This window comes from Rhizobium laguerreae, assembly GCF_002008165.1.
GTDB lineage: Bacteria > Pseudomonadota > Alphaproteobacteria > Rhizobiales > Rhizobiaceae > Rhizobium > Rhizobium laguerreae.
On record NZ_MRDM01000009.1, the window covers coordinates 1 to 56335 of the forward strand.

At 59.9% G+C, this 56335-nt stretch carries 52 protein-coding genes and 10 pseudogenes (1 of these 62 cut by a window edge); 41 read left to right on the plus strand and 21 right to left on the minus strand.

What is annotated here, in order from left to right; translation table 11 throughout:
* The first annotated feature begins 245 nt into the window (after positions 1–245).
* Together BS630_RS06255 and BS630_RS06260 are read left to right on the plus strand one after the other, a co-directional pair.
* A complete protein-coding gene (locus BS630_RS06255; protein ID WP_077976707.1) occupies positions 246–635 on the plus strand; it encodes a hypothetical protein in 390 nt (129 codons plus the stop codon).
* Positions 636–753: 118 nt separating this feature from the next.
* Positions 754–1158 (plus strand): RES family NAD+ phosphorylase, encoded by a 405-nt coding sequence (locus tag BS630_RS06260; protein WP_245310392.1) that lies wholly within the window; start codon positions 754–756, stop codon positions 1156–1158.
* A 9-nt stretch (positions 1159–1167) separates the two neighbouring features.
* Here the strand turns inward: BS630_RS06260 and BS630_RS06265 are convergent, their stop codons facing one another.
* Together BS630_RS06265 and BS630_RS06270 are read right to left on the minus strand one after the other, a co-directional pair.
* A complete protein-coding gene (locus BS630_RS06265) occupies positions 1168–1695 on the minus strand; it encodes a nuclear transport factor 2 family protein (RefSeq protein WP_077976708.1) in 528 nt (175 codons plus the stop codon).
* Positions 1692–1889, minus strand: a pseudogene (locus BS630_RS06270) (NmrA/HSCARG family protein); the annotation flags it as partial. The pseudogene BS630_RS06270 and the gene BS630_RS06265, both read right to left, overlap by 4 nt.
* A gap of 155 nt (positions 1890–2044) precedes the next feature.
* On the opposite strand from BS630_RS06270, the gene BS630_RS36980 reads away from it, so the two are divergent.
* The 8 genes and pseudogenes from BS630_RS36980 (at position 2045) to BS630_RS06305 (ending at position 9780) form a co-directional block, all read left to right on the plus strand.
* Positions 2045–2203 carry a hypothetical protein gene (locus BS630_RS36980; protein WP_158081400.1) on the plus strand — a complete coding sequence of 53 codons (159 nt, stop codon included), beginning with the start codon at positions 2045–2047 and terminating at the stop codon, positions 2201–2203.
* On the plus strand, positions 2200–2646 hold the full coding sequence (locus BS630_RS06275) for a GNAT family N-acetyltransferase (protein ID WP_077976709.1): 447 nt from the start codon (positions 2200–2202) through the stop codon (positions 2644–2646). The genes BS630_RS36980 and BS630_RS06275 overlap by 4 nt, the downstream gene beginning before the upstream one ends.
* Positions 2647–2742: 96 nt before the next feature.
* Positions 2743–4146, plus strand: a pseudogene (locus BS630_RS06280) (helix-hairpin-helix domain-containing protein); the annotation flags it as partial.
* Positions 4147–4589: 443 nt separating this feature from the next.
* Complete coding sequence (locus tag BS630_RS06285) at positions 4590–5294, plus strand: carbonic anhydrase (RefSeq protein ID WP_077977035.1); 705 nt, start codon at positions 4590–4592, stop codon at positions 5292–5294.
* 4 nt (positions 5295–5298) lie between these two features.
* Complete coding sequence (locus BS630_RS06290; RefSeq protein WP_077976710.1) at positions 5299–6825, plus strand: SulP family inorganic anion transporter; 1527 nt, start codon at positions 5299–5301, stop codon at positions 6823–6825.
* A gap of 546 nt (positions 6826–7371) precedes the next feature.
* Complete coding sequence (locus tag BS630_RS06295) at positions 7372–7680, plus strand: type II toxin-antitoxin system TacA family antitoxin (protein ID WP_003563077.1); 309 nt, start codon at positions 7372–7374, stop codon at positions 7678–7680.
* Positions 7680–8222 (plus strand): GNAT family N-acetyltransferase, encoded by a 543-nt coding sequence (locus BS630_RS06300; protein ID WP_077976711.1) that lies wholly within the window; start codon positions 7680–7682, stop codon positions 8220–8222. The genes BS630_RS06295 and BS630_RS06300 overlap by 1 nt, the downstream gene beginning before the upstream one ends.
* Before the next feature lie 376 nt (positions 8223–8598).
* On the plus strand, positions 8599–9780 hold the full coding sequence (locus BS630_RS06305; protein ID WP_077976712.1) for a Fic family protein: 1182 nt from the start codon (positions 8599–8601) through the stop codon (positions 9778–9780).
* Between the two features lie 335 nt (positions 9781–10115).
* Here BS630_RS06305 and BS630_RS06310 read toward each other — a convergent pair whose 3' ends face one another.
* A complete protein-coding gene (locus tag BS630_RS06310; RefSeq protein WP_077976713.1) occupies positions 10116–11228 on the minus strand; it encodes a Fic family protein in 1113 nt (370 codons plus the stop codon).
* A gap of 137 nt (positions 11229–11365) precedes the next feature.
* Positions 11366–11563: pseudogene (locus BS630_RS06315) on the minus strand (ISL3 family transposase); the annotation flags it as partial.
* Between BS630_RS06315 and BS630_RS06320 the strand changes: the two are divergent.
* Positions 11563–11802, plus strand: a pseudogene (locus tag BS630_RS06320) (Lrp/AsnC ligand binding domain-containing protein); the annotation flags it as partial. The pseudogenes BS630_RS06315 and BS630_RS06320 sit on opposite strands and share 1 nt — an antisense overlap.
* A gap of 87 nt (positions 11803–11889) precedes the next feature.
* Here the strand turns inward: BS630_RS06320 and BS630_RS06325 are convergent.
* Entirely contained in the window at positions 11890–12855 is a 966-nt protein-coding gene (locus BS630_RS06325; RefSeq protein WP_077976714.1) for an AraC family transcriptional regulator, read from the minus strand.
* A 116-nt stretch (positions 12856–12971) separates the two neighbouring features.
* Here BS630_RS06325 and BS630_RS06330 point away from each other — a divergent pair, with 116 nt between their 5' ends.
* The 7 genes from BS630_RS06330 (at position 12972) to BS630_RS06360 (ending at position 20964) form a co-directional block, all read left to right on the plus strand.
* Complete coding sequence (locus tag BS630_RS06330) at positions 12972–13439, plus strand: DUF6152 family protein (protein WP_077976715.1); 468 nt, start codon at positions 12972–12974, stop codon at positions 13437–13439.
* Between the two features lie 83 nt (positions 13440–13522).
* Entirely contained in the window at positions 13523–13903 is a 381-nt protein-coding gene (locus BS630_RS06335; protein ID WP_245310393.1) for a hypothetical protein, read from the plus strand.
* Between the two features lie 12 nt (positions 13904–13915).
* Positions 13916–14821, plus strand: coding sequence for an SDR family oxidoreductase (locus BS630_RS06340; RefSeq protein WP_077976717.1), 906 nt, complete (start codon positions 13916–13918; stop codon positions 14819–14821).
* A 227-nt stretch (positions 14822–15048) separates the two neighbouring features.
* A complete protein-coding gene (locus tag BS630_RS06345; protein WP_131642924.1) occupies positions 15049–15621 on the plus strand; it encodes a (2Fe-2S)-binding protein in 573 nt (190 codons plus the stop codon).
* A gap of 3 nt (positions 15622–15624) precedes the next feature.
* A complete protein-coding gene (locus BS630_RS06350; protein WP_077976719.1) occupies positions 15625–16629 on the plus strand; it encodes an FAD binding domain-containing protein in 1005 nt (334 codons plus the stop codon).
* Positions 16626–18782, plus strand: a complete 2157-nt coding sequence (locus BS630_RS06355) for a xanthine dehydrogenase family protein molybdopterin-binding subunit (RefSeq protein WP_077976720.1) — start codon at positions 16626–16628, stop codon at positions 18780–18782. The genes BS630_RS06350 and BS630_RS06355 overlap by 4 nt, the downstream gene beginning before the upstream one ends.
* Before the next feature lie 10 nt (positions 18783–18792).
* Positions 18793–20964 carry a xanthine dehydrogenase family protein molybdopterin-binding subunit gene (locus BS630_RS06360; RefSeq protein ID WP_077976721.1) on the plus strand — a complete coding sequence of 724 codons (2172 nt, stop codon included), beginning with the start codon at positions 18793–18795 and terminating at the stop codon, positions 20962–20964.
* A 908-nt stretch (positions 20965–21872) separates the two neighbouring features.
* On the opposite strand, the gene BS630_RS06370 is transcribed toward BS630_RS06360, so the two are convergent.
* Positions 21873–22724 (minus strand): SDR family oxidoreductase, encoded by an 852-nt coding sequence (locus BS630_RS06370; RefSeq protein WP_077976723.1) that lies wholly within the window; start codon positions 22722–22724, stop codon positions 21873–21875.
* 398 nt (positions 22725–23122) lie between these two features.
* Between BS630_RS06370 and BS630_RS06375 the strand changes: the two genes are divergently transcribed.
* Positions 23123–24049 carry an AraC family transcriptional regulator gene (locus BS630_RS06375; protein WP_183594535.1) on the plus strand — a complete coding sequence of 309 codons (927 nt, stop codon included), beginning with the start codon at positions 23123–23125 and terminating at the stop codon, positions 24047–24049.
* Positions 24050–24222: 173 nt separating this feature from the next.
* The gene (locus tag BS630_RS38625) at positions 24223–24375 is read left to right on the plus strand and encodes a polysaccharide deacetylase family protein (protein ID WP_206108859.1); all 153 of its coding nucleotides are present in this window, start codon (positions 24223–24225) and stop codon (positions 24373–24375) included.
* Between the two features lie 415 nt (positions 24376–24790).
* On the opposite strand, the gene BS630_RS06380 is transcribed toward BS630_RS38625, so the two are convergent.
* The gene (locus BS630_RS06380; RefSeq protein WP_077977036.1) at positions 24791–25750 is read right to left on the minus strand and encodes a LysR family transcriptional regulator; all 960 of its coding nucleotides are present in this window, start codon (positions 25748–25750) and stop codon (positions 24791–24793) included.
* Positions 25751–25892: 142 nt separating this feature from the next.
* Here BS630_RS06380 and BS630_RS06385 point away from each other — a divergent pair, with 142 nt between their 5' ends.
* From BS630_RS06385 to BS630_RS06395, 3 genes are all read left to right on the plus strand, one after another.
* Complete coding sequence (locus BS630_RS06385; protein WP_077976725.1) at positions 25893–26855, plus strand: MBL fold metallo-hydrolase; 963 nt, start codon at positions 25893–25895, stop codon at positions 26853–26855.
* A 25-nt stretch (positions 26856–26880) separates the two neighbouring features.
* Complete coding sequence (locus BS630_RS06390) at positions 26881–27465, plus strand: dioxygenase family protein (RefSeq protein ID WP_077976726.1); 585 nt, start codon at positions 26881–26883, stop codon at positions 27463–27465.
* Positions 27466–27716: 251 nt separating this feature from the next.
* A complete protein-coding gene (locus BS630_RS06395) occupies positions 27717–28814 on the plus strand; it encodes an aldo/keto reductase (protein ID WP_077976727.1) in 1098 nt (365 codons plus the stop codon).
* Positions 28815–29233: 419 nt separating this feature from the next.
* Here the strand turns inward: BS630_RS06395 and BS630_RS06400 are convergent, their stop codons facing one another.
* The 5 genes from BS630_RS06400 to BS630_RS06425 form a co-directional block, all read right to left on the minus strand.
* Entirely contained in the window at positions 29234–29866 is a 633-nt protein-coding gene (locus tag BS630_RS06400; RefSeq protein WP_206117055.1) for a class I SAM-dependent methyltransferase, read from the minus strand.
* Positions 29867–29933: 67 nt separating this feature from the next.
* On the minus strand, positions 29934–30575 hold the full coding sequence (locus tag BS630_RS06405; protein WP_077976728.1) for a DedA family protein: 642 nt from the start codon (positions 30573–30575) through the stop codon (positions 29934–29936).
* A gap of 181 nt (positions 30576–30756) precedes the next feature.
* Positions 30757–33072, minus strand: coding sequence for a xanthine dehydrogenase family protein molybdopterin-binding subunit (locus BS630_RS06410; protein ID WP_077976729.1), 2316 nt, complete (start codon positions 33070–33072; stop codon positions 30757–30759).
* 10 nt (positions 33073–33082) lie between these two features.
* Entirely contained in the window at positions 33083–33547 is a 465-nt protein-coding gene (locus tag BS630_RS06415; protein ID WP_077976730.1) for a (2Fe-2S)-binding protein, read from the minus strand.
* Between the two features lie 350 nt (positions 33548–33897).
* A complete protein-coding gene (locus BS630_RS06425; RefSeq protein ID WP_077976732.1) occupies positions 33898–35214 on the minus strand; it encodes an MFS transporter in 1317 nt (438 codons plus the stop codon).
* 164 nt (positions 35215–35378) lie between these two features.
* Here BS630_RS06425 and BS630_RS06435 point away from each other — a divergent pair, with 164 nt between their 5' ends.
* A complete protein-coding gene (locus BS630_RS06435; protein ID WP_170269571.1) occupies positions 35379–36302 on the plus strand; it encodes an AraC family transcriptional regulator in 924 nt (307 codons plus the stop codon).
* Between the two features lie 116 nt (positions 36303–36418).
* On the opposite strand, the gene BS630_RS06440 is transcribed toward BS630_RS06435, so the two are convergent.
* On the minus strand, positions 36419–37234 hold the full coding sequence (locus tag BS630_RS06440; RefSeq protein WP_077976735.1) for an NAD-dependent epimerase/dehydratase family protein: 816 nt from the start codon (positions 37232–37234) through the stop codon (positions 36419–36421).
* Entirely contained in the window at positions 37231–37692 is a 462-nt protein-coding gene (locus tag BS630_RS06445; protein WP_077976736.1) for a MarR family winged helix-turn-helix transcriptional regulator, read from the minus strand. The genes BS630_RS06440 and BS630_RS06445 overlap by 4 nt, the downstream gene beginning before the upstream one ends.
* Positions 37693–38100: 408 nt before the next feature.
* Here BS630_RS06445 and BS630_RS06450 point away from each other — a divergent pair, with 408 nt between their 5' ends.
* Entirely contained in the window at positions 38101–38571 is a 471-nt protein-coding gene (locus BS630_RS06450) for a DUF2147 domain-containing protein (RefSeq protein ID WP_077976737.1), read from the plus strand.
* A gap of 611 nt (positions 38572–39182) precedes the next feature.
* On the opposite strand, the gene BS630_RS06455 is transcribed toward BS630_RS06450, so the two are convergent.
* Positions 39183–39431, minus strand: coding sequence for a hypothetical protein (locus BS630_RS06455; RefSeq protein ID WP_077976738.1), 249 nt, complete (start codon positions 39429–39431; stop codon positions 39183–39185).
* 60 nt (positions 39432–39491) lie between these two features.
* Between BS630_RS06455 and BS630_RS06460 the strand changes: the two genes are divergently transcribed.
* Together BS630_RS06460 and BS630_RS06465 are read left to right on the plus strand one after the other, a co-directional pair.
* Positions 39492–40406, plus strand: coding sequence for an SDR family oxidoreductase (locus BS630_RS06460; protein ID WP_077976739.1), 915 nt, complete (start codon positions 39492–39494; stop codon positions 40404–40406).
* Between the two features lie 312 nt (positions 40407–40718).
* A complete protein-coding gene (locus tag BS630_RS06465; protein ID WP_077976740.1) occupies positions 40719–42299 on the plus strand; it encodes a methyltransferase regulatory domain-containing protein in 1581 nt (526 codons plus the stop codon).
* A gap of 640 nt (positions 42300–42939) precedes the next feature.
* Here BS630_RS06465 and BS630_RS06470 read toward each other — a convergent pair.
* On the minus strand, positions 42940–43839 hold the full coding sequence (locus BS630_RS06470) for a LysR family transcriptional regulator (RefSeq protein WP_077976741.1): 900 nt from the start codon (positions 43837–43839) through the stop codon (positions 42940–42942).
* Positions 43840–43934: 95 nt separating this feature from the next.
* On the opposite strand from BS630_RS06470, the gene BS630_RS06475 reads away from it, so the two are divergent.
* The 4 genes from BS630_RS06475 (at position 43935) to BS630_RS06490 (ending at position 46293) form a co-directional block, all read left to right on the plus strand.
* Positions 43935–44768, plus strand: a complete 834-nt coding sequence (locus BS630_RS06475) for an SDR family oxidoreductase (protein ID WP_077976742.1) — start codon at positions 43935–43937, stop codon at positions 44766–44768.
* Positions 44769–44820: 52 nt separating this feature from the next.
* Positions 44821–45315, plus strand: coding sequence for a lipocalin-like domain-containing protein (locus BS630_RS06480; protein WP_077976743.1), 495 nt, complete (start codon positions 44821–44823; stop codon positions 45313–45315).
* A gap of 331 nt (positions 45316–45646) precedes the next feature.
* On the plus strand, positions 45647–45982 hold the full coding sequence (locus BS630_RS06485; protein ID WP_231285539.1) for a hypothetical protein: 336 nt from the start codon (positions 45647–45649) through the stop codon (positions 45980–45982).
* Positions 45967–46293 (plus strand): hypothetical protein, encoded by a 327-nt coding sequence (locus BS630_RS06490; RefSeq protein ID WP_077976744.1) that lies wholly within the window; start codon positions 45967–45969, stop codon positions 46291–46293. Before BS630_RS06485 ends, BS630_RS06490 begins: the two co-directional genes overlap by 16 nt.
* 291 nt (positions 46294–46584) lie before the next feature.
* On the opposite strand, the pseudogene BS630_RS36385 reads toward BS630_RS06490, so the two are convergent.
* A pseudogene (locus BS630_RS36385) lies at positions 46585–46833 on the minus strand (SOS response-associated peptidase); the annotation flags it as partial.
* Here BS630_RS36385 and BS630_RS36390 point away from each other — a divergent pair.
* Together BS630_RS36390 and BS630_RS06500 are read left to right on the plus strand one after the other, a co-directional pair.
* Positions 46824–46988: pseudogene (locus BS630_RS36390) on the plus strand (transposase); the annotation flags it as partial. The pseudogenes BS630_RS36385 and BS630_RS36390 sit on opposite strands and share 10 nt — an antisense overlap.
* A 24-nt stretch (positions 46989–47012) precedes the next feature.
* Positions 47013–47273, plus strand: a pseudogene (locus BS630_RS06500) (PHP domain-containing protein); the annotation flags it as partial.
* A 26-nt stretch (positions 47274–47299) separates the two neighbouring features.
* On the opposite strand, the pseudogene BS630_RS06505 reads toward BS630_RS06500, so the two are convergent.
* A pseudogene (locus BS630_RS06505) lies at positions 47300–48085 on the minus strand (alpha/beta hydrolase); the annotation flags it as partial.
* A 129-nt stretch (positions 48086–48214) separates the two neighbouring features.
* On the opposite strand from BS630_RS06505, the gene BS630_RS37870 reads away from it, so the two are divergent.
* The gene (locus BS630_RS37870) at positions 48215–48538 is read left to right on the plus strand and encodes a hypothetical protein (protein ID WP_245007105.1); all 324 of its coding nucleotides are present in this window, start codon (positions 48215–48217) and stop codon (positions 48536–48538) included.
* Positions 48539–48551: 13 nt separating this feature from the next.
* Here BS630_RS37870 and BS630_RS37875 read toward each other — a convergent pair whose 3' ends face one another.
* Positions 48552–48719, minus strand: coding sequence for a hypothetical protein (locus BS630_RS37875; RefSeq protein ID WP_245310394.1), 168 nt, complete (start codon positions 48717–48719; stop codon positions 48552–48554).
* 147 nt (positions 48720–48866) lie between these two features.
* On the opposite strand from BS630_RS37875, the gene BS630_RS06515 reads away from it, so the two are divergent.
* The 4 genes from BS630_RS06515 (at position 48867) to BS630_RS06530 (ending at position 52122) form a co-directional block, all read left to right on the plus strand.
* Entirely contained in the window at positions 48867–49631 is a 765-nt protein-coding gene (locus BS630_RS06515; protein WP_077976746.1) for a metallophosphoesterase, read from the plus strand.
* Between the two features lie 193 nt (positions 49632–49824).
* Complete coding sequence (locus BS630_RS06520) at positions 49825–50121, plus strand: type II toxin-antitoxin system TacA family antitoxin (RefSeq protein WP_077976747.1); 297 nt, start codon at positions 49825–49827, stop codon at positions 50119–50121.
* Positions 50118–50615 carry a GNAT family N-acetyltransferase gene (locus BS630_RS06525; RefSeq protein WP_077976748.1) on the plus strand — a complete coding sequence of 166 codons (498 nt, stop codon included), beginning with the start codon at positions 50118–50120 and terminating at the stop codon, positions 50613–50615. The genes BS630_RS06520 and BS630_RS06525 overlap by 4 nt, the downstream gene beginning before the upstream one ends.
* A gap of 448 nt (positions 50616–51063) precedes the next feature.
* The gene (locus BS630_RS06530; RefSeq protein WP_231283901.1) at positions 51064–52122 is read left to right on the plus strand and encodes a nucleotidyltransferase family protein; all 1059 of its coding nucleotides are present in this window, start codon (positions 51064–51066) and stop codon (positions 52120–52122) included.
* Positions 52123–52194: 72 nt separating this feature from the next.
* Here BS630_RS06530 and BS630_RS06535 read toward each other — a convergent pair.
* Both BS630_RS06535 and BS630_RS37880 read right to left on the minus strand, forming a co-directional pair.
* A pseudogene (locus BS630_RS06535) lies at positions 52195–52539 on the minus strand (ATP-binding protein); the annotation flags it as partial.
* A gap of 297 nt (positions 52540–52836) precedes the next feature.
* Positions 52837–53157, minus strand: a pseudogene (locus BS630_RS37880) (non-homologous end joining protein Ku); the annotation flags it as partial.
* A gap of 188 nt (positions 53158–53345) precedes the next feature.
* Between BS630_RS37880 and BS630_RS06545 the strand changes: the two are divergent.
* The 3 genes from BS630_RS06545 to BS630_RS06560 form a co-directional block, all read left to right on the plus strand.
* Positions 53346–54008: an MreC domain-containing protein gene (locus BS630_RS06545; RefSeq protein WP_077976749.1), complete on the plus strand. Its 663-nt coding sequence runs from the start codon at positions 53346–53348 to the stop codon at positions 54006–54008.
* Between the two features lie 131 nt (positions 54009–54139).
* On the plus strand, positions 54140–54700 hold the full coding sequence (locus tag BS630_RS06550; protein WP_077976750.1) for a hypothetical protein: 561 nt from the start codon (positions 54140–54142) through the stop codon (positions 54698–54700).
* A 740-nt stretch (positions 54701–55440) separates the two neighbouring features.
* A protein-coding gene (locus tag BS630_RS06560; protein ID WP_077976752.1) for an ArdC family protein crosses the window boundary here: on the plus strand, positions 55441–56335 show its 5' portion. It continues 26 nt past the right edge of the window; 895 of the gene's 921 nt are visible here — the first part of the coding sequence; its start codon is at positions 55441–55443; the stop codon falls past the right edge of the window.

A 56335-nucleotide genomic window follows, 5' to 3' on the forward strand; every position in this document is an offset into this window, starting at 1 on the left:
TTCCATTCCCTTCGTCTTTGCCGGAAACTGGCTGAATGAAGTGCGTGTTCTCGGCCGCTCTTTCGAGGAGTTCATCGAGGCAATTGAGCGCGGCGAAGGTTGGTAAGGCCATTCGCCTGGCGGTCTGGCTAGCCATGCCGAGGGGATCGCGCTCGAAAGCGCAAGTTCGAGAAGCTCCTTTTTAAAAACTTGATGTGCGCAATTATGTGCATATATTGTGCATTGAAAGTGAGCGGAGATTAGATATGGCACAGGCTCAGGCAGCACATCCTTACGCAGTCGTTTCGGGGTTTGTCGATAGCCTTCAGGAGCCGCGGACACCTTATATTTCGCCGTCGCGCCTGTCGAAGGCGCTAGGCGTCAAGGTGGCGAACCTCGCGGAATTGACCGGCGTTCACCGTAACACCTTGCGCAATCCGTCCTCCGAGCGCCTGCAGGGCAGGATGCGGGAAATGATCAAGGCAATCTCGGCAGCAGCGGAACTGAGCGGCGATCTTCAGAAGGCAATCTATTGGTACCGAAACGAACCGATTGCCGACTATGGTCATCACACAGCGGCAGAGCTTGTTGCCGATGGTGAGATCGAGGCTGTGTTGGCGTATATCCGGGACCTGGAGAATGGAGCGCGCGGGTGAAAATCACCCGCATTGGCCCGGACGCGGTCTTTCATCGCTACCTGACACCAAAATGGGCATTTCTTCCGATCAGCGGAGCCGGCGCCGCCATTGATGGCGGCGCTTCAATCGCCCCGGTGTGGAGGCTCTCTATCTTTCCGGGGCACCCCAGACCGCGCTCGAGGAATACCGACAGGGCGCGAGCATTACTCCGCCGGCTACGCTTGCCGCGTACAAGATCACGCTTGGCGAGGTCGCCGACCTTTCGGAAGGATTCGATCCGCTTCATTGGGATGAAGCTTGGGCTAAATGGGACTGGGCATGGCGAAAGATCGCCCGGATCGACAAGAAGGTGCCTCCGTCCTGGAAGCTGGCTGACGAGGTCATTTCGGCAGGCTGTCGGGGGCTTCTTTTTCCATCACTACGGCATGCTGGCGGAACCAACCTGGTAATTTTTCCGGCCAATCTTGCTGCTGGCGATGAAGTAAGTGTTCACGATTCAGACAACCGATTGCCGCGCGATCAGTCGTCTTGGCCGCACTAGAAACGAGGATTAGCCGAAGGTTTCTTGGACATGCATTGGGTCGGTGTATTCCCTTGCGCTCGCAATCTTTCCATCGCGGATCTTGAACAGAATAAAGTATTCGTTCTCGTAGATCTTGCCGGACTTCGTGGTTGCCTGCGATCGCGCCTCAGCAGCGATGCTATCTCCTTCGCCGATCAGGTTGATGACTTTCATATCAAGACCGTTCGAATAGGCCGTAAACATGTTGCGGAACATGCTCGCAGCTTCCGTTTTCGTCTTTGTCCCGGCCGACGGAAACAGGTGCGGCTTTCCATTGACCCACCAAGTTGCGTCCTCTGTCATGCCGTCAATTAGACCATCAGCATTTGATGTCTTAAAGTGATTGCAAAACTCGCGCACGATGCGCTTGTTGTCTTCAACGCTCATATCGTTTTCACCATTGTTGTTGCGGCTGAATGCGCTTCGCGTGACGCGATAAGCCAGCCTGTGCCATTTCGACGTCGACAACTGCGTGACCGTATTCCGGCGGTTGTCGGCCCCGGCGGACTGGTTCAAAGGCCGAACTGCTTCCTGTCGCCGCGCCAGTCGGACGACTTCAGAAACTGCTCCCAGGAAAGCGTCTCCGGATTCAAGCGGCGGCTCCATTCCAGATCGTGTTCCTTGTCGAAGTAGCCGTACTCGACCGCAAATTCGACCATGCCGATCAGTTCATCGACAAGAAGCTCATTGGCGCCGAATGCCGGAAAGTATTGTCGCTTATCACTGAATCGAATGCGGGGTCTTTCGCTGTCAACGACTGCGCGCCTTCGCAGCCACGCTGAGCCTCCAACCTCCCGCTACGTCATTGCCCTGTCTCCGACCCGTCCTATCTCTTGCGCGGGACGGTCAGCGAGAGAGGACGCGCATGCCGATAGACAATGCGAGATCGGCTCCGATGCAGCCGGGTGTACCTGTGGAGGAGCTGAAGGCGGCTTTGGGGACGAGCTGGAAGGAGCCGAGCCTACAGGCGGAAGGCCATCTCAATATCTTCACGCACGACAGTGAAGTATCGAGGTTGAAATGACCATCTCCATTCGAGTCGGTAAAAAAACCGACGCCGAGGCGGCCATCGCGATCCTGCGCCAGTCTATAACGCAATTGTGCAGCGCTGATCACCACGACGATGACGCTGAGATTGCGATTTGGCTCTCCAATAAGACTGCCGGGTCCTGGGCAGCATGGATCAATCGCGATGATGCCACAGTTCTAGTCGCAGAACTTGCGGGCAACATTGTCGGGGTCGGCATGGTGGATGCACAGGGTGAAATCCTGCTCAATTATGCTCACCCCGACGCACGCTTCAAGGGAATAAGCAAAGCGATCTTGCTCGCGCTGGAGGCCCAGGCCCGCGCGCGCGGGATAAAGATGTGTGTCTTGGAAAGCACCCAAACCGCCAAGACGTTTTACGAGGCTAGAGGATACCAGGCAGCGGCGGGCAGCCCCCTTCACCTTTCCAAACGGCTGTAACCTGCGTTGGGGTCGAGAGGCGCGCGCTGGGAACCGCTCGTTCCGGGTCCGTCTGGGCCAGTGCAGGATTTTTATCGGACCGGAGGACCGACTTGCGAAGGCAAGGAGGCCGTCGAATATCCGACGCCCGAGCTTGAGGCGGTGCTCGGCAAGACGCTCGGCGTGCCGCTGTTTCAAGAGTCGGCGATGAGGGTGGCGATGGTCTGTGCCGGCTTTACCGGCGGCGAGGCCGATCAGCTGCGCAAGTCGATGGCGACCTTCAAGTTCACCGGCGGCGTTTCGCGGTTCAAGGACAAGCTCGTGTCGGGCATGGTGAGGAACGGCTACACGCCGGAATTCGCCGAAAAGACCTTCTCCCAGCTCGAAGGATTCGGAAGCTACGGCTTTCCGGAGAGCCATGCGGCTTCGTTCGCGCTGATCGCCTATGCGTCGAGCTATATCAAATGCCATTATCCTGAAGCCTTCTGCGCGGCGCTGATCAATTCGCAGCCGATGGGTTTTTACGCGCCGGCGCAGATCGTCGGCGACGCGAGGGCGCATGGCGTCGAGGTGCGGCCGGTCTGCATCAATCGGTCCCGGTGGGACTGCACGCTGGAGCGGAGCGGCAGTTCTGGCCGCCATGCAGTTCGGCTCGGTTTCCGACAGGTGAAAGGACTGGCGGTCGCTGACGCCGCGCGCATCGTCGCGGCACGCATGGACAATGCCTTTGCCTCGGTTGATGATATGTGGCGGCGATCTGGCGTGCCATCGGAGGCGCTCGTCCAGCTTACCAAGGCCGATGCCTTTCTGCCCTCGCTGAAGCTCGAGCGTCGGGATGCGCTGTGGGCGATCAAGGCGCTGCGCGATGAACCCCTGCCATTGTTTTCGGCGGCTGCCGAACGGGAGATGGCTGCAATCGCCGAGCAGCAGGAGCCGAAGGTGGCACTTCGGCAGATGACGGACGGGCATAACGTCATCGAGGACTACAGCCATACCGGTCTGACATTGCGGCAGCATCCGATCGCCTTCCTGCGCAAGGATTTGTCAGTGCGCAACATCATCACCTGCGCCGAGGCGATGAATTCGAGGGACGGGCGGTGGGTCTATACATCAGGCCTTGTGCTGGTGCGGCAGAAGCCGGGATCGGCCAAGGGCGTCATGTTCATTACCATCGAGGACGAAACCGGGCCTGCCAACCTGGTCGTCTGGCCGACGCTGTTCGAAAAGCGCCGGCGGGTTGTTCTCGGATCCTCGATGATGGCGATCAATGGCCGGATCCAGCGGGAAGGGGAGGTCGTGCATCTTGTCGCCCAGCAGCTGTTCGACCTGTCAGCCGACCTTACCGACCTTGCCGATCGCGATGAAGAGTTCAAGCTGCCGGCCGGCCGTGGCGATGAGTTCGCCAGAGCCGGAGGGCCTGATCCACGGGACAAGCCGAAGCCTGTTGTCGCCGCGCGCGACATGTTTGTGCCTGACCTTCATATCGATACATTGAAGGTGAAGAGCCGGAATTTTCACTAACAAAACCCAGCGCGATTGAACACTTCGCACGAGTGGCTGCGCGGTGATCGCCTGAGGCCGAAGCGAGGTCCTGCGGCTCTTGGCCTTCCTCCAGTGGCGCTTGACGCCGCCGATCGGCGCCCATGCCTGGGTGAAGATGCCGAGCTTGCTGTGCGCTCGGTCAGAGCCTTCTGGACGAAGAATGCAGTTCGACCTGGTGAGCCAACGGCCAGTCGTTCAGGCCACTTGCCGAACTCCATGTTTGCCAGCGCGATCACGAAATTGGGCGATATCAGCGGCAACTGCAGATCACATTTGTTCAAATAATGTTGCGATGCAATATGCTCCGCGGCTCTTCTTTTGCTCTCGTCTTGTCCTTTATTGTGCACGTGCGAACAGATCGCTTCTGCAACCCGCCGGACGAGACAATCCTCCCACTGTCCGGCCAGAAAGAGGATCCGAATATGGGTGATCTCCTGAAAGGTATCTCCAGTTTTCGCGGCGCCGTGTTCCCGACCCATTCCGCGCTTTACCGCAAACTCGCGCGCGAAGGCCAGCAGCCACATGCCCTGATGATATCTTGTGCCGACAGCCGCGTGATGCCGGAAACCATAACGCAGTCCGGACCCGGCGATCTCTTCGTCTGCCGCAATGCCGGCAATATCGTTCCCCCCTTCTCGACCCTCAATGGTGGGGTCTCTTCCGCAATCGAATATGCCATCCTGGCGCTCGGCGTCAGCGACATTGTTGTCTGCGGTCACTCCGATTGCGGGGCGATGAAAGGGCTGTGCCTCCCACAAATGCTGGAACCAATGCCGAATGTAGCAGCCTGGCTGCGGCACAGCCACGCCGCTTATTCGATTGTTTGCCAGGCCTATCCCGACGATCTTTCCGACGCTGAGCGTGTACGTGCGGTAGCGATGGAAAATGTGGTCGTACAGATTGACCACCTGAAGACCCATCCATCAGTGGCGGCAAAGCTCGCGACCAGCGAAATCACACTCCACGGCTGGTTCTTCGATATCGAGACGGGTGAGGTCCAGGTCTATGACGGGGTTCTGGCCAGGTTTACGGAGGTACAGGAGGGGGAGCCGCTGCCGGTCGCCTTCACAGGACGAGGCCATCCGCATGTCATGCCGCGGATTGCCGCAGCGCTTGCAGGGGAGTAGTGCCATGACAAACACCGGCTCTGTTTCACGCGACCTCGCTTCGTCTCTCGTGGTTTTCCTTGTTGCTATTCCGCTCTGCCTGGGCATTGCAATCGCATCGGGGGTGCCCGCGGCCATGGGGCTGATCTCCGGTATCGTAGGAGGGCTGGTCGTGGGCGTGCTGGCAGGCTCACCTCTTCAGGTCTCCGGGCCTGCCGCCGGTCTTGCCGTGATCGTCTTCGGCTTCGTCGAACAGCATGGCATTGCCATGCTCGGTCCTGTGCTGCTCGTTGTCGGACTTCTGCAGATCGTGGCGGGCTTCCTGAGAATCGGCTCCTGGTTCAGAGCGATTTCTCCGGCCGTCGTTCATGGCATGCTGGCCGGCATCGGCATTTTGATCATCCTCGGACAGATCCATGTTCTCATGGGTGCCAAGCCCGCAGCAGGCGGCATAGAGAACGTCACCGCCATCGACGAGAGCGTCAGCCGGTTAACCGGCACCAATGTCACCAACGAGGCCGTCGCACTGTTGGTCGGCCTCATCGCTCTTCTTGCGATGGTGTGTTGGGAGAAATTCCGCCCGAAATCACTGTCGCTGGTCCCGGGAGCTCTTGTCGGTGTTGCTGCCGCTACAATCTTGACAATCAGGCTTGAACTCCCGATCGCCCGCGTGGACGTGCCCGCCTCTCTAGTTGACAGCATATCCTTTCCGACGGCCGGGAATTTCGCCCAGCTTGTGCAGCCGGGCATTATTTTAATGACGTTGATGATTGCCGTCATTGCAAGCGCCGAAACGCTTCTTTCCGCGGCCGCCGTCGACCGAATGCACGATGGAGAACGTACCCGCTTCAACAAGGAACTATTCGCCCAAGGCGTCGGTAACGGCCTTTGTGGATTGCTCGGGGCATTGCCGATCACGGGTGTCATTGTTCGATCATCGGCCAATATCCAGGCTGGAGCTCGCACGCGCACCTCGGCAATATTACATGGCGTTTGGATCCTGGCGTTGGTGGCGCTTTTACCGGGCGTGTTGGGAATGGTGCCGTTGACGGCGCTTGCCGCCGTCCTGCTCGTCACTGGCTGGAGGCTGATCAGTCTCCACCATGTGCGTCACTTGTTCGAGCACCATGGTCTCGTACCGGTCGGAATATGGGCAGTGACGGTGGCCATGGTCGTCCTGCAGGATTTGCTGGTCGGCGTGGCGCTCGGCCTTGCGCTGTCGATTCTGGAAATTCTCCCCTATCTGCGTCGAAAGCTTGTGATCAGGCATGCTGAGGTCGATAACGAAATCCATGTCCGTTTGCGCGGAGCGGTCACCTGCAAAGACGTGCCGGCGATACTCAGCACGTTCGAAGGGCTACCCGACGGCCGTAAAGTCAATATCATCGGCAAACACCTGTTTTACATTGATCACACCAGCGCTGAGACCATCAGCGAATGGCTTAGGCGCGAGACGAAATCCGGCCGAAACATCGAGATCCATCCGCCTCGGGCGGCACGGCATCCCCGCCTGAAGCCGCTATTTGCGCGGTTTTCTGCCGAAGTTGCATGACGTTTGCGGGAGGGCGATCCGTTGCCCTCCCTGTCTCATTGCGCTGAGCTGTAAAGTCAATTCGGTCGGATCGGTCTCTTCGACATGGACGACGTCTCCGAGACGCTCTTGGAAGTGAAGCGGCGTGCTGCGACACTCGTCGCCGTGGCAAGGCCAGCAACCGCAAAAACGATTGTACCTTCATACCCTTCAATACAAAATCAGACCCTGGGCTGGCGCAATATCGTCGCTTCACGGCTTATCGTATGCACGGGCCTCTATTCTCGCGATATCGCTGACGACGCTGGCACATGTTGAGTGGGCACCGCTTGCCCAGATGCTCGATATCAATCCGTCCGTTCGTATCGGCTGCCGTAGCGAGGCCAGTCTCGACTAACGATGAGCCGTTGACGTTCGCCTGCCCACATACACGGTGCGCAGGAACTGTTGCGCCACGTTCACTGAACGTACGCACACGCGACGTACGAAGATCCGTATATCAACTTGACGGGTACGTCATTTTGACGTACACATAACCACACAGTTACACCCGAAGAGGAGGCGACTATGCTTGCTTTCAAAGACATGACCGCCGAAATCGATGAACCAAACGACGCACGTATGGGCTTCCGTACGAAGGCGCGCATCAAGACGGCAATTCAACGCGCTGCTGCGCTGTCCGGTGTAGACGACTCCGCTTTCACGATCAACGCTGCTTATCAAGCCGCCATGACGACGATCGCCGTCCATGAACGGACCTTTTTGCAGCCAGCCGATCATGCTGCGTTTTTTGCTGCACTGGACAACCCGCCAGAGCCGACAGATAGACTTAAGGCTGCTTTCAAGCGTCACAGCGAGACTGTCGTTTCAAAATAATGCCGCAAAACGAAGCGCCAAAGCCAATCATCGAGCCGCTCGATCCCCTAAAACATGATCGGGCGGCTTTTTCGTGCGGCATTGAGCAGGTCGACAATTTCTTTCAGAAGACCGCAAACAAGCTTCAGAAGAGCGACAATGTTCGTGTTTTCGTAATGACGCAGGACGCAGGCCCGGTGATGGGCTTCTACGCCATCAACAGCCACGCTGTTGATTATACGGAGCTTCCGAAAAGGTTCGCCCGCGACCGGCCGGGACATGGGTCAATTCCCGCGGCCTACATCTCAATGATCGGTCGCGACTTGAAATTCGCTGGCAGCGGATACGGCGGTGACCTGCTGATCGACTGCTTGACGCGAATAGCGCGTATCTCGGATGACATAGGTACGGCAATCGTCTTGCTCGATGTCCTGGATTGCGGTGATGCAGAGCGGACCGAGAGACGAGTAAAGCTTTACAAGGAATACGGCTTCCAGCCTCTGCCAACAAATGCGATGCGGATGTTCATCCCAATCGCGACGATCAAAAAGATGTTTGACTAAAACCCTGCCGCTCATGGAGTTCTCGGCGGGCCTGTCGTAAGGATTTCGTCATGAGTTTAGAAGGTGAGGTCTCGTCGACCAGGGGTGCAGCGAGACCGACTGCAGCCCAGCTAGGATCGCGAAATCCGGGCGTGCAAGAACCCCATCTTCGAAGACCCGATCAGCGGTAGGTTGAATTCCGGTCATGTCCCACGTCTCTCAAAGAGTTCCATAAATCGCCGTTATCCCACTTGAACCCATGATCAGGTCTGCGGGTCGCATTCATTCAAGGCGCTCGACTGGGCGTACGCTTATTTAAGAGCGCTTACCTTAGCTGCTTCGTTATTTAAGCGAAGGCCCACTTGCTTAAATAGTAGCTGAAAATCATAATCGGCCTATGTCTGATTCCGAGCTAAATCAGCGGTTCGGCCGCTTTGTCGAAACAGCAGTTGCTGGCGAAACCGTGCGGGCATTCGTACCTCCGCCATTGCCGCCTATGCCTGCCATTGATGTGCTTTCACTTCTGGAGCGTCTTAGCTTGGCGGAGCGAGCTCTCGGACGGCTAGATGGTATCACGATGCTGCTCCCTCGTCAGGAGCTCTTTCTTTACATGTATGTCAGGAAGGAAGCTGTTCTTTCCTCGCAGATCGAAGGAACACAGTCAACGCTCTCCGATCTTCTGCGTTTTGAGACGGAAGCGCAGGCGGGACAACCTATCGATGATATCCGCGAAGTTTCGAACTACGTCGATGCCATGATGTATGGTTTGGAACGACTGGAATCTCTGCCAATGTCCCTACGCCTGATCCGTGAAATGCACGCGCGATTGCTGCAAAGTGGGCGCGGCGGTACCAAGAATCCCGGCGAATTCCGGCGCTCGCAGAATTGGATCGGGGGGACACGACCTGGCAATGCGCTCTTCGTGCCGCCACCTGTCACGGAGATGGACACCTGCTTGGATGCGCTCGAAGGTTTCATGCATGAAGATCGGTCGCGGCTGCCTGCACTCATCAAGGCCGGCCTTCTGCACGTCCAGTTCGAAACGATCCATCCATTCCTGGATGGCAACGGTCGTATCGGCCGCTTGCTAGTCACGCTCTACCTTTGCATGAATGGGGTTCTGCGTAAGCCACTACTGTATCTAAGTCTTTACCTGAAGACCCATCGAACGGAATACTATCGACTGCTCCAGGAGGTCCGCGAACACGGCAGTTGGGAAGGTTGGCTCGACTTCTTCCTTGCCGGCGTCGCCGACACCGCAAACCAGGCTTTTGACGCCGCCACTCGGATCGTCGAGGTGTTCAAGGAAGACCGCGAGCGCATCACAACTGACAGCGACCGAGCCGGTTCAGCGCTTCGCATCCATGATCTTTTTCAGCAAAATCCGTTCCTGACGGCAAATCAGCTTGTTCAAAAGACGGGCCTATCGGCCCCTACCGTCAATGCGGCACTCACCGATCTGGAGCGGTTCGGCATAGTTGAGGAGGTGACCGGCCGCAAGCGTGGTCGCGTTTTCAGCTATAGACGGTATCTCGCGATCCTTAGTGAAGGCACCGATCCTCTTCCCGCAGCAGTTTGAAAACCAACCAATTCACCGGTCTGCGGTTCGAGTCCCATCAAGGCGGTCACTTAGTTGATGTCAATGGCTTGTCACAGCTAATCGACCGCTGCTCGACGGATTCGAAGAGGAGCGGGAATGTTATCGCCAGAGGTTGGCGGAGTACCCGCGGCGGCTTTCCTCCTACCAGTCGCGGCAGGCTGACAACTTTGCCTTTGCTGACGACCCGGCTGAGAAGCGTGGGAAGTTTGCGTGAGGTGGAGGAGGCCCTGGCGAAATCCGCCTGTGATGACACTGAGGCGCAGAGTATTGCTGCCTGATTCACTTTTGCTGACGCAACGCCTCGGCCAGCTCGCCTATGTTTCGGTTGCGAGATTCAGCCGGTAGCGCGTCGCCTTGCGCTCGCCGGTGCGCAGCAGTGCGCCCTTCTCGACCAGGTCGGCTAGATCGCGGGTTATAGTCGAGGGCGGAGCGCCTGTGATCGTGGCGTAGTTGCCGGCGCTCAAGCCCCCGGTGAAACCTTCAGGACCCTCGGCGAGCATGCGAAGAAGGACCTTCTCCTGTCGCTGGTTCAGCGCGCCACGCAACCTATCCATAAGCCGTGTCTTTTCGATCAGGAAGCGGACCAATTCGTCCGCGGAATACTGGGCTTCGAGCGCCCGATCCGCGAACCATGAGAGCCAGTCATCGATAACGAGCGTGGAGCTCGCCGCCTCCAGCATCGCGTAATAGTCCCTGCGGTGTTTCAGCAGCGATTTCGATAATGCGCTGAAAGTCGGAGTCGAGATCGCTCGTGCAAGTGCGCTTTCGGCGATCGCACGGCCGATACGGCCGTTGCCGTCCTCGAAAGGGTGGATGCTCTCGAACCACAGATGCGCGATGCCGGCGCGGGTGACGGCAGCAAGCGGGTGCGCCCCTTCCGGAGAGGTGTGTTCAAGCCATTCGAGAAGCCGGCTCATCTCGACTGCCAAGCGCTCGGATGGAGGTGCTTCGAAGTGTATGCGCTGGCGGCCGAAAGCGCCGGAGACGATCTGCATCGGTTCGTCATGACGGCGATAGCTGCCGATGTCGGCGATGTCCCGGCGGCCATTCATCACCATCCGGTGCCATTCGAACAGCCGCTCCTCGGTGATGGGGTAAAGTGGGTGGCGGTAGAGGTCTGCCATCATCTCTGCAATGCCTGCCTCTGCCGGACTGCTGCGGAGAGGTGCCGCAGACAGTCCGAGTTGCCGCCGAAGGGACGATTGAACGCTGTCACGGTCGAGGACTTCCCCCTCGATGGCTGATGTGCTCAAAGCATCGGAGCTGAGAAGCTCGATCACGACGTCCTCGCGATCGTTCTTCCCGAGATGGCGCATGGTGCCGACCGCGATAGCTGCATTCTCCATGGATGCCAGCTCCCTCTCCCGCAGAAGCTCAGGGTTCCACTCGAACTTCGGCCACCCCGCCAATTCCCAATTCCACGCCATGGGCGATAAACTCCATATTATCGCCCACAATGCCGCAATAATCTGAGCGATAAAAGCAATTTTTTTCGCTCATCACGCCGAGGGCTGTTAATCGGCGTCCAAAATTGGCTTTGACGCAGTTTTGGTGGTGATGGATTTTATCCCGCGCCTATGACGCGGGCCTTGAGGAGGTCAATCTTTCCGCGGCCATACATCTGGCGTTTCGCCAATTTGAGCTTGGTGATCTGCCCTTCGGTCTGGCCATTCGACCATGGCGACGTGATCGCGGCGCTGACGGCTGCACGGTCCTTGACGACGCCGTTCACGAAGGACGCGACCAAGCCTGTTCGACAACGCGATGGTGCGCATCCGGCCGCTCCCCGGCAAACTGCACCTCGTCGAACGGCTCATTCAGGAGCGTCCGGAATTTGTCGAATGCGACAAGATCACCGGCGATGATCCATTCCTTGCTCGTCTGGTAGTCCATACGATCGAGCAGATGGACGACGTCCTCGAAGCGCTCTCAGAACACGCCGTCACCAGCACGGCCGTCATCAAGGGAACGTCCGTCAAACGACGCTTGCCGCCCCTGTAGCAAAAATCAGGATTTTTGCGAAAGCCGGGCAGACGGCATTTCGCCCGGCTTCGGGGCCTTGGGACCCGCACGGGAGTATCATTCGATTCAGCCGCGAAGCCTTCTGTGGGTATCGCGGCCGGTCTGAGCGGCCTGAAGCGGAAGCCTAGTCTTACTTTTGTTCAGATAGTTCCTTGGCGTGCAGCCCATCACGCGCTTGAACGCGCTGGTGAAGGCACTCTCGGATGCATAGCCGAGCGCGGGTGCGATCGCCGAAACCGATCGTCCAACCTCCAGTTCCTCGCCGGCCAGAAGCATCCTCCAGCGGGTCAGGTATTCCAAAGGTGTTTCACCGGCCGCTTCCCTGAACCGCTGCGCGAAGACCGATCGCGACATTCCGGCCTCTGCAGCAAGTTCCTGCAAGGTCCAGCGCTCCGCAGGATTGGCATGCATTGCCGATATCGCCGCGCACAGACGGGTGTCAGTTAGTGCTGCAAACCAGCCGGGCTCATGAACACCTTCCAGCAGATGGAGGCGCAGCGCTTGAACCAGCATCATGTGGGCCAGCTGTTGCGCAATCAACGCGCCGCCAGGCTGACCATCGCGAAGTTCCTCACGCATCCTCGCCACTGACCAGCGCAATGCCGCCTGATCCACATCCTTTCGAATATGCACAATCGGTGGCATCATCTTCAGAAGCATGCCTGCGTGCCGTCCCGCCACGGTAAAGCGACTCCCCACGAGGAGCAGGTCACGGCCATCATTCAGCGTGACGGTGCCACCTGGCAGGGCGGGAGGGAACACGGCCTTCGAATCCATCGGCGAGAGCGTCAAATCGCTGGCAAGGCGAAACGGACGTCCACTTGGGAGGACGAAGCAATCTCCAGCTTCAAGCCTGACCCGCTCACCGATCCCGTCCACCGCCAGCCAACATCCGCCAGCCTCGACAGCGTAGCATTTGATCACGTCGTCCTTGAGCGAAAAATGAAGCGACCACTCGCCGCCGGCCCTGAAACCGGACGACACATAGCTGCGCGTTCTGAGTAGCGACAAGACTTCAGAAAGTGGATCCATACGAATTCCGGACGATCGCGACGATATCGCGGACGGTAGGGCATGGATCGTGCTGCATCAAGCCTCTACGTTTGCATCGACTAGGACAGAAACATCTGTTGCCGATGGAGCGTAATATGTTTCCTATGACTCATTTGAGGCATACTGCAGCCGTCGTCCTTGCCAGCGGACTAGCAGGCAGCGCGCTCGCGCATCATGGGATTACCGGCCGCTACGATGCCTCCAGGCCAATACTCATTTCCGGCATCGTCACGGCAACGACCTTCTCGCCGCCGCACCCCGTTCTTTCCGTCCGTGTCGAGCAAGCAAAGGTCGCTGACGGGCAACTCGGCCGTCCGGACGAGTATTTTGGACCGGTATCAGCTCGTCCCGAGGACCTCGGACAGGTCCGTGAGGTCGAACTTTCTCCGGTCCGCATGTTTTACGACCTCGAAGCTAAGGTAAAGCCCGGTGATCGCGTCACACTGGTTGCGCTTCGCAACTGCCTGCCCCCGCATCAGTTGCGCAGCACCTGGATACGGCTGAGGGACGGGGAGATGCTATCCTACTCCAGAGACTGGGCGCCGGGAGTGGACGGATGCTAGCCTTGATGTTTCAAGAGATCGAGAACCTTGGCGTTGTTCGGCTGATCGTTGCGGTGCCGTGGGTCTATCCTGTGGTTTCGGCCTTGCACATCATCGGCATAGGGACCCTGCTGGGCTCGATCGTCGCGGTCGACCTGCGGCTGTTGCGGATTCTTTGCCCGCAATTCGATGCGGCCTTGCCGGCGCTGGTGAGGATGGCGCTCTGCGGCTTTGCTTTGGCAGCGACGACCGGGCTGTTGCTGCTATCGGTGCGGATTGCGAACTACGCGGAAAATCCGGTTTTCCTCATCAAGATGATGATCATTGCGGCAGCCGGCGGCAACGCGCTGCTTCTGCGGCAGGCGGGGCTGGGCGTTAATCTCGCGGTCCTGGTTGGAAGGCGAGCCGCGCGCTTCTCAGGTGCCGTATCGCTGTGTTTCTGGGTCAGCGCCGTCTTCGCCGGCCGCTGGATTGCCTTCAGTTAAAGGAAGATTGCTATGCGTATCTTGGTGACCGGCGCAGCAGGTTTTGTCGGCTCGGCTGTGGTGAAGGATCTGGTCGATGCCGGACATCGGGTAATCGGACTAGTCCGGTCCGCCGCCGCGGCCGGAATGCTGGCGACCCTCGGGGCGGAAGCCTATGCGGCCGATCTGCGCGAGCGAGACAGCCTGCGGGCGGCGCTGGCTCGGGCTGACGGCGTTATACATACCGCCTTCAATCACGACTTTTCGCAGTTCCGCGCGAACTGCGAAGCCGATCGCGATGTCATCGAATTTCTCGGTGGAGAACTTACCGGCTCGGATAGGCCACTCATCGTCACGTCGGCAATCGGCGTCTTGCCCAAGCACGGGCTCGTTACGGAAGCCACGGACGCTGTTCCTCTGTCCGACGCAGCCGCCAATCCGCGCGCTGCTTCGGAAATTGCCGCCGATGCGGTGGCCGAGCTGGGGGTGCCGGTCTCGATCGTCCGTCTGCCGCCGAGTGTTCATGGCGAAGGGGATCGTGCGTTCGTGCCAACTCTCATCGATATCGCACGGGCAAAGGGATTTTCGGCCTATGTCGGCAACGGCGAGAACCGGTGGCCCGCCGTCCATCGCTGCGACGCGGCCCGGCTCTATCGATTGGCGGCCGAGAGGGCGTCGACCCATGCGCGCTTCCACGCAGTTGCCGAGCAAGGCATTCCCTTGCGGAATATCGCGACCGCAATCGGCACCGGTCTGGACCTTCCGGTCGCACCGATCGACGCAGAAGCCGCGCTTAACCATTTCGGCTGGTTCAATCACTTCGCGGCGATGGACATCCGTGCATCCAGTGCCGAAACGCGCCGCAATCTGGGCTGGTCGCCAGGCGGCTCCACGCTTTTGGAAGATCTCGCTGCAGGGGTTTATTTTGGCGGGAGTTAGCCCGCGCCGATCGGTGCTGCCAAATCTGATAGCGCCGACGGGAGGATTCAATCGGTTGTCCTACGGGCTCTTATCCCAACACGTCACCTGCTCAGAGGAAAGAACCGTCCGAGCAATGCAGATTCTGCCGCAACAACTTCCAATCGAGAGGAGCAACAATGTGCAATGATCCTGACGTCGCGCCGGAGATCCCGGACAACCAACTCCTCGTATCACGGCGAGATGCGATGATCGCAAGCGTCGCGGTTGTCGCCGCCAGCCATTTCGCAGACTCCGCTCGCGCTCAAAGCGGGCCTCGCCAAGCTGCTTTGCCCGTCTCTGCGGATCAGGCGCTCATAATTCGCACGTCGGTTAACGGCCAAACGGTGGAGCTTACGGTTGATGCGAGGACCTCCCTTCTCGACTTGCTTCGCGAACGGCTTGCGCTGACGGGGGCAAAGAAGGGCTGCGACCACGGGCAGTGCGGTGCGTGCACTGTTCACATAGACGGCCGCCGTGTCGCCTCCTGCTTGACGCTGGCAGCCAAAGTCGATGGCCGGGAAGTGCTCACAATCGAGGGCCTTGCCGAAGGCGACACGCTACACCCGATGCAGCAGGCGTTCATCGATCACGATGCGCTTCAATGCGGCTACTGCACGCCTGGTCAGATCATGGCTGCGGTGGCGTGCGTCGCCGAGGGCAACGCTACGTCACGCGAACGAATCCGTGAATATATGAGCGGCAACATTTGTCGCTGCGGCGCCTATGTCGGCATCGTCGCTGCCATTGAAGATGCTGCTGCCAAGATGGGAAGGGGCTGAAAAATGCGCCCATTCACCTACATCCGTCCGGCAACACCTCAAGAAGCAGTCGGTGCTTTCGCCGAAGCCGGCGAAGGTGCACGCTTCATTGCCGGCGGCACCACGCTTTACGATCTTATGAAGCTTATGATCGAGCGGCCGAACTATCTGATCGACGTGACCGCTGTCCAGGGGCTGGACCGGATCGAAACGGTCGGCGATAGGCTTCGCTTTGGGGCGAACGCAGCGATGAGCGCCGTTGCAGAGGATCCCGTCGTCGGGCGCGACTATCCGGTTCTGTCGGAGGCTCTGGCGAAGGCGGCCTCCCAGCAGCTTCGCAATATGGCGACCGTCGGCGGCAATCTCCTCCAGCGTACGCGCTGCATGTACTTCCGCAACGGTGGGGGTGGGATTTATCCCTGCAACAAGCGCGAAGCGGGCAGTGGCTGTGCAGCTATCGGAGGGCTCGATCGCGGCCAAGCGGTTCTCGGAACCAGCCAGGCCTGCACCGCCGTCTCGCCGGGGGACTGGCCGGTGGCCCTTGTCGCGATGGATGCCTCCATCGAGCTTTTGGGACCGGCTGGTTCACGTTCGCTGCCCGTCGGCGATCTCTATCGATTGCCGGGCGATACCCCGCATCTTGAATTTACCCTCGGGCCCGGCGAGATGATAACTGCAATCACGGTGCCGAAGACGCCGGCCGGCCGCCTGTCGACCTACCATAAGATCAGGGATCGGGAATCCTACGCCTTCGCGCTCACTTCAGCTGCGGTAGCGCTGGAGATGAGCGGTGATCGGGTGGAGGGGGCGCGGATCGCGCTTGGCGGCGTGGCAACGCGGCCGTGGCGCACATCCGAGGCCGAAGAGGTTCTGATCGGCCATCGGCTCACGCCGGAACTCGCGCTCGCTGCCGGCCAAGCCGCCTTCCGTGATGCGCGACCCGGGCGGCATAACAGCTTCAAGACAGAGCTCGGCGCCCGCACCATTGCTGATGCCCTTATCATTGCCGCCGGAAGAGGTCGCACATGAGTACCACCGCTTTTCCCGATCGCGCCCGCGTCGATGCTCTTGCCAAAGTGCGGGGAGAGGCAAGATTTGCGGCCGACCTGGTGCTTCCCCGAACGCTTTACGCGATGACTGTCCCGGCCACCATCGCCAAAGGCAGCTTATCCTCGCTGCCCGTTGATGCGGCGCTCCGCGTGCCGGGCGTCGTCCGTGTCCTAACCCCTGAAGATTTTCCGGCACCTCCGCCGTTCAGCGAAGATGGTCCCCCGCCGCCGCCTCCGACCCTGGAAACAACCATCGCCTACCGCGGCCAGCCGGTCGCGTTGGTCATCGCTGAAACGCTGGAAGCTGCGATTGAAGGCGCTGAGGTAATCCGCCCGACCTACGTGGCGGAGGCGTTTGCCTGCGTGATGGAAAGCGCCGGCGCGCGGCGTCAGCCTGCGGATGAAGTCGCATTCGGGGACGCTCCAGCAGCCCTTTCCGGTGCGGCGGCGACGGTAGAGTCGACTTACAATTCTCCCACGCAGCATCACAACCCTCTTGAGCTCATCGCGACGGTTGCACTCTGGGAAGATGGCGCGTTGTTGATCCACGAATCGACCCAGGCCAGTTCACTCGTCAAAGGTGCCGTCGCAGGGGCATTGCGGCTGGATCCAGCCCTCGTCCATGTGCGCGGCGCAACTACGGGCGGCAGTTTTGGGCAAAAGGCCGTGCAACGGCAGACAGCGCTTGTTGCGCGTGCCGCGATTCTGACGGGCCGGCCGGTCAAGCTCGTGCAGCCGCGGGCCCAGATATTTCATACCGCCACCTACCGGGCTCGTACGCGGCATCAGATCCGCATAGGTGCGGACGCGGACGGAACGATTGTCGGTGTGCAGCATCACGTCGAACAGGAGCAGTCGCCAAACGGATATTTCGCTGTCCCCGAATATCACCGGGACGTAATCCGGATGTATGGCATTCGAAACTATCTGGGGACCGGCGCCGATATCCGGCTTGATCGCCAGGATTCAGGCTACATGCGCGGCACGCATCCCCAGCCTGCATTCTTCGCGTTCGAAAGTGCAATCGACGAACTTGCCCATAAGACGAACCGCGATCCGGTCGAATTTCGGTTGGCGAATGACACACGCGTTGATCCGCAGAATGGCCATCCCCTGTCCTCGAGGTTCTTGAACGAATGCTTGAAGGAAGGTGCGCGGCGCTTCGGTTGGTCGCGGCGCTCGCCGGTGCCGGGGTCGATGACCGCGGCTGACGGCAGCCTGATCGGATGGGGCATGGCCTGCGGTATCTACCAGTCGGCGACGACACCGGCGATCGCGACGCTCAGGATCGACGCGCGCGGCCATACCCGCTTTGCCATCTCCGGTCACGAAATGGGCCAGGGCATGCGGACGGCCATCGCGTCGGTGCTGCTTCAGGACCTGGATATCGACCCCGAAAGGCTGGAAATCGCGCTCGGTGACACGAGGGCAGCGCCACAGCACATGACCGCCGGATCCTGGGGCACCAATAGCGTCGTGCCGGCGGCCATGCAGGCGGCGCAGCGGATGCGGGCTGCCGTCGCGGACCTGCTGGACGGCCGGCAGATCTCGGGAAACCTTCACCGGAAGCTCGCAAGCATCCGCCGTCCCTTCCTGCAGGTTGAGGTGACGACCGTGGGACCGGGCCAGGATCAGGCCGCGCTGGAGACCTTGCGTCAGGGCGGCTTTGCCGTCGCCGAATCTGTTTATCCGGAATTCTCGACCTTCAGCTACAGCGCCCATTTTCTGGAGGTGCGCATCGAGCCGCGCACCCGGCGCATTCGGGTGCCGCGCGTGGTGAGCATCGCCGACTGCGGCCGGGTGATAAGCCCGCGTACCGCGCGGAGCCAGGTGTACGGCGGTGTGATCTGGGGCTTGAGCCACGCCTTGCGCGAAGCGACTGAGATCGACCCGCGCTACGGCGGCTACCTCAATGAAGACCTGGCCGATTATGTCGTGCCCGTGAATGCCGACATCGGCGAGATTGAGATCGGCCTGATCGACCAGCCGGACCCCCTCTCAAATCCTGCCGGGGTCAAGGGACTGGGCCAGGTCTCGATGGTGGGGATTTCGGCGGCCGTCGCCAACGCCGTCTTCCATGCGACGGGCAGACGAATACGCGAGTTGCCGATCCGCATCGAACATCTGCTTTAGGGAGAACCTCATGACCACCACACCGTTCAAGGACCGGGCGAGAATTGACGCTGTTGACAAGGTTCGGGGCGCAACGGCCTATGCCGCCGACATTCCCGTGCCGGGAATGCTGTACGCAATGCTCGTACCATCGTTGGTGGCCAAAGGCCGTATCGCGACCCTCCACGTCGAAGACGCCGTCAGTGTGCCGGGCGTGGTGCGTATACTGACGCCAGATGATTTTCCGCCGCCACCGGAGCCGGTGCGCTTCCCCAACGCTGACGCGCCTCCGACCCTTCATCGAGATATCGCCTTCCGTGGCCAGCCGATCGCGCTGGTTGTCGCCGAGACGTTGGAGGCGGCGACGGAGGGAGCTGAGCGCGTGGCGGCGACATTCGAGACACAGCCGTTTGCGGCCACCAAGCGCAGCGCGCTCGCAGTCCGCGAGGAGGCGCGGCCAACCGCTTTCGGCGATGCTGAAGCCGCTCTGGCGCAAGCTACCATGACGGTGGATGTCGAATACGAATCACCAGCCCAGCATCACAATCCGATCGAGCTGATTTCGACGACCGCTGTCTGGACGGATGGCCGGCTGACCATCTATGAAGGGACCCAGTTCGCCAGTGGGATCAAGGAGGTTGTTGCGCGGATCCTGCGGATCGACCCGGGTATTGTCGACGTTAAAAGCCCGTCGGTCGGCGGAGCATTCGGTCAAAAGGGCTGGGTACAGCAGCAAACGGCCATCATCGCCCGGGCAGCAATGTTGCTCGGACGGCCAGTCAAGCTGGTCACCCCGCGGGGGCAGATATTTCACCTTGCCAAGTTCCGGCCGAACAGCACGCACCGCATCAGGCTTGGAGCCGATGCTGCGGGAAAAATGACGGGCGTACATTATGTCGCCGATCAGCAGCAGTCCCGCCGAGGTACCTTTCCGCCCGATTATCATGCTGGCCCCACACGCTTGTACGGCATTCGAAACTATTATGGCGGCGGCGTGGACTACAGGATCGACACCCAACCTCCCGGGCATATGCGCGCACCACACGAGCATCCGGCGTGCTTCGCCTTTGAATGCGCAGTTGACGAATTGGCGTATGGCCTTGGCGCGGACCCGGTCGATTTTCGCATCGCCAACGATACCCGCGTCGATCCCCAGAACGGCCGGCCACTGTCGTCCCGTCATCTCAATGAATGCCTCAGCCGCGGCGCCCAACGTTTTGGCTGGTCGAAACGCACGCCCAAGCCCGGATCCATGCGGGCGGCGGACGGCTCGCTGGTCGGCTGGGGTGTTGCGAGCGGCATCTATCCCGCCCTGGTCACCGCAACCGTGGCGACGCTTCGCATCAGCGCAGACGGTACGACACGTTTCGCGACAACGCATCACGAATTCGGCCAGGGTATCAAGACTGCGATTGGTGCCGTACTGCTCGACGGTCTGGAGATAGACGCGGCAAAGCTCGACATTGTCCTTGGCGACACCACCGTTGCTCCCCAGCAGATCACTGCCGGGTCCTGGGGAACATTCAGCGTGGTGCCGACTGCAGCACTCGCTGTCGAGCGGATGCGCGCCGCGATATCCGAACTGCTCGCAGGCAGGCAGTTTTCCGGAACCATTCATCAGCAGCTCGCCGCCATACGCCGCCCGTTTTTAACTGTTGACGTTTCGCTGCTCGGACCCGGTCAGGATGCTGCAGCACTGGAACGGTTGCGCAGGGGGCAATATGCGATCGCCGGTCCGACCTTTCCCGAATTTACAGCAATGAGCTACATTGCCCATTTTGTTGAGGTCCAGGTCGAGCCGACCACCCGGCGCATCAGGATGCCGCGCGTGGTGAGTGTCGCCGATTGCGGGCGCGTGGTCAGCCCGCGCACTGCGGTCAGTCAGGTGCGTGGTGGCGTCGTGTGGGCCTTCGGCGCAGCACTTCGTGAGGCAACCGAAGTCGATCCGCGCTTCGGCGGTTTCCTTAACAATGATCTGGTGGATTACGTGGTGCCGGTGAACGCCGATATTGGGGAGATCGAGGTCGACTTCATCAATGAACCCGACCCGGTGGCAAATAGCGTAGGGGTGAAGGGACTGGGCGAGGTGGCGATGGTCGGCGCATCGGCAGCTATCGTGAATGCAATCTTTCATGCAACCGGCAAGCGGCTGCGAAAATTGCCGGTTCGGATCGAGCATCTCCTGCAGGTTCCGATTCCATAGAGGTGGCAATAATCAAGTGGGGTCGCGGCACCAAACGTGAAGCGGCAGCGACTGTCATATTTTTATCTAGCTCGCGTCGAAAGTGGTTGGCCCGGCCCCTTGTGCGGATAGCCGCCATCCAAACTCCAGCAATCGCCTCCTTCAGAAGCTACGGCAATCTGCCAGCTTCGATGCCTCCAGTCACATGACATGTTCGCTGTCCCGGTGTCTGTCGTGCACGCCAATGCGCCTTTGCGGCGCCTACGAGCGCATATTTAGGCGAGGGCTGGCATATCCCAAGGAGGGGGCTGCTCAACCGCCCCAAGCTGCGACGGGGATAATTCTGCTCAGACCGGAGAGGGGCCGCCGCGGAAGTATTTGCGACCTTGCCGCGGACGGTGCCTTAAATGAACTGCGAGCTGTTAGTCCGGACGGTTGGCGCCCTCATAACAGTCGCCGCTGTCGAACGGGCGACGATCATCGCGGGTGGTCTCGCCAAACACCGACTGCGCGCTCAGGCTCCCGCAAACGTATGTCAAATCTAACGAAACAGGTTGATTTATACGCCTCTATCCGCTCGGCGAGCCCGTACGGTATCATCGGCATGGAGCACTCTGGCAGTAAAACGGCAAAGCGACTCACGGAGCCATAGGCGTTGATCATGGCCGCGAATGCAGTCGCCGGGTCGAAGGCCATAAGCTTCGCCTCGGCTCGTTGCTATGGGGATGGGGCCACCAAAGGCGTCTAGGTTCCGGAAACGGTCTTCGGTGGCTTGGAGATCGCTGGCTGATGGGGTATCCAGCGATCTCCTTTCCGGATCTTCGAGACCGGGCAGTGGTCCTCTGATCCGATCTCGATTGCATTCAGCCTGCGCCGTCGGGGACGGCGCTTGGCAGCTTCGGCGGCACGGGCAAGCCGGTTGCTCTCCCTTAGCCTAGGCCGCCGTTCGCGAATAGATTCTGACCATCGATCCAGGCACCTTCCTGAGAGCAAAGAAGAGCAATCACGCTGGCGATGTCATCCGGCAGTCCCAGGCGACCGAGCGGCGTCTGCTCGGGAATTCCTCGGAGTGCTTCTTCTCCGTGTTGACGGAGGAGTTGCGTGTCGACTGCGCCGGGAGCTACAGAGTTGACCGAGATGTTGCGGCCGGCTAGTTCCTTCGCGAGGACGCTGGAAAAGAGCACCTGGACGCTTTTTGTGGCCGCATACGCGCCAGTTGCCGGGGGCGGCGTCTTTATGATGCTCGAACTGAGGCTGATGATCCGGCCGCCGTCACGCGTACGCCGCGCCGCCTCGCGCAGAACGTTGAAGCTGCCTTTTACGTTGGTGGCCATCATTCGATCGAATGCCACGTCGGTCATTTGACCAAAGGGGCCGACATTCATGATCCCGGCATTGTTCACCACCACATCAACCCCGCCGAAGGCTTCGTCATTGGCATCAAAGAGCGCCTTGACCGCCGCGGGATCAGCCACGTCCGCTTGGCGAACGATGGCGCGACCGCCAGCCGCCTCGATGTCGGCCACGACCTGGCCGGCCAGATCGCGGTTGGTGAGATAGTTCACGGTCACGGCGTAGCCGTCCTGCGCCAGACGCTTAGCGGTAGCGGCGCCGATGCCCCGCGACGATCCGGTCACAACCGCAGCCCGACCGGCGCCAGGCAGGGTGCCGGTGCCGGCGGTGGACGTCTGCGCCGAGGCCGCGCTCGTCAGGGCGAGAGCCGCCGGCGCCGCGGCGGCGAGGGCCATGAACGTGCGGCGGGAGCTATCAGTATCGGACATTTCAAAAGTCTCCTTTGTTGAGGCTGTTACAAGACTTGGTCGGCAAGGCTGCGCTGACGTCTCGCACGGTGCGCGCCACGCCCGGTTATCTGCGTGGGCGGAAATACCGTTAATGTTGTGGAAGCGGCGACGCTTTGACTTGCGTTCAGCAGGGCGAATGAGACTGGCCTGCTTCCCTGGACGCCGGTGATTTACCTATTTGAACATCTATTGACCGCAAGGGAGTTTCTGTCATGCTCGGCGCACTCCTCGCTTGTTTGGCACCTTCAAGCTAGATGGAGTGCACCGTGAACAGAATGCCCGAACTCTCAAGAAACTTGCCTATTCCTACAAGTGAGGATTCCTTGCCGGATATGGATTGCGTGTTGCATTGGCCTCGCAACAAACCGGAGGCTTGCGTGTCGTCGTCGCTTCTTGCCGCGGTTACCGGCTATATCGAGGGTCAGGGTGGCGGTGAGGGCCTGTTTCCGACCCCGATCGACGGCTTCAACATTGTCCGTTCTTGTCAGGCAATGATGATGCCGATGCGGGCGATCTACAGACCATCTCTCTGCGTCGTGATCCAGGGAGGAAAAGAGATCCTCTTTGGTGACGACATGCTGTCCTACGGCGCGATGGAGTGTCTTGTCGTAAGCGTGGAACTGCCGGCCAGCGGGCGGATCGTTGAGGCGAGCCCCGACGCGCCCTACATCGGGGTCACCATAGATCTCGACGTGACTGTGATGCGCGAGGTGGTTGAACAATTGGATGAGCCGCCTGTCCCACCTGTCAGCCACGGCCCCTGCATGTTCGTGAGCCAGGTCGATGTACCTCTGGCGGATTGCATCCAGCGTCTTGTCAGGCTGTCCGAGACGCCGAAAGCGATCCCGATCCTCTACCCCTCCATCGTACGCGAGATCTGCTTCTGGCTTCTGAACAGCCCGCATGGAGGCGAACTCTACAGGTTGGCGTTACCCGAATCGAATATCGAGCGGGTCGTGAAAGCCATCTCCATGCTGCACACGAACTTCGCCCAGACGCTGCATGTGGAGCATCTGGCCGAGGTCGCGCGAATGAGCCCGTCGTCGTTCCATCAGCACTTCAAGGCGCTCACCTCGATGACGCCGCTCCAGTTCCAAAAGCAGCTGCGCCTTCTCGAGGCAAGGCGACTGATGGTGGTTGAAGCTGCAAGCGTAGCAGAGGCTGCCTATCAGGTCGGCTACGAGAGCGCTTCGCAATTCAGCCGCGAATACTGCCGGATGTTTGGCGCTGCGCCGAAGCGTGACGCGATGAACCAGCAGCGCTTGAATAGCGAATATGCCAGCCGCACAGTTCGTACTGCGTAAATCGCGCGCCGGGAAGGCGGCTTTTTACAGTCTTCGATAAGAGCGGCCTTCTCGAAAAGAAATAGTGTTCTGACGGACGTGCGGAAATCCCCGTTAGACAACGTTCCGTCGCGATGAGTTAATGAAGTCTCAAGTGTCCGAAGCGGCGAGGGGAGCGGTTGCCGGCCAGTTCGATGACGGCCCCAGATATCAATCCTAAGCTATTTGATCTGCTGAAATGTCACGGCGCCAAAGCGACCTTCTTCAAAACGGCGGCGAACATCCGGGCGTATCCTAACCCGACAAGGCGCATCTCCGCAGAAGGCATGCGCTCCGTCCCCACGTGATCCCTAGGTGCTGGCGCGTGCGAGGGTGGATGGCGGTTGTGTGCGTCAAGTTCAGCAAAATTGAACGGTCATGGAGCTGGTCATGCGGCTTGACGCAGAGCGAGTTTCCTGTCTGTTTTCTGGACCTAGCAGCGACCGACACTGACCGCCAGTGGCGGTTTCGGGGTGGCGGTCACGCGCAAGTGACGGGGTATGCTCGAGGCCACCGCTGCTGGAGATCCGGTATATAAAAGAATAGGTCTCCGCCAGAACTCGCTACTTCAGCTGTTTTCCCGACCACCCGGCTAACGAATATATAGCGCGCAGACCGGAATCTCGGCAACATCCGGGCGTGGCGAAGGTGGTAGATGCGGGCGGATGCGAACCCGCCCGCACCTACGGATTTATCGGCCTCTTCCCGCCCGTCTTTTCTTAACTACCATCTCTGGTTACGGACGTATTCGAGGAAAGCCCGCACGGCTGCGCTCGTATGCCGCCGGCTCGGATAATACAGATACCAGCTCGGCAGTTTCTTTTTCCAGTCACTGAGCAGCTCGATAGTTCTGCCTTGTTCGATATCATCACGGACGTAATCCTCGAACAGGTGGGCAATTCCCGATCCCGCGAGCGCGGCTTGCCGCTCTTGTTGCGCTGAACTCAGCGTCAACCGACCGTTCGGGGTGATTTCCACTTCTTCGCCGTCTCTTTTAAATTTCCACGTCACCATGGTTCCGCCGGGGAAACGGCGACGAATACAGTCGTGCTGCAAGAGATCGCGCGGCGAATCTGGTCTACCGCGCCTGCGAAGATAATCGGGCGAGGCCACGATCGCATATTGCAAGGCGGGACCGAGGGGCATGGCAATCATGTCTTGGGCGAGCTGGTTCCCGAAGCGCACGCCGGCGTCGAAACCCTGCTCCACGATATCGATGATCGCAGCATCGCTGATGATCTCGACGTTGACGTCGGGATAGATTTTCATGAACTCAAAGGCCAGAGGGCACAGAAGGTGGTCGGCGGCCGGACCCGGGGCATTGATCCGCACGGTGCCGGATGGGCGCTCGCGAAGCTGATTGAGATCGTCGATCGCTGTTCTGATGTCGGGAAGCGCCGGCCTTAGCCGCTCGAGAAGCTGCTCGCCCGCTTCCGTCGGCGCGACGCTGCGTGTCGTTCGATTCAGCAGCCGGATCCCGAGCGCTTCCTCGAGCACGCTGATCGATTGACTGATGGCGGACGACGAAACGCCCCTGCCAAGCGCGGCGGCTCTAAAGCCGCCGCAGCGCACGACGTCCTCAAAGATCTCTAAGCTGTCTAGGCGTAGCGGTCGCATTGCAAAGTCCTGCTTAATAGGCTGATCCGTTTTCGTTAGCTTATCCGCACGCCCCAGCTGTGTCATCCTTGGAGAACATATAGCTAGGCGGCACCACGGATGATCGCGGCCCTTCCTGCCGACGCTTAAATCAAGAGCAGCACCTGCGAGCCGATATATCAACGGGATCAAAACTATGGGTGAAATCACACTGAACCGCAGGAAGATCATGCTGACAGCCGCGTCGGCCGTGACGGGGCTGATCTTGCCGCCCGGCATGGCCATTGCGCAGGCTGCTCCCGCTGTGTCGTCCCCAGCCCAAGGTGGAAATGCCGGCCATTACCGCTTTCACATCGGCGACATCTCAGCGACCGTGTTGAGCGACGGCTTGATCGGCGGCCCTCCGCGGGTCTACGCCAGCAATGCGCCGGAGGCAGAACTACAGGAGGTTCTGAGGCGCACCTTCCTGCCGACCGACCGCCTGACGCTCAATCTCAACACGCTTCTTATCGAGACGAACGGCAGGCGGATCCTCCTCGAAGCCGGAGCCGGGCAGACCATGGGACCGCAAGGCGGTCGCATCTTCGACAATCTGGCCGCCATCGGTTTGCGGCCCGAGGACATCGACGTCGTGGTGGTCTCCCACACGCATCCCGATCATGTGGGCAATCTTCGGACGGCTGACGGCGGCAAGGCTTTCCCTCGCGCGACGGTCTTTGCGCCACGGGCAGACTGGGACTTCTTCGTCCGCAACGATCCCGACCTTTCCTATATGCCGGTGCCAGAGGATTTCCGTCGCAATTTCGCAGCGGCCATCAAGCGAAGCGTCGAACCGGTCACCAACGGGATCGAGTTGTATGAAGCCGGCGCGGAGATCGTACCCGGGCTGACCACGCTTCCAGCATTCGGCCACACCCCCGGCATGGCAAACTTCCTTGTCCAATCGGGGGGCGATCAGCTCCTGCTGACCGCCGATCTCGCCTACCACCCGATCGTTAATGTCGATCGGCCATGGACGCCTGGGCCGGATCGCGACAAGGACACCGCACTCGCATCCCGCCGCCGCATCTTCGACATGGCGGCGGCAGACCGGCTTCTCGTTCTCGGCTTCCACTATCCATTCCCAGGTCTCGGTCGCATACTCAAGACCGACACGGCCTATGCCTGGGTCCCGGTCGATTGGCAGTTCTAATTCGGTGAGCAACGGAGGCCCCGCAATGACGACATCAAGGCGCGCACTTCTTTCGGGTTTTCTCGCCATGCCGCTCGTGCCGCTTTCCGGAGCGGTCGCTATCGGAAAGGAGGCGCCGTCGCTGCCGCTGACGCGCGCCTGCGCCGACGGAGACGAACCGACGCCCGCCCGCGAGGCCGGCCCGTTCTTCAAGCCGAACTCACCTCTGAAGCAGGATCTATATCTGGAGGCGCCCCGCGGCGAACGCATCACCGTGGCCGGCTACGTCCTCGATGATCGCTGTCGCCCCACGTCGCGCAGCCTCGTCGAGATCTGGCAGGCGGACGAAAACGGCGAGTACGATCGTTCGGGCTTTCGCCTGCGTGGGCACCAGTTCGCCGATGAGCAAGGCCGGTGGTGGTTCAACACCGTGGTGCCGGCGCTGTATCCGGGACGCACGCGCCACTTTCATTTCCGGGTTCAGCGTCCGGGCGGAGTTGTCATGACAACGCAGCTGTTTTTCCCAGGCGAGCCGGGCAATGCGCGCGACCGGATCTTCGACGAAACGCTGCTCATGACCATTAGCCCCGCTGGCGACGGTCAGTTCGCACGCTTCGACTTTGTGGTCTGAGCCATGGGTATCTCAGCCATCCAAACTCGCCGCGCCACCGGCTCCTCGCGGGTCGGAGCGGTCATCGCACGTCGCTTAGCGGCAGTGACCTAGCCGTCGTGCGCGCAAACGCGATCTCTCATGCCACTGGGCGGCGTCTTCGAGAGCCGCCGATCCGCATCGAAGGTCTGTGGTGGTTCGGTCAGTCACCCAGCCCGCGACGCGCAGAGGTCCGTGCACGAAGTCAAGCTTACAACAAAGGAGACTATTGCATGAGCGAACGGCAGAATTTCGGCTTCAGCCGGCGCGGCTTCATCGGTACGCTGGGCACGGGAGCCACCATACTGGCTACAACACCGTTCCTTTCCGGTGGGGCCAACGCCCAGGGCCAAGCGAGCGTGCCGAAGACGGCTGCCGCGAAAGCCGCGCGAACACGAACGATTCCGAGAACGCAGCAGACCCTCACCACACTCGGTCTCGGCACCTTCCTGACCTTTGACGCCCGCCCGGGTGACGACCGCAGCGGCCTCGGCGAGGTCTTTCGGCGCTACGTCGCGGGCGGTGGTCGGGTCATCGACACGTCGCCCCTCTACGGATCGGCGGAAGTTTCTGTTGGCGCGTTCCTTGCGGGTACTCCGGAGGCATCCGAGATTTTCGTGGCCAACAAAATTTGGTCGACCGGCGAATATCTCGGCGACGAGAGCCATGCTGTGGCAAGTTTCGAGCAGTCGAGGCTGCGTATCTGGCGCGACACGATCGACCTCATGCAGTGCCACAGCATCGTCAACGCACCGGTGGTCCTGCCCCTCATGCAGACCTGGAAGAAGGAAGGTCGCATTCGCTACGTCGGCGTGACTCACCATGAATCCGGACCGCAGGATCAGCTCGCCGAACTCGTGGAGCGTGGCGGTGTTGATTTCGTTCAGACGAACTATTCGATCTTCAACCGCAGCGCCGAGCGCCGGCTGCTGCCGGCCGCCGCCGACCGCGGGGTCGCTGTGCTCATAAACCTTCCGCTCGAAAAGGCACGCCTGATGAAGGTGGTGGAAGGTCGCCCGCTACCGGACTTCGCTCGGGAATTCGAAGCCGCGACCTGGGCACAGTTTTTCCTGAAGTGGGTTATGGCCCATCCAGCCGTCACGACGGTGCTATGTGGTACTTCGAATCCGGAGCATGCCGAGGAGAATGTCCAGGCCATGTACGGGCCCTTACCAGACGAGGCGATGCGCCGGCGCATGGTGCAGCATATGGAGGCGCTCCCAGGTTTCGCCGATATTGCACGAATGCCCTGGTATCCTGACAAGGATGCCCAGTATCAGGGGTTGATCCGGGCGGCACAAGCAACAGCTCGTGCTCGGACGGGCCAATGAGATTTCAACTTCGGTTAGTAGATGCTCTCGCGGATCGAGGGCGAAGAGCGGCCTCCATGGAGAGCCTCGCATGTTGCTGTTCAGAAAAGCGGCTCGAGGGGGAACCTGCAATTTCCCAGTTCTGAGGCTGCGGTGATTTGGCTTAAGACAAAGATCACAGCTTGACCTGTAAGATTCTAGAAGGAGGCAAGGTGCAGCTCTTGCCTCCTTCAGCGGAAATACCCCAGGGAATTTCGACATCGCCGCCCGTGCCGTCCCTATCGGTCGCGAAAGCAGCCGATCCGCCCAATGGTTAAAACCGCGTGCTTCACGGGTTGGCAGGACATGCCACTCGCGGCGACATAAAGGTTGTTGCGCAGGTAATCGCTCGAAGACGCCAGCTTGGACCAATCAGAGCTCCGTTCGCGCCTTTCCAGTTTTTATCCAGCGAGCTCGCGCTGTCGCAATGAGACGCGATCAAGGTGGAAAGGATTGGGGTGCGTGCGTCTGATCCGGTAGACAGCCGCCGGAGGAAGGTTGACGAGCGTGCCACCGATCCGTTCCGCCTGGAGCCCGAGGTGGTCCAATAATCGAAGCGGAACCGGACAACGCGGGCCGTAGGTAAACTGATAGAAGGCGCCGTCCGGCCTCATCTTGCGGAATGCGCCGGTCAGGATCGCGATCACCTTACGGGGCGGCATCGACAGCACAGGCAGGCCGCTGACCACGGCGCCGGCTAGCCTCCCGTCGAAGAGGTCGATCGTACGCAGGCGGGCGGCATCCATCCAAAGCGTGCGCGCTCTTGGATAATGGAAATGGAGCGCAGCGGCGAACTCGGACCCGAACTCGATCAGCGTTAGGTCTTCCTCTCTGACGCCACGGGCGATCAGGGCGCGTGTGAATGCGCCCGTGCCGGGCCCAAGCTCGATCACCGGGCCGGTCTCGCGCGAGATTTCGCAGGTGATGAGGTTGGCCAGCGCCCGTCCCGACGGTGCGACGGCGGCGACGCGCAGAGGGTTCTTAAGCCATGCTCGTAAGAAGCCGAACGTCTCGGCTATACGCTGCTGTTTCATTGGATATCACCCCGAACATGTTCTTGGCCCGGTAGCACTGCCGATTGCGCGCCCCCGCCAGATGTCATCAGGTTTGGCATAGCGCGGCCCCCCGTCTGCGACGGGCGCGAACCCATCGTGCGAGCCAGAATAGGGCTACTTCTGTAACGAGCAGGCAGGCCAGGGCTGCCAAAGCGAGGACCGTCATGTTCCCCGTCTCGATCGTGTGGGAGGCGTAGAAGCCGATGCCGATGAACAGCCCGTTCCAGGCGGCTATGCCGGCTGCCGATGCCACGAGGACGCTACGCGACCTTCCGCGCAGAATGGCGGCGAAGGCCGGAGCGAACAGCCGGACGGTCGGGACGAGCTGGAGAGCGAACGCAAGCGTTGCCTGATTCCTGCGGAATGACGCAGTCCCGCGCTCAATGCGATCGACTGACATTCCGAAGATCCGCCCGGCTCTGTTCAGGAGGCGCACGGACCGCGCGGTGCCCATCCCCCGCAGGGTGTAAAACAAGGCTGCGCAGCCGAGCATACCGCCAGCGACTGTCGAAAGGAATGCAGCGGGCAGCGACCAGGCCTCGTCCGCTGCGCCGATTCCGATCGCCAGCAGCAGCCCGTAGGATGGGATGACCGGCACGAAGCGCTCGGCCAGCGCGATGGCGAAAAGACCAACGAGCCCATACGCGCCGATCCACGCCATGATCGCTGCTATCGGGTCAAAATCCATAATGCCATTCCTCTTCGATCGATGACTGGGGCAGCTTTCGCCGGATGCGGACCGCGCGACCTGAAGGGAGGCGGGCCGCCCCCGGTGGTTCTGAAGCCGCCCGCAGATAGACAGGATCAGTGGCAATTCTCGTCGGTTCGTCCGGCATGAGCTTTCCTGATCCGAGGCGAGCACACACGCCTCACGTCGCGGCGGGGGGCAAAACGGTCCGGGTTCGGCGTTCGTCGACAGTCTCGGTGACGGCCAGCGGTAACGAGCGTATCCGCCGGCCGGTGGCTGCGTGGATGGCGTTAGCGATCGCGCCGGCAACGGGCACGATCCCCGGCTCGCCCGCCCCGCCCGGCGGCAGGCCGCTGTCGACGATCGCGACCTCTATCGCCGGCGCATTGGCCAGACGCTGCATAGGGAAATCGTGAAAGTTCGATTCCACGACCGCGCCACCATCAAGCGAGATCGCGCTCATCAGCGCGGTCGTCACGCCGAAGCTGATGCCGCCCTCCATCTGGGCGATCACAGCGTCGGGGTTGATTACGAGCCCCGCATCGATTGCACAGAAGACGCGGTCCACTCTGATTTCACCGTCTGCGGCCACCGTCACCTCGGCCACCTGCGCCACGACGCTGCGATAGCACTCCTCGATGGCGATGCCGCGTCCGCGACCTGGCGCCATAGGCGTGCCCCATTTGGCCAACTCGGCCACGCGGTTGAGCACGGCGAGGTGGCGCGGACTGCCCCGAAGAAGTGCCCTGCGATAGGCCAAAGGATCCGCCCTGGCAGCCAGGGCGCATTCATCGATGAAGCTCTCTGTGAAGAAGGTGTTGAACGAGAAGCCGTTCGATCGCCAGAAGTGGATCGGCATGTGGCTGGGTACATGCTGGCTGCGGATCCGACGGTTGGGGACGGCGTAGTGCAGCTTGTCCAACCCCTCGACCGAAATGCGATCCCCATCGGGACCGGGGTTGACGGGCAGGTTGCGGCTGGCGATCGATTCGATGACTGATTGCGTCGCGACAAGCGCGTCATAGGCAACCGGCAGGCCGTCCGGCCCGAGGGCAGCGCGCAGTCGGGCAGCTGCATGGCTGCGGAATAGCCCGCATGCGATGTCCTCCTCGCGCGACCAGATCAGTTTGACCGGTCGCCCACGGTGCCGCGCCGCGAGGAAAGCTGCCTCGGCCACCACGTCCTGATCGCTGCGCCGGCCGAAGGCGCCGCCGTTCATGGTGATGTTGCAGGTCACCGAGGTTGGCTCGACTCCCGCCAACCCCGCGCCACGGGCTACGCCCTGCCGCACGGCCATCGGCGACTGCGAGGAAACCCACGTCTCTGCAGTCAAGTCGTCGCGGACGAGCACAGTCGCATTGATCGGCTCCATGCAGGCATGGGGAAGGAACGGCACCGTGTATTCCGCCTTGACCACCGTCGAAGCATTTGTGATCACGGAATTGGCGTCGCCGTCGTCGATATGCTCGTACGGGGTCGTGCTTGCGAGCGCGGATCGAAGTCGCGCTGACATCTCGGTGCTGCTGACACCGTCAGCATCGGTCTTGGTCCACTCGATATCGAGAAGCCAGGCGGCCTGCTCGGCGTGCCACCAGGAAGCCGCGACCACAGCCACCTTCTGCCCCTCGATGACGGCGACGTCATGCACGCCGGGCGCAGCACGAACCTCGGCCTCATTAACGACGCGGCCCACCTTGGCTCCGAAGACCGGCGCATGCCGAATGGCGGCATGGACCATGTCAGGCAGAGCAATGTCCATGCCGAAGACCGGCTCACCCCGCACTTTGGCAGGGAGATCGACCCGCGGCTGCGACCGGCCGATGATCCGCCATTCAGAGGCGGGTTTCAGCGCTGGACGATCGGGTGGTGGCAGGAGGGCGGCCTCGCGGGCAAGCTCGCCGTAGGACAGCCGCTGGCCCGAGGACACGTGTTGAACAAACCCGTCGCCGGTGGCAAGCTCCGCGGCCGGCACATCCAGCCGCGCCGCCGCCGCCGCCAGCAGCATGTAGCGGGCCGAAGCACCGGCCACGCGCATCGGGTGCCACATACCCATCGTCGAGCCTGACGCTCCGGTGGCGATGAAGCCCAGCTGCCCCAGCACGCGCCGACCCACCCAAACAACCGGTCCGGACGCCTCTTCCGGGCGGATCTGCAGCATGTTGAACCACACGGAATAGGCCGGATGCGCCTCCGTCGGGAATTCGACAGTGATGCGGTCGTCGAAAGGGATATCCAGTTCCTCGGCCACCACCATGGCAAGGCCGGTATGGATGCCCTGGCCCATCTCGGTGCGCGGAACATTGACGACCACCCGGCCGTCGCTCTGGATGATGAGGAATGCATTGAGCGCGGCCCGCTCGCCGTTGAGATGGCCGTGAAGGCCGTCGACATCGACGGTGGCGAGATAGCCGACGCCGCCGACAGCGGCGACAAGGGCGGTGCCGCCAAGGGCCGCGCCGGTGATCAGGAAGCCGCGACGGGAGAGAAAACGGGCCATGACTGTCTCCTCAACGCTCGGCCAACATGGCGGCGGCGCGATGGATCGCGCGGCGGATGCGCGGGTAGGTCCCACAGCGGCAGATATTGGTGATCGCCTCATCAATGTCGGCGTCTGTCGGACGTGGCTTCGCCTCCAGCAGCGCCGTGGTGGCGACGATGAAGCCCGGTTGGCAAAATCCGCATTGCGGCACCTGCTCGTCGAGCCACGCCTGCTGCACTGCCGATAGGGCGCCGTTCGCCTGAGCCAGTCCCTCTACGGTCACCACCGACGCGCCCGCGATGGAACCGACTGGCGTGATGCAGGAGGGAGTGGACTTTCCGTCGATGAGGACCCGGCAAGCCCCGCATTGGGCAATGCCGCATCCGTATTTCGGGCCGAGCAGCCCGAGATCCTCACGGAGCACCCAGAGGAGGGGTTTGTCGACCTCGGCGTCGACGCTCAACGACCTTCCATTGACGACCAACTCAACCATGCAGTTTCTCCTGATTATTGCCCGCATTGCGTTGCTGATCGTCCGTCCCGTTGCGGCGCCACACGGCGGCGCGAAACTCGCCCCGGCCGATCAGAGGAAGCCTCCGTTGGCGGAGACGAGGTGGCTGTTGATCCACTCGCCGTCTCCCGCGCACAAGGCGGCGATGGCCATGGCTACATCCTCCGGTTTGCAGATGCGGCCAGAGGGGGCATGGACGCGGACCTGCTGACGCTGGGGCGGCGGCGAGCGCCAAGACGGTGCGACGGGCGTTATCGGGTCGGACATGGAAAGAACCTCTCTTTCGCAGAAATTCGTGAAAGTCGGGGGTTGCGGCCGTGGCCCTTCGGCAGTCACGGCCGCCGTAGCGAGGCAGCAATGCGCTGGTTTGCGATCAGCATGGCGATGCCGGTCAGGATGCTTGCGACTGGGACGGTGAGCAGACCGAGCCCAAGGCCGTTGGGAACCTGCGCCGCTGTCGCTGCATCGCTGATCATGCCAACGATAAGGGGGCCGAGTGCCGGCCCCAGAAGACCGGAGCCGATCATCGCGAGGCTCGTCGCCATCGCCTCCTTGCCCTTGCCTGCCACCAAATGGGCAGCGCCGAAGCACCAGGGCAGAAGAAACGCGAAGGACAACATGCCGGGGACGAAAAGGAGGATAGAAAGCCACCCGACCGGCGCGAGCAACGCAGCGGTCGTTGTCAGGCTTGCGACCATGAACAGGAATGCGGGCGGCCCGAGCAACCTGCCGGTGCGGGAGCGCACTGCGCGGTCAAACAGGCGCCCACCTATCAGTGTTCCGCAAATCCCCATCAGGCCCTGCAGCAGTCCGAACGCGAGCCCGGCTTCGCTGGCGCTGAAGTCGTGGGTGCGGATCAGGAAAGGAACCGCGAAAGCGTAGAACGGTGCCGCGGCGAAACCGAGTGCGATCGAGCCGATAAACAGCCAACGAAATGACGGGGACGAAAGCAGTTGCAAGCTCGACCGCAGGAAAGGTTCGCTCGTGGCGGCCGAGCGCTTGAGCGGTGGGGTCGGACCGACGACGAGGAGCGCCAGCAAACCGATCAGCACGCCCATGGCGCCGGCCCCTACCAGCGCTGTACGCCAGCCGAGCGTATCGCCGATAGCGCCGCCGGCGCCGAAGCCCACCATGGTGCCGAGTGGAATGCCCATTGAGAAAATGCCGAGCGCCAGCCCGCGGTGCGCGGGCGGGATCTTCCGGGCGATGATCGCGTGGCTGGAGGGCGTTCCGCCGGCCTCGCCGAACGCGACACCGAAGCGGGTAAAGGCAAGGAACAGGAAGCTCATGGCGAGGCCGCCGAGCAATGTCATAGCGCTCCAGAGCAAGATGCATAAAACGAGGGCGGAACGGGGCGATCCTCGATCGGCGGCGCGGGCGAGGGGCATCGACAGCAGCGTGTAGCAGACCGCAAAGGCGAGGCCCGTGAGCAAGCCCATCTCGGTGTCGCTCAGATCGAGTTCTTCCTTGATTGACTCGGCCAGGACGAAGGGAAGCATCCGGTCGATCTGGGACGTGGCGCTGACAAGAAATAGCGTAATAAGCAGCATTGTGGCCCGCCGACCCTCAACGTACTCATCGCCGCTCGCAGTAGATATGGTGGGCAGATCAGCGTGCTTATCTATTGACGAAGCGGCCGTTTCTGTCATGCTTGGTGCTTCCCTGGCTGTGAGTGACGTCATCAAGCTAGAGGAAGTCTTCCATGACCAGAATGCCGAATACCTCAATAAACTTGCCTATTCCTACAGGCGGCGATATGCTGCCGGCGGAAGGGCGAGTGCTGCGTTGGCCTCGAAACCAACCGGAGGTTCGCGTGTCGTCATCGCTGCTTGACGGGATCACCGCATACATCGAAAACCAGGGCGGCGGTGAAGGCCTGTTTCCGACGCAGATCGAGAACGTCAACATCATCCGTTCCTACCAGCAGCGGATGCCTATGCGGCAGATCTATCGTCCGTCGCTCTGCGTGGTGGCTCAGGGCGCAAAGGAAATTCTCTTCGGCGAAGAGACGCTTCGCTATGGCGCCATGGAATGCTTGGTCGTGAGCATGGAAATGCCGGCCAGCGGGCGGGTCGTCGACGCAAGTCCGCAGGTGCCCTATATCGGCGTCACCATCGATCTTGACGTGACGATGCTGCGCGAGGTGTTGGAGCAGTTGGAGACGCCACCGGTTTCGCCTGCCACGCCCGGTCCATCCGTGTTCGTCGGAATGGTTGACGAACCTTTGGCGGAATGCGTGCTGCGCCTGATCCGAATGTCCCAGACGCCGAAGGCAATCCCGATCCTCTACCCATCTGTCATGCGGGAGATCTGCTATTGGCTTCTGACCGGCCCGCACGGCGCCGAACTCTGCAGCTTGGCCGTGCCGGAATCGAATTTCATGCGGGTTGCCAAGGCCATTTATTTCCTGCGCGCAAATTTCGCCCAGACGCTGCGTGTAGAACAAATGGCCGAGGTGGCGCGCATGAGCCCGTCATCGTTTCACCAGCATTTCAAGCAGCTCACCTCGGTGACACCGCTTCAGTTCCAGAAGCAGCTGCGCCTCCTTGAGTCACGACGCCTGATGGTCGCGGACGCTGCAAGCGTCGAGGAAGCCGCCTACAAGGTCGGCTACGAAAGCGCTTCGCAGTTCAGCCGCGAATACTCGCGGATGTTCGGCGTTGCCCCAAAGCAGGACGCGCTGAACCATCAGCGCATGTATAGCCAGTACGCCAGCCGCAAGGCGCGAACAGCGTAAGGCCGTGTTGCAGCAGGTCGCCCCTTGCAGCCTCGGTTCGGAGCGGCCTTGCTGCGAAGAAATGCCATTGTGAGTGGCGCGGATATTCCTCCGGCCGTCAGCTGCCGACGGCGGCGTCACATCAGGTTTTCCTGCATTGCCTGATAAACGGTCCTCACGATCGGCCGAAAACCAATACTGCGAGCGAGTGAGACATCCATGTGGAGGCGCCAGGGATTGCCGAGCGGTGCCGAAGACGGTTCCATTGTTCCGCCGACCAGCGCAACAAGCTCGTAGATCGAAGTGGGCGCCTCATCGGCGATATTGACGATGCGCCCATCCATAGCGCCGGTCAGGGCGAGGTTCATGGCGGTTGCGATGTCGCGATGATGAACCATGCTCATCCTTTGGGCCGGCTGCATTTTGAAGTTTGTGACCAATCGCGGCAACTCTTCGAGATGTCCGTCCTTGTCGCCATAGACGAAGCCGAACCGCTGGATCGCCCAGTTTAGCCCGCTTTCACGTAGCGCGTTCTCGGCGGCGAGCTTGCTGGCCGGATAGGCTTGTTGCGGGTTGGCCGCATCGTCCTCACGGCCAGGGCACGGGCTGTCCGCGTCATAGACATTGGACGTGCTTGCCATGATGAAACGTGCCTCGGGCGCACGCGCCTTTGCCGCGGCGATGAGGTTGCGCGTGCCTTCGAGGTTGCTCTTCCAGATAAGATCGGTGTCGGGCGTGCGGAAAACCGCAGCGAGATGGATGATCGCCGAAACGCCCTCTACCGCCCGCATGAGGGACGCGGGATCGAGGAGGTCCGCTTCTGCCGCGCTGACGCCGGGAGGCGCCTGCTTCCCGCCACGCATCAGGACACGGCAATTCGCCGCTGCTTCGACAAGGCGCGGAAGAAGGCGGGCTCCGACGAGCCCTGTTGCGCCGGTTACCAAGACTGTCATGACGCTGTTCCTTTCTGTAGCTGGTTTTCGAGACGCTCCGTTGCGGTCTGAAGAACCCGGACCGCGACCGCGATGTCGGCCTCGTCGATGCCGTCGAACGCGACCGAGCGGATGAAAGAGAGATCGGGCAGCTCGCCCCACAACTTGGCGCCGGTGGCGGTAATGCGTAGAAGCTTCTGGCGCTGATCAACCCGGTCGGGCTCTTGCCCGACGAGACCCTTGCGCACGAGGGTCGCGACAATGCCGGTCATTGTGGCGCGTTCGATCGTAAGCAACCGCACGAGATCCCGCTGCATGGTCGGCCCGGCAGTCGCGAGCTGGTAGAGCACGTACCATTGCACGGATCCGAGATCATAGGGACGCAGGGCAGAGTCCATGACCGCCCGTCCGGCGAAGTAGCATCGCTTTGTCCAGGCTCCGATAAGTTCGCGATCTGTATCTTTCCGCTCCCGATCCATCAACGCATGTTCCAATTTTGCTAGCTACCTAGCAAATACGTGAGGTACCAAACAAATGTCAAGGGGATCCGCTTTGCTCAGATCACTGGCGGGAGGGAGAGGAGGCAGCATTGGCGGCTCGAACGAAGGCCGGCTTGCTCGCCTCTTCACGAACTGCTGCGCGAGCTGGGATGAGCCATACTCGCTTTGCTCAACTGTAGGATCAGGCAGGAAATTTGAGCTTCTGGGCATTCGGCGCCGCGCAGCGAGCATGTAGCTTCACGGGCGCAATGTCCCGGCAGTTGTCCGGCCGGTTCCAAGACCGCGCTCCTTTTCAGGAGAGCCGCTGGATCATTGGCATCCACAGCGTCTGGCGCGCACGACTCTCTTGTCGATGTCCGCCCTAAACCGTCAAAAAGGAAGCATAGAATGGTGAAATCACTAATGGGCCTGTTGCTGGCTGCAGTGCTCTCGGCAGGAATGACAGGTCTCCCGGTTGGGGAGGCTTTCGCACAGGCCTCTTCGCCGGATCAGATTGTCGGCGTATGGGAGTCCGAGGACGGCAACCTTAAACTTGAGATGTTCGACGCCGGAGAAACCTATGCGGCCCGGGTCCTCTACGGAAAGCTTCTGGTCGAGGCTGATGGCAAGACCTTCAAGAAGGACACCCTGAATCCGGATCCGAACCTCAGGAGCCGTTCTCTGGAGCGAGCTGTTCTGGTGACCAACCTCAAGTGGGATGCTGCTGACGGCCGCTGGGAAGGCGGAAATTTCTACAGCGGAGCGACTGGCCAGACCCATTCCGCCCGAGCAACGCTTGTGAGCGGAAAACTGGAACTCCGCGCCTATAGGGGCACCACCCTTCTCGGCCGGACCATGGTGCTTCGCCGCGCGCAATGAAGCGATAAAGAAGCTTCCGCGACCCACCCGGGCAGCAGCCATGCCTTCGAAAGGGAGCGCACAATGATGTGCGATTCAACACAAGCGCCATAGCGGAAAGTTCCTCGCCTGTTGGTCGGGAACTCGCCCGGCCAAGCGGTGGCACTCGGCGTTCCCGCCCTCAATCGTTGGCTCGATCGAACCTAGGTCCCTTCGGCCGGCTTGGCCGGGGTTGATGGCCTTCGCTTCATATTGAGAAGAGGTATGATCGGCGGCCCGCTGATGGATACGGGCTTTGGCTTCTGCGGCGCGTAGATGGTGCGCCGCGCCGCCATGGCCTATGCCCGAGCCCGGCCGGCAATTAGGATCAGCATCGCGCCTGGGCAGTCAGGCTGTTCGCGCTGACGATCGGATCGTGACTCTATCGAGTGGAAGATGGCTCTGGTCCGTGCTGGTCGGAGGGTTCGGTCGCGAGCCGGACTTCAGCGGCTAGTTCGACGCGATCATTGTGTTCTTTTTTGAAGTTCCCAATCTCGCCATTGCTGAATTGGTCACCCGCGTCAGTCGAAGAAACTGGAGTGTGCTGGTCGAAAGCGGGGCATTTGTGCTGCTGCTTGCTTGCCTCAGCGCCTTCATCGTGTTGCGACCTCGCTGTTCACCTCAATGTGAGCGCTGAAAAGGGTGCCTTCGTCGGGCTGACCGGTTTGGCGGCTGGCGGTCTCACCGTTTTTATGCGGCCTGAAGCCTTCGGACGATTGACCTGGATCGGTTGCTAGCGATGCGTGCTTGGTAGGCATGGTCGTAGAATCAGGCATGTTTTTTACGCCTTCAGGCATGGCAGTTTGCGCCGCAACTGGCATCTTGAGGATGAAGACGAACATAGTGCGTCGAGGCAAGAATCGCTCGACCCTCCTCCGCCTTGCAAGAAGAAAGGATCGTAGATGACCAAGTGGACGGCCAGTAATATTGCATCTCAAGAGGACCGCGCGGTCGTGGTGACCGGCACCGGGGGGCTGGGCTACGAGGACGCGCTAGCTCTGACCCGCGCCGGCGCCCGCGTCGTGATCGCCGGGCGCAATGCTCAAAAGGGTGCTGAAGCCGTGGCCGCGATCCGACATGCGGTGCCTGGCGCGCAGGTGCGGTTCGGACAAGTGGATCTCGCAGACCTTGCGTCGATCGCCAGTTTTGCGGCGCGGCTCGCGCAGGAGCAGGACAGGCTCGACCTTCTGATCAACAATGCCGGAGTCATGAGACCGCCGGTGCGACGCGAGACCAGCGATGGCTTCGAACTCCAGTTTGGAACGAACTATCTCGGCCATTTCGCCCTCACGGCTCATCTGCTGTCGCTCTTGAAGCGTGGGCATAGGCCGCGCGTCGTGACCCTCGGCAGCGTGGCGGCGCGCGGCGCCGCGATCGACTTCGATGACCTGCAGGCCGAGCGCAGCTACAAGCCGATGCGGGTCTATGGCCAGTCCAAGCTTGCTTGCATCATGTTCGCCTTCGAGATGAGCCGGCGCAGCAAGGCGGCGGGATGGGGCGTTGAAAGCCTGGCGGCCCATCCGGGCATCACACGCACCGACCTGATTGTGAACGGCTCGGGGCGGTCGAGCCTGCCCGGAATGCTGCGCCGTTTCCTGCCCTTCCTGTTCCAACCCGCTTGGCAAGGCGCCTTGCCGACGCTCTACGCTGGGACCGATCCGGTGGCACGGGACGGCGCGTACTATGGACCTGACCGAATGGGCGGGATGCGCGGATATCCCGTCGAGGAGACGCCCCCGAAGCAGGCGTTGGATAGCGGCGCGGCGGCGCGGCTCTGGGATATGTCCTTGAAGATGACCGGCGCGATTTTCGCATAAGACGCCGAGCCGTGTCACTCCTTGTCCCTATCCGGCTGCATCGGTGAGCGATGGCTGCCGGGTCACCGGATCCGCCGACGAGTCGTTCGGCTGAGGGGACTCGTCCTAGCCAGTGACAATCGACCGTCTTCCTCGGGTATCCGGTTCCCGCAAGGCGTCGAGGTCATGACGGTTTCATTCACGGGAATGGAATGTGTCGCCGTCGGTTTCCCCCTGTAACGCGTGGTGCCGGCCAATGTCGCTTACTTCTTTTCAAAACCAACAACAAAGGACGACAGGCGCGAGCCTTGAACGTGTCCTGGAGACTTCCTGATGGCATGGTCATACGGCTACTTCACTGACCTCAATTATACCCATGGATACTATCCGGAAATGAACCCGGCGATGTTGCGCCTGGCATGCCTGTGCAATGCCGTAGAGCCGCAACTGCCCGATGCGCCGTCCTATCTGGAGCTAGGCTTCGGGCAGGGGGTTACGATCAATATGCTTGCGGCGGCGTCTTCCGGAACTTACTGGGGTACTGACTTCAATCCAGCGCAAACAGTCGAAGCTCGCAAACTGGCCGATGCGTCTCGAGCCGACATTCACCTGTACGACGACTCCTTCGAGGAATTTGCCAACCGGAGGGATCTTCCGGACTTTGATGTTATAGCGCTTCACGGCATCTGGAGCTGGATCTCGGAAAATAACCGCAAGATCATAACCGACATCATCCGGCGGAAACTTCGGCCCGGGGGTGTCGCGTATATTAGCTATAACTGCCTGCCCGGCTGGGCTCCAGTGGTACCGATCCGGCAGCTGATGTCCCTTTACCAGGACTATGGGGGCGGGAAGATGTCGAGACCCATCGAGATGATCGAAGGCGCGGTGCAGTTCGCGGAAGAAATCGCAAAGGCAGGCTCGTACTATTTTCGGGACAACCCTTTCGCCAGGCATCATCTGGAGCACATGGGTAAACAGGGACGCAACTATCTCGGACACGAGTATATGAATGCGGTTTGGCATCTCGAGCATTTTTCCGACATGGCCCGTAGCCTCGATGAGGCCAAACTCACATATGTCGGCTCCGCACGGCTGCTTGACGGCATTGATGCGTTCCAGCTCAACGAGGAGGGCACTAGATTCGTGTCGCAGATTGGCCATCCGATCATGCGCGAGACGGTCCGCGACTTTCTGGTGAACCGGCGCTTCCGCACCGATATCTTCGCAAAGGGAGCAAGGCCACTCCCGGGTCGGGAACATCGCGACGCCTGGTGCGCGCTGGCATTCGTGCTTGTAGTCCCGGAGATTGATGTCCCGAAAAAGATCATGTGCGCGAGGGGCGAAGTGGCACTGCCCGCCGACAAATACGACTTGATCCTCGAGGCTTTGGCCGACGATGGCTACCGACCAAAACGTGTCGAGGAACTTCTCAAACACGACAAGCTGCGAAAGCTTAAACCTCAGGACATTGTTGATCTCCTGACGGTACTCACGGGGGCTGGTTTTGCCGCCCCGGCCCAAGGCCCCTCGGAGACGGTCTCCGAGCAGTGCAGGGCGCTGAACCGACACATTCTGCAACGGGCGCTTGTCAGCATGGATCTGCATCACATGGTATCGCCGGTGACCGGCGGCGGGATCGGGCTCAACCACATGACACAGCTATTCGTGCTCGCCACTACCGCGGGCAAAGAGGGCGCGGAGGCCTTGGCCAACTATGTGTGGGATTTCCTGGACAGCACTGGCGAACGCCTCGTGAGGGACGGCAACAAGATTGAAGCCAAGGACGAAAACTTGAAGGAGATTAGGATTTTGGCCAGAAAATTCGTTAAGTTTGGGCGACCGCTTCTGCAAGCCTTGCAGATCATTGATGCCCCTGAGGGCGGCGGATGGTCGAATGAGGCTAAGCGATGATAGCTCCCGACAGGGCACATTCCTCCATGGCTTAAAGGAGAGAGATGGAATTGACAATTATCGAAGGGTAGTGGGATGCCGGCGTCGGCACTTGGATCGACAACGTGGATGGGCATGCGGCCATTCTGTCGCTAACGGGCGCCGCGAACTCCACCGCGACGTGTCCTACCGCAGATCTACGAGAACGACCTCAACACCATTTCAAAAACCATTCGTTATCACTCCGGGAACTGTCTTCAGGTGCCCTCAGATCCGACAGAGCTGCGAATTCGGGTTTCACCACAAATGGACGCGTTCGGCTTTTCGCTTCGCATCAGCGAGAGCCTTCTCCGGCGATCCCGCGGGAAGGCCGCAAACTCCAGGCCGCGGGTGACTCTGAAAGGAAGAAAAGACATTGAGGCAATAATCCCTCCATTGGTAGCCTCCGTTCAGGGGTCGGTCTCGCATCAGCGCCATCGAATATTGAACCAATCGAGGGCAGCATCACCTTTGAGAGACGAATGCGGTTCGTCTCACCAAATCTCCTCCCGGCAGCCCGGTAAGCCACCAGTTCTACGCGAACGGTGATGCGAACACAGCTCGGGTGCCGCAGGTCTTCCTGAATCCATCAGGCGGGTCGGACGCCATTCCCCGCGCCCCGTCATCGTGTCTTATCCACCTCTCGCAGGAGGTCGATGAAGGCGCGTAACGGGGACGGCACGTGCCGGCTGCGCGGGTAATAGAGCGCCAGGCCAGGTATGGGCGGACACCAGTCATCAAGAACGGTCACAAGTTGGCCCGATTCGAGAAATGGCTGGGCGAAGTGCTCGGGGATATAGGCGATGCCCCGTCCGTCTGCCGCCGCCTGCACGAGAAGATCATTGTCATCAAGGGTAAGATTGCCGGGGACGTCGACCGCGACCTCGGCGCTGCGTTTGGAAAACTCCCAGCGGTAGCGCTTCCCGCTGGGGAGACGTTGGCGGATGCAGCAATGAGCATGCAGGTCATCCGGCGTGTTCGGTATTGCTCTACCGTCCAGATAGGATGGCGCCGCCACGGCTATAAATCTCACGTCGCCTCCGAACTTCACCCCGATCATGTCTCGCGGGATGGCCTCCAGCAGGCGCACTCCGGCATCGAAACCCTGTTCCACGATATCCACGAGCCGACCTTCCGAAACCAGATCAAGCTCAACGTCGGGATAGAGATCCAGGAAAAGCGGCACGACTTCCGCGAGGAGGATGCGGGCTCCGCTCTTGTTCGCGTTGATCCGCAATGTGCCGCTCGGGGTGCCGCGCTCCTCCGAGAGGGTATCGAGCGCCTGATCGAGATCCTGAAGAACCGGATCGAGACGCGCGAGGAGGCGTGCGCCAGCCTGGGTCAGCGACACGCTGCGTGTCGTCCGGTTGAAAAGCCTAACGCCCAGTTTTCCCTCCAGTCCAATGATCGCGTGGCTGAGTGCGGAGCGCGAAACCCCCATGACCTCAGCAGCCCTGCGGAAGCTGCGGTGGCTGGCCACTGCCGCGAAGGCGGCCAGATCATTCAGACTGGGACGCACCATTCGTGATTATACCTCACCACACCATCTCATATTGAAGATCTTATAACACCAATGTCGCTGAATTACATTCGGAGATGAACAGATGAGGAGTTCACATGCTCAAGACATGGTTCATCACTGGCGCTTCCTCGGGGCTCGGCCTCGAGATGACACGGCAACTGCTCGCCAAGGGACACAAGGTGGTCGCGACAACCCGCCGGTCCGACGCGCTGGCGCAACTGACGCAGGATTACCGCGAACGCCTGGATGTCGTCCGGCTCGATCTGGTTGAATCGGAAAGCATTACATCGGCCGTCGGGAGCGCATTCCAGCGTCACGGTCGGATAGACGTGGTTGTCAGCAACGCAGGCTATGGCCTGTTCGGTGCTGCGGAAGAGCTCACGAATGGAGAGATCGACCGGCAAATCGCCACCAACCTTACCGGATCCATCCATCTGATCCGTGCCGCACTGCCCCTTCTTCGAAAGCAAGGCGGGGGACGGATCGTCCAGGTCTCGTCCGAAGGAGGGCAGATCGCCTATCCGGGCTTCAGCCTCTATCACGCAACCAAGTGGGGTATCGAAGGCTTCGTCGAATCCCTCGCACAGGAAGTGGGTCCCTTCGGCATCGACTTCATTATCGCCGAGCCGGGACCGACCGGCACGAATTTCGGAGCCAATCTCGTCCGCGCGAAACCGATGGATGCCTACGATGAAACCCCTGCCGGCGCCGTCCGCCGGGCGATCACTGAGGGCAGCTTCGAGATCAAGGGAGATGCGGCGCGCACCGTAGCTGCAATCATATCAGCCGCCGAGAGCGAAACACCGTCATTGCGGCTGGCGCTGGGTAGCACGGCTTATTCCTCAATCTCAGAGGCGCTTTCCGTACGCCTCGCTGCCCTTGAGGCGCAGCGGGGAGTGGCGAATTCCGCCGACCGGCAGGATCTGTGAACCGCGACAGCGGCCTGGAAACACAGACCTCATGAACAGGAAAGGAAACAGCATGTCCATTCGACCAATAATATTGGCTCTCGCCCTTAGCATTTCGTCTTCCGCCTTCGCGCAGACTGCCCCAGAAAATCAGGTAGTAGGCACTTGGCGGATGATGTCGGCGACGATTGATCCCGGTGGAAAAAATATCTCTGCCTATGGAGAGAAACCCAACGGTCTTCTCGTCTTCACTCCCGACATGCACTTCGTGGAAGTTCTTACCGACGCCGGCATCCCGCGTTTTGCTTCTAACGCTCGCGGTGCGGGAACAGATGATGAAAATCGCATGGCCATGTCACGCAGTATCGGGTTTTTCGGAACTTACACCGTTGATGAAAAAGGAGAATTGAGCGGAAACCGTGTCGAAGGGGCGACATTTCCGAACTGGGTCGGCAGCGTGCGAACGCGTGATGATCTGAGGCTGGTGGTTGACGGCGACCGCATGACCGAACAATTCCGGAGGCCGGAAGGCACTGAAATCAGGATTGAATGGCAGCGTGTCAAATAAGCCACCGGGGGCACCGGGCCTTTGAGCAGGTCTCGACCTTGTCGAGCGTCCGTTCTTCCACCCCGCCCAAAACGAAGGGCGCGATAGCTCTGCATCCTCGAACCATGTGCGCAACCCAGGGAGGTCGTCGATCGCAAGAAGCCGGAAGGTGATCCGCTCGTCCGCAAAGCCCCAAGTTTTAAACGGAAATTGTTTTTCTGACTTTTCCAATGTCAGAAACAAGCCGTTCTAGGGCGGCCGCAATGTCTGCAAATCGGTGCAAAACTAACCAGATCTGAACGCACTGCATCCACCCCCAGCCAATGTTTCTTCTGATACCAGGCCAACGCCATTGTTAGATAAAAAGAATCTGAAACGGATGGATGATCGTCAAGAAGGCCGCTCGATTGTCTTATATTCGAACTGGTTCGTCCCTGGCGGCGCGCGCTGCCGGCTTGAACGGCCTTCGAGGCTCACTATGTCTGGTGTAACCCCGAACCGGAGCATCGCCATGGATCGAAGCGCGGCCGATATGCTGTCGGAATTCTATATGAAATTCTTCCGCCGGATCGCGATGAAACGTGTGCACCGGATGCAACGACATGTCCGTGCTGTCGTAGGTTTTCGTCCGGCCTCAAGCATGGATGACGATGGCTGCGGGATCTGCGACGAATGCCTGGCACCGTGACCGCCTGCACAGAAACACCTCCATCAATTCCGGCGACGTTCGAAGACGCGCTTGCGAAGTTGCCGGACGGCTATGTCGACGGATATTTTGGTAATCGATCATGGGGTGTTACCGTCAAGCGGTCGGAGGATGGCAAACGGACCTGGCTCTATGGCGAGGAGCTTAGCGGAACCGATATCGTCAGCTTCAACCTCTATCGATTGGCTGGCCCTGGGTCGATCCTGAAGCCGTGCGAAATGTCTTCCGCCAAGGTGATCGAATTCGTTCTCGGTTTCGAGCCTAGCGCGCGGAGAAAGCCGTTGCGACCATAGTGGCCAAATCATAAGCACAGAATTCATGTTGCATTGCAGCAAATGCATGGCTGCACTGCGATCTAAGCGCTGGCGATCAGGGCAACCTCTGATATCTTCAGGTCAACGAAGCAATGCACCTCCTCCCGCAGAGCTTCGTGTTTCAGGCGACCCATTCCTCCTCCCAAGGGGAGCCTGACGGAACAGCGGCACTCCTCCTCCCAGCCGTTGTTCAATTCTTTCGAAAAGCCTGCCGCACCTCCTCCCGCGGCAGGCTTTTTCGTTTTCCGAAACAAGTCCGGAATTCAGGCGTCAAAGCAGAATGCCCTGTTCCACCGGCTCTCCGGATTTCGACACGATCCTGGATCCATACGGTTCACGAGATGAAATTATCAGCGCGTCATTCGGTAATGGGCGGGCCAGTTCCTTGGCCTCTTCCCATGGCGCCCGCATCCAAATATCGGTCTCTTCCTTCGTCAGTAACAGGACCGGCATCGCCTTTTCATGGATCGGCTTCACCAGGTCGTTGGGATCCGTGGTCAAAAACCCAAAGAAATAATCCGCTCGACAAGCGACTCTATGCACAGCGACATCTGATCGAGTGCTGCTTCTCCAGGCTCAAGCAATTTCGCCGCATCGCGACCCGCTATGAGAAGACAGCAAAGAATTATCGAGCCGTGATCGCACTGGCGGGTACCATCCGTTGGCTTAAATAACTGTCCACCCCGCCCAGCGCGAACCAAACAGTCCGTCGGTGCACTTTCTCGCTTGAGGAACTCACCTACCAATATCCGGAGGAGGCAATCATCCCAGGCAAGGATGCTCAGGCCTCGCTGGAGCAACTATGTCTGGCAATGCGTGCCGGAACGCTATCTCGAAGGCCTGCCGCCCGATGTGTTGAAGGTCGTGCGGCACGAGCTCGATCTCATCCGCACGATGAAATACGCGCCGTACTTCCTGACCGTTTTCTCGACGTCCGCTATGCGCGGTCACAGGGCATTCCTCGCCTAAGCTCGGATCTCGGTAATCATCGAAGCGATCTGAAGCCTGCCCGTAGCTCTTCGGTAAAGAGCTGTGGCTGTTCCCAAGCCGCGAAATGGCCACCTTTCTCCACCTTGTTGTAGTGAATTAGCTTTGGATACGCTTTTTCGGTCCAGCTCCTCGGGGCCTCATATTGCTCGCCAGGGAACACGCTGACGGCCACCGGAATGTTGACACCCTTTTTATTGAAGAAGCCACCCTTGTATTCCCAATAGAGCCGGGAAGCAGAGACTCCTGTGTTCGTCAACCAATATAGCGTGATGTTATCGAGGATCTCGTCACGCGTAAGTTCGCCCGTCGTGCTGGCGGTCCGATTCAAGGCCGAGGCGACAGCCGCGGCCGGCTGCGCATCCGCATCATTGTGATCGAGAAGCCATGCGGCGAGACCAACGGGTGAATCCGCAATACCATACAGCGTCTGTGGGCGCGTTGCCATCAGCCTAGCATAGTCGACCTGCTTAAAGGTTCTGACTAGCTGAGCGTAGGCGCCCTCTTCCTCGGCAGATAGCCCGCCGGGAGCAGGGGCACCGGCCAGAAGCGCCTTATCAACGTCGGCTGGAACGGTAGCGGGCATGTTGGTGTGGATGCCGAGAAGGCCCTCCGGAGCCTGAAGACCCATCTGGTCGACGACAAATGCACCCCAGTCGCCACCCTGCGCAACATAACGTGTATAGCCGAGACGCTTCATAAGGTCAGCCCAGGCTTTGGCCATGCGCTCCGGACCCCATCCCGTCGCTGTCGGCTTGCCAGAGAATCCGTAGCCAGGCATCGACTGCTCAAGGCGGCGTGTTGGCACTCTCGATGTCGATCTCGGACTCGATGCCGCTGCTCTTGGCGATGGCGGGTATGCGTTGATTGGCAACGGTTTCGTACAGGGCCCGACGTAAAGCGCTTTCGACTCATGCGTGAAGTACCAACCGATGATGTCCGGCCGATCAAAATCGTTGTCGACTTCCTAATGCCGCGAGATGCTGAAATCGTGAAGAACAGGCCGCCGATCGTCAACGACTTTGTGGTACAGCGGGCGGATGCCCCGGATCTCGCTTTGCGCTTTTATCAACTCGTTGCAATCACGGGTGACATGCCTAGCGGCGGAACCAATCGCGTTGAGGTGGCCGTTTGCTCTATCCCGGCATTTTTGGGTATGAAGGGCTATGCGCTCAATGGCCGCCATAAGCAAAAAGCGTGCCTACAACGTTTATTATTGCATCCGAAACGATTCTGATGGCATCGAAGCTCTAGCGGAAGCCTGTAAGCCGCTGCTTGAACACGCAATCGGCGCGGAAGATCATAGGCATTTCGCCAACAAATTCGATGTGCCTAAAGGCTATGGCGCCAGTAGCCTCCGAAACTTCGTCGCAGAAACCGATATTCTCGACGGGCGTTCCGCCGATCAGTGGCAGCAAGACGCTTTCGGGCAGGTCGACGCCTGGCTGCGAGCTCTCGGCTTTCGACGCTGATGCAGCCGTGTATGATGTGGGTGACCCCGGCCTATATATCGAATCGGGAAGACTGGACTATTAAGGCACCATGTTCGCCTGCAGGGAAAAATAGTGACTATCACCGAGAGCTTGCCGTACATCGTCTATGCCATTGCCGACGTCCATGGACGCGCCGATCTTCTCGAAGCCATGCTTGGATACATCGCCGCTGACTCGAATGAACATCATTCGAAGCCGGTCGTGATCTTCCTGGGCGATTTGATCGATCGTGGCCCTCACAGTCCAAAGGTACTCGATCAGGTCTGTTTGACACTCGACCTTTATCCGGGTTCCCGACTAATCCTTGGCAACCATGATTTTTACCTGCGTGAACTCCTTCGTGGTGCTCTCACTCATGAGGACGCCGTCAACTGGATGGACTGGGGAGGCGTCGCGACATTGAGCGCATATTCCACTCTGCCAGTTCCTGCTTTCGAGAACATCGCTGCAGACATCCGCCGCGTTTTCCCACACCACGTGGACTTGCTGGAAAATGCGCTGTCATTTAAGGAGATCGGGCGCTTCTGCTTTGTTCACGCTGGAATACGTCCCGGCGTTCAGCTCGCAAATCAAAGCGAATACGACTTGCGTTGGATCAGGGCGGGCTTTCTCGATCACATTGACGTGTTTGGCCACGTCGTTCTACACGGTCACACGATCACAAAGTCGCTTCGACCAGAAGTCTATTCGAACCGCATAGCTTTGGATACCGGAGCGTTTCGGACTGGCCGGCTAAGCGCCGCTGTAATCAGACACGATGAGCTTTCACACTTCCTATGCACCGAACTGACCGAGAGCGGCGCCATCCGAGTCGCCGAGTGGCGGCCGTCTGATTGACAAGAGTAGGAGGTCGGCTGTCATGTCTCGAAACTATGGCGTTCTCCAAAAAAATAAGACTATGGTCAAAGAATAAAGTCGCGCCGACGGTTTGCTTCAAGCACTGAGAATGAACGCGTAACGACATCATCTTTACGAACCTTGTAAAGATGATGTCGTTACGCTATATGGTCCTTCTAGACAGGAGCTTCCCATGCCGACCTCGCACCCAAGCAAACGCCCGGACGCAAGCGTGGCGCTGAATATGCGCATTAAGCCTGCGACGCGCAACTTGATTGACCGCGCCGCTGAAATGCTAGGCAAGACACGCACAGATTTTATGCTGGAAGCTTCCGAGCGCCGTGCCGAGGAAGTACTACTTGACCGGACGATCTTCACTGTCAGCGCAGAAGTCTACGCAGAGTATCTGGCCCGGCTCGATGCGCCAACACAGCCCAATGAGCGTCTTAAGCGCACCATGTCGACCAAAGCGCCGTGGGATGAGGTGTGACCTTAAGCGTACCCGGGCCACTTGCTGACCATCACGAGCTAGCCGAATTCCATTCTGGTGTCCCTGAGCTTGACGATTGGCTGCGTCTGCGCGCCCGCGCCAATCAGGCGAGCGGCGCATCGCGAACCTTCGTCGTGTGTGAGGCCAACCGCGTCATCGCCTATTACGCCCTCGCTTCCGGCGCGGTAAAGCAATCGGAAGCGCCGGGACGTTTCCGGCGGAACATGCCTGATCCGATACCAGTCGCCGTGCTTGGACGCCTTGCCATTGATCAAACCTATCAGGGACGCGGTTTCGGCAGGGCGTTAGTCCGCGACGCAGGTCTGCGCTTGATCAATGCCGCCGAGATACTTGGGATTCGCGGCGTTTTGGTCCATGCGATATCTGATGACGCACGAGCCTTCTACGAAGCGGTTGGCTTCCTGCCTTCCCCGTCCGACCCCATGATGCTGCTGGTCGGGTTGCATGACCTCAACAACGCGCTGACCTCCTGACCAAGCTGACTGCTAATCGCTGGAATCAAACCGTGAAATTCGGCGCAAGAAATGAGGTGCCGAGGGTTCCGATCCGTTCAAGGCGACTTGCTCAATGAGTTACCTGAGTATGCGCTCCTAAACCGAGGAATTCTTGGAGGCGCGATGACTTGACCCCTCTGATTTTTTGCAATCCGGTCCCGAGAGGCCAGAATGTGAGCGGAGCGAACTTGTAAACGCAGACAGCAAGGAGAAGTGTTTCAACTGATTCACTATATTATATTTGCGAAAACAATATAGAGAGGCCTTTGGATAGTGACAAGTGTTAGATTGAGCATATCCCTGCCTTGGCCGGGAGCCCGATATTCGTCGTGAAGGTGGGGACAGTGCCCCAGGGGAGTGCCGACTACCGCTTGCCCAAAGACAGTGTCTATACTAGATTTGTGAAAACAATATAGAGGCCGCCGTGATCAAGCAGATTGATCTCATGTTCCGGACCATGGTCGCGGAACTTCAGCAACGGGCATTCGATGACGATTGGGCGGAAGACTTCCCCCCGTCGGGTAGATTTGTGCCGGTGGCAGTCGATGGTCGGCGCTATTGGTATTTCGACCAACCCGACGGTGAGGGCGGGCAGAAGCGCCGGTATGTCGGGCCTGCCGACGATCCCGTGATTTCGGAACGGGTCGAAACCTTCAAGGGCGAGAAGTCAGACTATAAGGCACGCCGCAAGTTCGTTTCCACGCTGACGCGGGAAGCCGGTTTGATTGCTCCTGATCGCTTTACCGGCGATGTCGTACAAGCGCTTGCCAAGGCCGGTCTCTTCCGGCTGCGCGGTGTTCTCATCGGCACTGTCGCTTTTCAATGCTACTCAGCATATCTCGGCATCCGTCTGCCCTCGGCGGCGATCCTAACAGGTGATGCAGACCTAGCCCAGGATTTCGCGATCTCTGCCGAAGTAGCGGATTCACTGCCGCCGATCCTCGATCTCCTGAAAGGGCTTGATCCAACGTTCCGGGCCGTGCCGCACATCAGCGGTAGCCCTCGATCTCATGCCTTCCGGAATCAAACCGGCTACCGGGTCGAATTCATGACGACGAACAGAGGAGCTGAAGAATATTCTGACAAACCCGCCAACATGCCCGCTCTCGGCGGCGCGTCGGCCGAACCGCTAAGGTTCATGGATTTCTTGATCCGTGATCCCGTTCGTTCGATCCTGCTACATGGTGCCGGTATCTCGGTGGTCATCCCTGATCCTTGCAGGTATGCAGTGCATAAGCTTATCGTTGCCGGTCGCCGCCAAAATGACGCTGGCGGCCAAGCCAAACGGGATAAAGACCTGAGACAGGCAGGAATGCTATTCGACGCCCTGCCGGTCACCGGCCACGGGCCTTCACTGGCTGATGCCGTGGAAGAGGCATGGAATCGCGGACCTGCCTGGAAGCTGGCAATCTCGGAGGCAGCTGAAACCATGCACAAGGAATATTGGGGCGGCGTCAATCGAATGGTTGGCACTCTCACGAGATAAAGATAGGCCCGCTTGAGTGTTGATTTGCGCTGAGAGTTGACCCGGGATTTGCACTGAGAAGTGACCCGCCTCTTAGGTATTGTTCGGGTCCGTTGTGGTGGTCAAGGTCTTACGTTTCTCCTTTGTCGATTTTGGTTCATGCGCTGAACTGTTCTTGAAGCGGAAGCTGTCGTTGCCGGTTTCCAGGATGTGGCAATGATGTGTGAGCCGGTCGAGCAGCGCGGTGGTCATTTTTGCATCGCCGAAGACACTCGCCCACTCGCTGAAGCTGAGGTTGGTCGTGATGACGACACTGGTGCGTTCGTAGAGTTTGCTCAGCAGGTGGAAGAGCAATGCGCCGCCTGAAGCGCTGAACGGCGTGTAACCAAGCTCGTCAAGGATGACCAGGTCGGAATGCACGAGGCGATTGGCAATCTCGACATGGCGTTACGGGAGACGGTGCTGGAAGGCGCCTCGGATGACCGGCCGTGGCTCGAGATATATGCCGACAAAATCCAGGACATCGCTTAGAATCTGGCACATCGAAAGCGCTGCGTGGGCCCGAGATACAAGGGAGGCGCCGGTGCCCAACCCTAACGGCGAGCCTGTCGAGAAACTTTAGCGACTGCCAGACCGTCGTGAACCCGGCTTTAGGATCGAGTTCGCTATTGCCGGGAACAAGTAAGATCCGACCGTCTCGCACGATGAGATCATCGATATCGCACCTGCATGGGGTCACCGGGCCTTGCTCGATTTCAGCTCTGCGGCCACGGACTTTTTCAACGCGTCCATGATGTTCACGACGGTCGAGGCCGGAGCGGCGCCCGGCTTGCCCTTGGCGGCCTTCTTGGCGGGCTTGAGAGCCTTTTTCTATTCCGCAATGATCTTCAGCAGACTTTCTTGGATGGGGTCGCTTACCATGTCCGGGGACCACCGGGGGGTCTTCTGCTTGATCAACTGCTGGACTAGCGGGATCAGCTTGGGGTCAGCCTCTTCATCGATTCCTTCGAAGTAGGATTCCTCAGGGCGCACTTCGTCGCCGAACCGCAGCGTCCAGGAATGACCATCCAGAGCGGCAACGTCCGCTCCTTATGAGCCCAATGGAGCCTTTTGTCGTCTCAGTTCCCGTGGCTGTGGTGTCGCCAGGTGTGGACCGCCGGCGCAATAGTCGTTATTTGCACGCCATGTTGCGATGGTTAAACCGTCGCTGAAACATCACCGCAGATACCCAAGGCTTATTTAAAGTGAAAAAAGTGCAGCGCAGCTTTGCCGTCGAGTACAAATCAGGTCGGCGAAAACTCAACTCTAAACCGAGCTCGATCTGGGCAGACACGGATCTCAAGTCCGTTGCGCAAGATATGGAAGACGAGGCAATGCCATTTATGTCATTAGCTCCTCAGGCAAGAAGCAGCGAGATGCTTGTATCCGGAGAAGAACGGGCCGCGCCGTTATTGACACTGCCGATCGAGCAAGAGACAAATGCATCGGCTTTACAGGAGACCATAATGGCCGACGAAAAAGATACGACAACCAATGCTGACACGCCGGCCGCCGCGGCGTCCGATGTAGCGAAGAAGGTGCGCAAACCTCGCGCCAAAAAGGTGGTCCCTGCAACGGCCTCAGTCGCCGTTTCGGCGGAACCGGCAGTTGCTTCGGGTAGCGCAGTTGAAAAGCAGAAGAGAAGACGCAAAGCGAAGCCTGACGAAGGGACGACGAGTGCCAAGCGTGCGCCTGTCAAACGTGCTCCGAAGGCTGTGTCGATTGCGGCTGCACCTTCGGTGGCGGCCATTGACGAGATCGCGGATCTTCTGCAGCTCGAAGAGGAAAACCAGAGGCTGCGCAAGCTGCTGGCGGAGAAGCTCCGAGCTGAAAATGCCGATCTGCGAAAGCGACTGAACCTCGGTTGATCGACAGCAGACGGTCAAGCGCTGATCGCATTCTCATGCTTATTGAAGTGAATATTTTGGCGGCGGTTCGTTCCGCCGCCAACGTTTTTTGCTCGGAGTTTGCACCCTGAGTAGAATCGAGGTCGAATAAAATGGCGTCTCCATGGAAACTTCTTGCTAGGCTGGTGTCACGGCGACGCCAGCGGACGCAAGAACACGGCTCGACCGATGACGTGAAGCCGGACGCAGCAGCCTTCGCGGATCCGGCTGAAACGGCGGGCGACAACCGGTCGAAAGCCACAGACCGTGCGGCCAACGAAAAGCCGGTCACTCACGAACAACACGAGGCGGTGTCGGTAGACCCCCATCATGCCGAAGAAGCGGTAAGCAGTGTTGATGACACGACAGATGTCGAAAGCGCCACGCTTGAGAAAGCGGTTGATCCGGCCTTATCCAATGAGGCCGACGTAGCCGGGCACCCCTCGCCAAAGGCATTGCCAGTAGGCGAAGGTCCAACGCGAAAGCGCAGCAGGCGGAGCAAGAAAGCGAAAACGATTGCTGTCGTTCTTCCACCTTCTTCAGGCGCTAGCGCCGTTTCTGACGACGCAGTCAGCCTGGATGGAGAAATCAGGCTGCTTCGGGATCAGCTGGCGACGAAGCTTAGGCTGCAAAACGCACAACTGAAGAGGATGCTGGATCGGTTCGAGCGCTGAAATTTTCATTTCCTATCGTACCAATCGCGGCCATTTTGCCTTGGCTCGGAAGGGGTATGAGCTGCGTTGCTCGCGAACTGGATAGCGTCTGGTTGCTCTGCCGCCCGAATGAGATAGAGCAGCGGGGCTTTCATACGGCTGTGCTCAATTCCGATTCCGCCTGCCTTTACTGAAATGACTTGGCGGCCCCCCGTCTCCACCATCAGCCCGGCTGATCGGTTTGGTAGTGACGTGAAGTCATCCCTGGCGAGTTTGCCCGACCACAGTCCCACGAACATTCCGCCACGTGGCGACAATTGCAAAGTCCAACTCGCGCTCTTCGAGGGACATCGCTGAGAGAGTTTGAAGCCTCCGCCTACTTGCCTCGCCGACAAGAGCGCGATCGATTGTTGCCAGCCCGCTGTTGAGCCCATTCTCGCGCCATGCGTCGATGTTCATCGCTCAGGATGACGATCTTGATTAGCGCGTGACGTTGTATCGCACTCGGCTCATTTGCGATGTGGGCGACGGAATACCGGCTCGCGGATTTGCCATGCCCGCCTCCGTCTAAACCTTCCACTTGAATTGCGGCCATCGCGTCCTGCCCCGGCTTTTGGTCCTGCCAGGCTCGCGCCGCCGGCAACGGCTTTGCCGTCCTCCACTGCGTTGCGGCCCTGCGGGTGCAGACAGCACTTGCAGCCCGGCTTTCGGACCGCCGTAGCAGGTCGCGATGGCCGCGACCTCGAAACGGAGGTTCAGACATGAGCAGGCAACAATCCAATCAACGATCCGATATCTACAGCCGCATCACCGCCAAGATCATCGCCGATCTCCAACAGGGTGTGCGGCCATGGACCAAACCCTGGACGACGGGAGATGCGACAGCCGAAGTCAGCCGCCCCCTGCGCCATAACGGCCAACCCTACACCGGGATCAACGTCCTGCTCCTCTGGTCCGAGGCCATCGCCCGTGGCTTTGCCTCATCAAGATGGATGACGTTTCGCCAGGCAATCGAACTCGGCGGCGCTGTCCGCAAGGGCGAAACTGGCACGACCGTCGTCTTCGCCAGTTCGTTCATCCGCACCGAGACGACCGAGACGGGCACCGAGATCGAACAGGACATTCCGTTCCTCAAAGCTTACACTGTCTTCAACACCGATCAGATCGCCGGCCTTAATGGCCGCTTTGACGACGTCGCACCTGTCCAGGACCCTATGAGCCGCATTGGCGATGCCGGCCGCTTCTTTGTCAATACCGGCGCCCTGATCCGGCACGGAGGATCGGCTGCCTATTATGCCGCTCAGCGTGACTACATCCAGATGCCATGCCTGGATGCCTTCCGGGACGACGCCGCCTATGTCGCCGTCCTCAGCCACGAGATGACGCATTGGACCGCCGCACCGCGACGGCTTGATCGGGATCTCAGCCGCTACGCGAAAGATAGGAGCGATCGGGCCCGCGAAGAGCTTATCGCCGAACTCGGCAGCGCGTTTCTCTGCGCCGATCTCGGCATTGTCCCAGAGCTCGAACCACGCCCCGACCACGCAAGCTATCTCGATGGCTGGCTGAAGGTTCTGGGCAACGACAAGCGCGCCATCTTCTCGGCGGCAGCACATGCGCAGCGCGCCGTCGACTACCTACATTGCTTGCAGCCGG

Bases quoted from the DNA above. Each gene is read 5' to 3' on its own strand.
- BS630_RS06345 (WP_131642924.1), top strand. From the start codon at position 15,049: ATGATCGCAAGCGTCGCGGTTGTCGCCGCCAGCCATTTCGCAGACTCC.
- BS630_RS06385 (WP_077976725.1), top strand. From the start codon at position 25,893: ATGCTGACAGCCGCGTCGGCCGTGACGGGGCTGATCTTGCCGCCCGGC.
- BS630_RS06440 (WP_077976735.1), bottom strand. From the start codon at position 37,234: ATGACAGTCTTGGTAACCGGCGCAACAGGGCTCGTCGGAGCCCGCCTT.
- BS630_RS06490 (WP_077976744.1), top strand. From the start codon at position 45,967: ATGCCTGGCACCGTGACCGCCTGCACAGAAACACCTCCATCAATTCCG.
- BS630_RS06350 (WP_077976719.1), top strand. From the start codon at position 15,625: ATGCGCCCATTCACCTACATCCGTCCGGCAACACCTCAAGAAGCAGTC.
- BS630_RS06450 (WP_077976737.1), top strand. From the start codon at position 38,101: ATGGTGAAATCACTAATGGGCCTGTTGCTGGCTGCAGTGCTCTCGGCA.
- BS630_RS06290 (WP_077976710.1), top strand. From the start codon at position 5,299: ATGACAAACACCGGCTCTGTTTCACGCGACCTCGCTTCGTCTCTCGTG.
- BS630_RS06520 (WP_077976747.1), top strand. From the start codon at position 49,825: ATGCCGACCTCGCACCCAAGCAAACGCCCGGACGCAAGCGTGGCGCTG.
- BS630_RS06330 (WP_077976715.1), top strand. From the start codon at position 12,972: ATGTTTCCTATGACTCATTTGAGGCATACTGCAGCCGTCGTCCTTGCC.
- BS630_RS37870 (WP_245007105.1), top strand. From the start codon at position 48,215: ATGCGTGAAGTACCAACCGATGATGTCCGGCCGATCAAAATCGTTGTC.
- BS630_RS06475 (WP_077976742.1), top strand. From the start codon at position 43,935: ATGCTCAAGACATGGTTCATCACTGGCGCTTCCTCGGGGCTCGGCCTC.
- BS630_RS06410 (WP_077976729.1), bottom strand. From the start codon at position 33,072: ATGGCCCGTTTTCTCTCCCGTCGCGGCTTCCTGATCACCGGCGCGGCC.
- BS630_RS06405 (WP_077976728.1), bottom strand. From the start codon at position 30,575: ATGGATTTTGACCCGATAGCAGCGATCATGGCGTGGATCGGCGCGTAT.
- BS630_RS06415 (WP_077976730.1), bottom strand. From the start codon at position 33,547: ATGGTTGAGTTGGTCGTCAATGGAAGGTCGTTGAGCGTCGACGCCGAG.
- BS630_RS06305 (WP_077976712.1), top strand. From the start codon at position 8,599: ATGTCTGATTCCGAGCTAAATCAGCGGTTCGGCCGCTTTGTCGAAACA.
- BS630_RS06470 (WP_077976741.1), bottom strand. From the start codon at position 43,839: ATGGTGCGTCCCAGTCTGAATGATCTGGCCGCCTTCGCGGCAGTGGCC.
- BS630_RS06445 (WP_077976736.1), bottom strand. From the start codon at position 37,692: ATGGATCGGGAGCGGAAAGATACAGATCGCGAACTTATCGGAGCCTGG.
- BS630_RS06300 (WP_077976711.1), top strand. From the start codon at position 7,680: ATGCCGCAAAACGAAGCGCCAAAGCCAATCATCGAGCCGCTCGATCCC.
- BS630_RS06460 (WP_077976739.1), top strand. From the start codon at position 39,492: ATGACCAAGTGGACGGCCAGTAATATTGCATCTCAAGAGGACCGCGCG.
- BS630_RS06255 (WP_077976707.1), top strand. From the start codon at position 246: ATGGCACAGGCTCAGGCAGCACATCCTTACGCAGTCGTTTCGGGGTTT.
- BS630_RS36980 (WP_158081400.1), top strand. From the start codon at position 2,045: ATGCCGATAGACAATGCGAGATCGGCTCCGATGCAGCCGGGTGTACCT.
- BS630_RS06390 (WP_077976726.1), top strand. From the start codon at position 26,881: ATGACGACATCAAGGCGCGCACTTCTTTCGGGTTTTCTCGCCATGCCG.
- BS630_RS06425 (WP_077976732.1), bottom strand. From the start codon at position 35,214: ATGACAGAAACGGCCGCTTCGTCAATAGATAAGCACGCTGATCTGCCC.
- BS630_RS06395 (WP_077976727.1), top strand. From the start codon at position 27,717: ATGAGCGAACGGCAGAATTTCGGCTTCAGCCGGCGCGGCTTCATCGGT.
- BS630_RS06370 (WP_077976723.1), bottom strand. From the start codon at position 22,724: ATGTCCGATACTGATAGCTCCCGCCGCACGTTCATGGCCCTCGCCGCC.
- BS630_RS06455 (WP_077976738.1), bottom strand. From the start codon at position 39,431: ATGTTCGTCTTCATCCTCAAGATGCCAGTTGCGGCGCAAACTGCCATG.
- BS630_RS06380 (WP_077977036.1), bottom strand. From the start codon at position 25,750: ATGACACAGCTGGGGCGTGCGGATAAGCTAACGAAAACGGATCAGCCT.
- BS630_RS06310 (WP_077976713.1), bottom strand. From the start codon at position 11,228: ATGGCGTGGAATTGGGAATTGGCGGGGTGGCCGAAGTTCGAGTGGAAC.
- BS630_RS06480 (WP_077976743.1), top strand. From the start codon at position 44,821: ATGTCCATTCGACCAATAATATTGGCTCTCGCCCTTAGCATTTCGTCT.
- BS630_RS06550 (WP_077976750.1), top strand. From the start codon at position 54,140: ATGGCGTCTCCATGGAAACTTCTTGCTAGGCTGGTGTCACGGCGACGC.
- BS630_RS38625 (WP_206108859.1), top strand. From the start codon at position 24,223: ATGACGGCCCCAGATATCAATCCTAAGCTATTTGATCTGCTGAAATGT.
- BS630_RS06285 (WP_077977035.1), top strand. From the start codon at position 4,590: ATGGGTGATCTCCTGAAAGGTATCTCCAGTTTTCGCGGCGCCGTGTTC.
- BS630_RS06325 (WP_077976714.1), bottom strand. From the start codon at position 12,855: ATGGATCCACTTTCTGAAGTCTTGTCGCTACTCAGAACGCGCAGCTAT.
- BS630_RS06355 (WP_077976720.1), top strand. From the start codon at position 16,626: ATGAGTACCACCGCTTTTCCCGATCGCGCCCGCGTCGATGCTCTTGCC.
- BS630_RS06465 (WP_077976740.1), top strand. From the start codon at position 40,719: ATGGCATGGTCATACGGCTACTTCACTGACCTCAATTATACCCATGGA.
- BS630_RS06400 (WP_206117055.1), bottom strand. From the start codon at position 29,866: ATGAAACAGCAGCGTATAGCCGAGACGTTCGGCTTCTTACGAGCATGG.
- BS630_RS06295 (WP_003563077.1), top strand. From the start codon at position 7,372: ATGCTTGCTTTCAAAGACATGACCGCCGAAATCGATGAACCAAACGAC.
- BS630_RS06360 (WP_077976721.1), top strand. From the start codon at position 18,793: ATGACCACCACACCGTTCAAGGACCGGGCGAGAATTGACGCTGTTGAC.
- BS630_RS06275 (WP_077976709.1), top strand. From the start codon at position 2,200: ATGACCATCTCCATTCGAGTCGGTAAAAAAACCGACGCCGAGGCGGCC.
- BS630_RS06340 (WP_077976717.1), top strand. From the start codon at position 13,916: ATGCGTATCTTGGTGACCGGCGCAGCAGGTTTTGTCGGCTCGGCTGTG.